The sequence below is a fragment of the Crossiella sp. SN42 genome, assembly GCF_023897065.1.
GTDB lineage: Bacteria > Actinomycetota > Actinomycetes > Mycobacteriales > Pseudonocardiaceae > Crossiella.
In genome coordinates this window covers 115344-170608 of the sequence record NZ_JAMHIV010000022.1, presented here as the reverse complement: position 1 = coordinate 170608, position 55265 = coordinate 115344, and the positions used below count along the sequence as shown (strand labels likewise).

Sequence of the window (55265 nt, the reverse complement as noted above, 5' to 3'; positions counted from 1 at the left end):
GCAGTGCTCGGTGCTCATCGCGCTGGGCCGGGCGGTGGCCCCGGTGCCCTATCTGGCTTCCACCGCGCTGGCCGCCTCCGCGATCGCGGAGTTCGGTGACCCGGCGGTGCGGGAGCGCTGGCTGCCGGGCGCGCTGAGCGGGGAGTCGGTGCTGACCGCGGCGCTGACCGACGAGTCGGCCACCACCGCCGAACGCACCGCCGAGGGCTGGCTGCTCAACGGAACCAAGACCGCGGTACCCGCGGGCGGGATCGCCGCGCTGTTCCTGGTCCCCGCGGACACTCCCGACGGACCCCGGGTCTTCCTGGTCACGCCGGAGGATCCGCGGGTGTCGGTGCGGCGGCAGGAGGTCGTGGACGGCGCGGGCACGGCCTGGCTGGAGCTGAACGGCACGCCGCTGCCCGCGGACCGGGTGCTGGCGGGCGCGGCGGTGGAGTTCCTGCACACCAGGGGCGTGCTCGGCTGGTGCGCGTTGCAGTTGGGCGTCACCGAGCGGGCGCTGGAGCTGACCGCGGCCTACGCCCGCGAGCGGGTCCAGTTCGGCAGGCCGATCGGTCAGTTCCAGGCGGTGGCCCAGCGCCTGGCCGACGCCTACATCGACGTCGAGGGCATCCGGCTCACCCTGTGGCAGGCGGCCTGGCGGGTCAGCGAGGGCCTGCCCAGCCCGGAGTCCCTGGCCACGGCCAAGTTCTGGGCCGCCGACGCGGGCCACCGGGTGGCGCACACCGCGGTGCACATCCACGGCGGCGTCGGCATCGACCTGGACCACCAGTTGCACCGCTACTTCACCGCCGCCAAGCACGCCGAGTTCGCCCTCGGCGGCGCAACCCATCAGCTCCGAGCCCTCGGCGCCGAGCTCCTGCGCCGCCCTTAACGGAGCTTGGACATCCGCTCCACGGTCTCGTCGAACTCCTGGACCAGGTCAGCCATCAGGTCGGCGACCGGGCGGATCTGGTTCATCCGGCCGACGATCTGGCCGACCGGCATGGCCACCACCTCCGGGTCGTCGGCCGCGGCGAGGCGCTGGTGGGCCTCGTTCACCAGCAGGTTCTGCAACGGCATGGGCAGCGGTTCGGGCGCGCCGGGGGCGGACCAGGCCTCGGTCCAGCGGGTGCGCAGCAGGCGCGCGGGTTTGCCGGTGTAGATGCGCGAGCGCACGGTGTCGCTGGAGCGGGCGGCCAGCAGGGCCCGCTGGGTGGCCGAGTTCGGGCCGCCGAGGGTGTACTCGGCGCTGGTCAACCAGCAGGAGCCCATCCAGACCCCTTGCGCGCCAAGGGCGAGCGCGGCCGCGGCCTGGCGGCCGGAGCCGATCCCGCCCGCGGCCAGCACCGGGACCCGGCCGCCGACCGCGTCCACGATCTCCGGCAGCAGCACCATGGTGGCGATCTCCCCGGTGTGCCCGCCGGCCTCATAGCCTTGGGAGACCACGATGTCCACTCCGCCGAGCATGTGCCGCACCGCGTGTTCGGCCCGGCCGGCCAGCGCGGCGACCAGGACGTCGTGCTGGTGCGCGCGGTCGATGACGTCGATCGGCGGCGGGCCGAGGGCGTTGGCGATCAGGCGGATCGGGTGGCCGAGGGCGACGTCCACATGGGACCGGGCGACCGAGTGCAGCCAGCCGAGCACTCCGCCGGGCTCGCCGGCCGCGGCTTCCGGCACGCCCAGTTCGGCCAGGGTGCGCTGGACGAACTCGCGGTGTGCCGCGGGGATCAGCGCGTCCAGGTCGACCGCGGTGCCCTCCTTCGGGGCGGCGGCCGGCATGACGATGTCCACGCCGTAGGGGCGGCCGCCGGTGTTGGCGTCCATCCAGTCCAGCGCGGCGTCCAGGTCCTCGGCGCGGTTGTAGCGCACGCAGCCCAGCACGCCGAAGCCACCGGCGCGACTGATCGCGGCGGCCACGTGTTCGGACGGGGTGAAGCCGAGCACCGGGTACTCGATACCCAGCACCTCACACAGCGACGTTCGCATCCGGGTGCTCCTCGACGTAGCGTTGGGCCCAGCGGTAGTCCGGTTTCCCGCTGACGGATCGGCCGATCTCCTCCACCAGCCACAGGCTGCGCGGCACCTTGTACCCGGCGATCAGCTCGCGCACGTGCCGGTCCAGCGCGGCGAAACTCGGTGCGGCCCCTGGCCGTGGCTGCACCAGGGCGGCCACCCGCTGGCCGAGGCGCTGGTCGGGGATGCCGACCACGAGCGCGTCCAGCACGTCCGGGTGGGACTTGAGCGCGCCCTCCACCTCCTCCGGGTAGACCTTCTCGCCGCCGGTGTTGACGCAGGTGTTGCCGCGCCCCAACAGGGTCACCGTGCCGTCGGACTCGACCCTGGCGTAGTCGCCGGGGATGGCGTAGCGGCGACCGTCGATCTCGGTGAGCATGGTCGCGGTCTTGACCGGGTCCTTGTAGTAGCCCAGCGGCAGGTGCCCCGACCGGGCCAGGCGGCCGACAACCCCTGGCGCGACTGGCTTTCCGGCCTCGTCGATCACCACGGTGTCCGCGTCCACCTTGACCCTGGGCCCGTCGTTGGGCTGGCCGTCGCGGCCGACCACGCCGATGCCGCTGAACCCGGTCTCCGACGAGCCGATCGTGTCGGTGAGCATGAGGTTGGGCAAGGCTTCGAGGTACTGCTGCTTGACGCTGGGCGAGAACAGCGCGGCGCTGCTGGAGATGGCGAACAGCGAGGAGGCGTCGTAGCCGCCGCGGTGGTAGGCCTCGATCAGCGGGCGGGCCATCGCGTCGCCGACGATGGTGAGCACGTTGACCTTGTGCCGCTGGATCGCCTGCCACACCTCGTCGGCGTCGAAGTGCGGCACCAGCACCACGGTGCCGCCGCCGAACAGGCTCTGGAAGGTGGCCCACTGCGCCGCGCCGTGGATCAGCGGCGCGACCGGCAGCCGCACCAGCGCGAAGTCCTTGCCCGCGCGGCATTGCTGCCATTCGTCCGGCAGCCGGGCGCCGCTGAAGAAGTCGATGCCGCCGCCGAGCACCCGCCACACGTCCTCGTGCCGCCACACCACGCCCTTGGGATGCCCGGTGGTGCCGCCGGTGTAGAGGATGTAGCGGTCGTCGGGGCTGCGCTCGGCGAAGTCGCGGTCCGGTGCGCCGTCGGCGAGCGCGTCCGCGTAGGACACCCCGGCGAACCCGGCGCCGGACTCGTCCGGGATCACCACGGTGTGCCGCAACCGGGGCACCTGCGGCAGGATCTCGGCCACCAGCGGGCCGTGCCGCTGCTCGTGGATGAGCGCGACCAGGTCGGCGTTGTCGTAGAGGTACTGCAACTCGTTCTTGAGATAGCGGTAGTTGACGTTGATGGCGACCGCGCGCAGCTTGTACGCGGCGATCATCGCCTCCACCGCCTCGATGGAGTTGCGCGCGTGCACCCCGATGTGCGAACCGGGTACGACCCCGTTTTTTCGCAGGTGGTGGGCGAGTCTGTTGGACCGCTCCTCCAGCTCCGCGTAGCTGACCTGGCGGCCGCCGCAGATCACGGCGACGCGCTCGGGGACGAGATCGACGGCATGTTCGACGAGATCCGCTATGTTGACGGCCACGCTTCGAAAGTAGAACGTGTTATCGTTGCCCGGCAATAGCCCATGGAGAGGAGAAAAGCTCCATGTCCGCTGACGCTCCGCACTGCCTGGTGGAACAACGAGACGCCGTGCTCGTGGTGACGATGAACCGCCCGGAGGCCCGCAACGCCCTCACCGGCCCGATGCTGGCGATCATGCGCGAGGCCTGGGACGAGGTGGATCGCAACCCGGCCATCCGGGCCTGCGTGCTCACCGGCGCGGGCGGCGCGTTCTGCGCGGGCGCGGACCTCAAGGCGATGACACAGTCCCACCCGAGCGAGCAGTTCCGCGAGGGTTTTGACCTGTCGGTGATCCCGGCGCTGCTGAAGGGCCGCCGGTTGAGCAAACCGCTGCTGGCCGCGGTGGAGGGCCCGGCGATCGCCGGCGGCACGGAGATCTTGCAGGCGACGGACATCAGGGTGGCCGGGGCGAGCGCGCGGTTCGGGGTGTCGGAGGCGCGGTGGGGCCTGTTCCCGTTGGGGGGCAGCGCGGTCCGGCTGCCCAGGCAGATCCCGTACACGGTGGCGGCGGACCTGTTGCTGACCGGCCGGCACATCGGCGCGGCCGAGGCCAAGGAGATCGGCCTGATCGGGCACGTGGTGCCGGACGGTCAGGCGCTGGCGAAGGCCCTGGAGCTGGCGGAGGCGATCGCGGCGAACGGACCGCTTGCGGTGCAGGCGATCCTGCGCACGATGCGGGAGACGGAGGGCATGGCGGAGGACGAGGCGTTCCCGGTGGAGGCGAAGCTGGGAGCGGCGGTGTTCGCGAGCAAGGACGCGCGGGAAGGGCCGAAGGCGTTCAAGGAGAAGCGGAAACCGGAGTTTCGCGGGGAGTAGGCGGGAGGTCGCGGCGAGCGGGGCCGGGCGGTCAGCGGGCGCGCAACTGCCGCACGATCTGCCCGAGGTCCTCCTCCGCCGCCGGACACTCCGCCAGCCGCTGGGCCACCAGCGACGCCAGCGGCAGTTCCGCCGCCTCCGCCGCCAGCCGGGAGTCCTTGGCCGCCAACCGGATCGGGTAATGAGCCCCGGTCGCGAACGCCCGCGCCACCAAGCCACCCAGCGCCGACCCGGCGAGCGCCTCCCGCACCAACTCCGCCGGCAACCCGAACGCCTCGGCCAGGGTCAGCGCCTCGGCGATCGCGGCCACGCCGGTGACCGTGGCGTTGATCAGCACCAGTTTCAGCGCGGCCCCGGTGCCGGTCAGCCCGGTGCGCACCACCTTGCCGAACACCTCCAGCACCGGCAGCACCGGCTCGGCCGGGCCACCCACCAGCAGCGTCAGCTCACCCGCCGCGGCCTTGTCCGCGCTGCCCATCACCGGCGCGTCGATCAGCGTGACGCCCCTGGGCAGCAGTGCGGCGACCTCGCGCAGGGCCTCCGGGCCGATGGTGGACATCTCGATCAGCGTGCTGCCCGGACGCAGGTCCAGTTCGGCGACGACGCTGAGCACCGCGGCCGGGTCGGCGAGCATGGTCACCACGATCTCGGCGTCCCGGGCCGCCTCGGCCGGGGTGCTCGCGACCCGGGCGGCCAGGGCCGCGGCGCGTTCCGGGGAACGGTTCCACCCGGTCAGCGGGTAGCCCGCGGCGAGCAGGCGGCGAGCCATCGGCAGGCCCATGGTGCCCAGTCCCAGGAACGCGATCCGTGTGTTCACGGCGCTGACGCTAGGCCGCCGGGAGCCCTGCTACCAGCGAATGGTTCGCATGCCCGCCATGCTAGACAGGCATGCGTTCGACCGGGTAGCCGTTCTTCCAGATGGTGTGGATCTCGCGCAGGGCGGTGATGTCGGTGGTCGGGTCGCCCTCGACCAGTAGCAGGTCGGCGCGCAGGCCGCGGGCGAGGCGGCCCCGGTCGGACAGCGCGAAGTGCTTGGCGGGCACGGAGGTCGCCGCGGCCAGGGCCTGGGCCGGGGTCAGGCCCGCGGTCACCAGGTGCGCGATCTCGGTCAGCATGCTGGGGCCGTGCGCGGCGCCGGGCATGGTGGCGTCGGTGCCCGCGAGCACCGGGACGCCCTCGGCGTGCAGGCGGCGGACGTTGGCCAGGGCGTTGCGCAGGAACGACGGGCGGCAGCGGGTGCTGCGCTTGGTCAGGGACTCCCGTTGCGGGGCCGACAGGTACGGCGTGATCCGGGGGTCTGCCAGCAGGGAGTCCGCGCTGGCGCCGCAGTCGTAGACGGACAGGGTCGGCACCACGACGGTGCCCGCGGCGCGCAGGGCGGCGGCGAACTCCGGCGTGGCCTCGGTGTCGGTCCACACGTGCACCAGGGCGTCCGCGCCCGCGTCGACGGCGATCCTGGTGTTGTGCAGCTGTTCGGCGTGCGCGACCGCGAGCCTGCCCCTGCGGTGCGCGGCCTGGACCACGGCCCGCGCCTGGGCCGGGGTGAGCGTGGGGAACGGGTGTTCCGGGCTGCCGTCCTCGATCACCAGCTTGATGAAGTCCGAGCCCTCGGCCACCCGCTCGCCGACGAAGGCGTCCGGGTCCGCGCCCGGGGTCAGCCGGGGGAAGCCGGGGCCGCGCGGGTGGCCGTCGGGCACGGTGACGCCGAACCCGGCCGACCACAGGTCCGCCTGGCCGGTGCGGGCGTGACCCCGGCGCTGGCGGCGGGCCTCGGCGAGTCCGGACGGGTCGCCGAACATGTCCAGCTCGGTGGTGACGCCGAAGCGCAGCGCGTCGGCACGGGCCGTCTCGTTGAGGTGCACGTGGCAGTCGATGAGACCGGGCAGCAGGGTCCGGCCGCGACCGTCGTGCACGGGCACGCCGGCGGCAAGCACCTCGCCGACCGCACGGATCCGGCCGTCGGCGACCAGCACCGAGGCGTGCGGCAGCACCCGCTCGCCGTCGAAGACCCTGGCATCGCGGATCACGAACGCGCCGGATCCCGTTGCGGCAGTGGCCGATCCGCCGAGTGCGACGGTGGCGGCCCCGGCGGCGAACAGTCCCATGGCCTTGCGGCGCGGCAGCTCCATGCCGACTTTCTACCGATCCCACGGTCCGCGGTGGACCGACGAACGACCAGCAGCACGCCGACTTTCGTTCAGTACACGCCAGGGCCGAGCTTGCGGTGGTCCCAGCTGGCGATCCGGCTGCGGTGGAAGGTGATCGCGACCCGTTTCACCGCCTGCCGGGCGATGTGCTCGCTGGCCGCCTCGTCCACCGGGCCGCCGCCGTAGCGGGTGAGGATCGCGGTCCCCACCCGCAGCACGGCGGCCGGATCGGTCTGCACCTCCGCGGTGCCCTCCATGGACACCCCGCGCAGCTTCTCGTAGCTGTCCCCCGCCTCGACCAGGCAGCTCAGCCGAGGGTCCCGCCGCAGGTTGTGCACCTTCTGCGAGGCCGCGTAGGTCCAGAACACGATCTCCCCGTCCAGCAGGGCGAACCACATCGGCACCACGTGCGGGTGCCCGGTCGGGCCGAGGCTGGCCACCACCAGTGTGCGCTGCTCGCCGAGGAAGTTCTCCACCTCGGCCGGGGACATGGTGATCTGGTCTCGGCGGCTCATCCGGGCTCCCTGGTCAGATGGTGCGGGCACTGCCCGCCCAGTACGGTTCGCGCAGCCTTCGCTTGTACAGCTTGCCGTTGGGATCCCTCGGCAGCGAGTCGAGGTAGTCGATGCTGCGCGGCAGCTTGAACTTGGCCAGCCTGGTCCCGGCCCAGGCGAGCAGCTCCTCGGTCAGCGCCGCGTCCCCGGTCACCCCGTCTGCGGGCTGCACCACCGCCTTGACCTCCTCGCCCCAGTCCGGGTGCGGGATGCCGAAGACCGCCACGTCGGCCACCTTCGGGTGCACCGCCAGCTCGCCCTCGATCTCGGCGGGGTAGATGTTCACCCCACCGGAGATGATCATGTCGTTGCGCCGGTCGCAGAGGAACAGGTAGCCGTCGGCGTCCAGGTAGCCGATGTCCCCCATGGTGAACAGCTCACCCACCCGGTTGGCCGCGGTCTTCTCCGGGGCGCCGTGGTACTCGAAGGTGGTCACCGCCCCGGCCTGCAGGTACACCAGCCCCGGCTGACCGACCGGCACCTCGGCTCCCTGCTCGTCCAGCACCTTGACCTGCGAGCCCGGCCAGGGCAGGCCGACCGAACCGGGTTTGGCCAGCCACTGCGCGGAGTCGATCACCGCGCCGCCGCCCTCGGTGGCCGCGTAGTACTCCACGATCACCGGCCCGAGCCAGTCGATCATCCGGCGCTTGGTCTCCTGCGGGCAGGGCGCGGCCCCGTGCACGAGCTTGCGCAGCGAGGACAGGTCGTACCTGGCGCGGGTTTCGGCCGGCAGCGCGAGCAGGCGGTGGAACTGGGTGGGCACCACGTGGCTGTGCGTGACCCGGTGCCGCTCGATCAGCCGCAGCATCTCCTCGGCGTCCCAGCCGTCCATCAGCACCACCGGATGCCCGTAGAGCACCGAGACGACGGCACAGCTGAGCACCGCGGCGTGGTAGAGCGGCGAGCCGCACAGGTGCACGTGCCCGTCGTGCGGGCGCAGGTCGAACAGGGCGAAGAACAGCCGGTTGCGCGCGGGCACCTCGTCCACCGGCTCCCCGGTCAGCGGCCGGCGCACGCCCTTGGGTCGCCCGGTGGTGCCGGAGGTGTAGAGCATCGGCGAGCCCAGCACCCGGTCGTCCGGCCGGCCAGGCGGTTCACCCGCGCCCAGCTCGGCCAGCGGCCGGAACCCGTCGATCGCCCCCACCGCGAACCGGGCTTCTTCCGGCACCGGGTCGCCCTCGACCGCGGCCCGCGCGGACCCGGCGAAGCGCTCGTGCGCGACGAAGGCCTTGGCCCCGCTGTCGGCGATGATGTAGTTGATCTCCGGTCCGACCAGGTGCCAGTTCACCGGGACGAAGTACAGGCCAGTTTGCAACGCGGCGAAGAACACCGCGAGCAGCTCGGCGGAGTTGGGCAGCAGCACCACCACGGTGTCCCCCGGCGCCAGGCCCAGCGCCTGGAACCCGCGCCCGTACCGGTTGGCGCGGCTGGTCAGCTCGCCGTAGCTGATCTCGGTGCCGTCGGGTTCGATCACCGCGACCCGGTCCGGTTCGGCCTCGGCGATGGTCCACAGTCCGATCGGCTCGCTCATCCCGCCACCTCGTTCCCGCTCGACACCACGGCCGCGCCAACCGCGCGCACCGCCCCTGCCTCCCCAGCCCCGCGAACCGCCGCAGCCTCCCCGACCCCGCGCGCCGCCACCACTCCCCCGGCCTCGTGCACCGCCGCTGCCTCTCCAGCCCCGTCCACCACCGCCTCCCCGACCGCGCGCACCGCCGCGGCATCCCGGCAGCCGACCACCAGCATGGTCACCCCGGCCGCCGCCCACCTGCCGATCTCCGCGCGCACCCGCTCCCGGTCCCCGACGATGGTCACCTCGGCCACCAGCTCGTCCGGCACCGCCCGCGCCGCCTCCTCCTTGCGCCCGGCCCCGAACAGCCGGGTCACCTCCGCGACCACCTCGCCGTATCCCATCCGGGTGAACACATCCGCGTGGAAGTTCATCGTGGGCGCGCCCATGCCGCCCAGGTAGAGCGCATAGGTCGGTTTCAGCCGGGCCAGCTCGGCCGCCGGGTCCTCGGTGACCACCACCGGCACGCTGACCGCGATCTCGAAGTCGGCCGCGCCGCGCCGCGCGCCCGGCCGGGCGAAGCCCTCTTCCAGGTACTCGCGGTACAGCCCGGCCAGCCGCGGGGTGTAGTAGATGGCCAGCCAGCCGTCGGCGATCTCCGCGGTCTGCGCGATGTTGGCCGGGCCCTCCGCGCCGAGCCAGATCGGCAGGTCGGCGCGCAGCGGGTGGGTGATCGGCTTGAGCGGGCGGCCCAGGCCGAGCGCGCCGGGGCCGGTGTAGGGCAACGGGTAGTGCGGGCCGTCGTTACGCACCGGGGCCTGCCTGGCCAGCACCTGACGGATGATCGAGACGTACTCCCTGGTGCGCGCCAAGGGTTTGCCGAAGGGCTGGCCGTACCAGCCCTCCACCACCTGCGGCCCGGACACGCCGAGCCCGAGGATGGCCCGGCCGCCGGAGAGGTGGTCCAGGGTCAGCGCGTGCATCGCGCAGGCGGCCGGACTGCGCGCGGAGAGCTGGGCCACCGAGGTGCCCAGCCGGATCCGCTCGGTGTGCGAGCCCCACCAGGCCAGCGGGGTGAAGGCGTCCGAGCCCCAGGACTCGGCGGCGAACACCGCGTCGAACCCGGCCCGCTCCGCCTCGGTAACGAGTTCCAGGGTGTCATCCGGTGGGCCTGCGCCCCAGTAGCCGAGCTGCAACCCAAGTCGCATAGCGCACAACCGTCCTTCCGGGTCAGCTGTCTCCTACCATCTTGCCGCAAAAACGAGAACGTGTTTCACTCAATTCCGTGACCGTGAGCCACCAGCCGCTCAGCGCTGAGCTCCGGGTGGAGTTCGCCTACACCCGTTCGCTCGGACCGACGCTCGGCGCCTTCCTGACCGCCCTGCGCGCCCACCGCGTGCTGGGTGTCCGCGGCGCGGACGGACGGGTGCACGTGCCGCCTGCCGAGTACGACCCGGTGACCGCCGAACCGCTCACCGAGCTGGTCGAGGTGGGCAGCACCGGCACCGTGCTGAGCTGGACCTGGCAGCCGGAACCGCTGGCCGGGCAACCGCTCCAGCGACCGTTCGGCTGGGCGCTGATCCGGCTGGACGGCGCGGACACCGCACTGCTGCACGCGGTGGACGTGCCCGGACCGGACTCGCTGTCCATCGGCCTGCGGGTGCGGGCCCGCTGGACCGCCGAGCCGGTCGGCGCGATCACCGACCTGGCCTGCTTCGAGCCACTGGACGCGGCCACCCCGGAACCGCCGGTGCCCGAGTTCGCCGAGGACGTGCGCGGCACGGTCAGCCCGATCAACCTGCACTACCGGCACAGCGCCTCCGCCGCGGAAAGCGAGTTCCTGCGCGGGGTCGCCAGGGGCGAGCTGACCGGGCAGCGCTGTCCGGTGTGCGCGCAGGTCTACATCCCGCCGCGCGGCGCCTGCCCCACCGACGGGGTGCCGCTGACCGACTGGGTGCGACTGTCCGACGAGGGCACGGTGACCAGCTTCTGCGTGGTCAACGTGCCGTTCCTGGGCCAGCGCATCCCGCCGCCGTACGTGGCCGCCGCCGTGCTGCTCGACGGCGCGGACATCCCGTTCCAGCACCTGGTGCTGGGCATCGCGCCCGAGCAGGTCCGGATGGGCCTGCGGGTGCGCGCGGTGTGGCGGCCCCGCGAGCAGTGGGGCCACACCCTGGAGAACATCGACCACTTCACCCCGACCGGCGCGCCGGACGCCCCGTTCGACAGCTTCGCCCGCCACCTGTAGCCCACCACCAGCAGAGGAGCAGGCCGTGCCGGAGGTCGCCGTGGTCGCCTTCGCCCAGTCCCCCGCGGTGCGCCGGACCGAGGCCTCCGGCAACGGGGTCGAGCTGCTCGTGCCGCTGTTCCAGCAGGTCTACACCGACACCGGACTGTCCAAACAGGACATCGGGTTCTGGTGCTCGGGATCCTCGGACTACCTGGCGGGGCGGGCGTTCTCCTTCGTCTCCGCGGTGGACGCGATCGGCGCGTTCCCGCCGATCAGCGAGTCGCACGTGGAGATGGACGCGGCCTGGGCGCTGTACGAGGCGTGGGTGCGGCTCAAGCTCGGCGAGGTGGACACCGCGCTGGTCTACGGCTTCGGCAAGTCCTCGGCCGGCGAGCTGCGCCGGGTGCTGGCGCTACAGCTGGACCCGTACCTGATGACCCCGCTGTGGCCGGACTCGGTCAGCATCGCCGGACTCCAGGCCCGCCTCGGTATGGCACAGGGGCGGTGGAGCGAACGCGCGATGGCCGAGGTGGCCGCCCGCTCCCGCGCCGACGCCGTGGGCAACCCCGAGGCCCAACTTTCCGGCACACCAACGGTTGCCGAGCTCCTGGACCAGCCGTACCTGGCGGATCCGCTGCGGGCGCACGACTGCGCGCCGATCAGCGACGGCGCCTCGGTGGTGGTGCTGGCCGCGGGTGACCGGGCCCGCGAGCTCTGCGCCCGACCGGCCTGGATCACCGGGCTGGCGCACCGCACCGACAGCGGCCAGCTCGGCTCCCGTGACCTCACCGCCGCCCCCTCCGCCGTCGCCGCGGCACGGGCCGCGGGCGGCGACGGGGTCCAGCTGGCCGAGCTGCACGCGCCGTTCACCCACCAGGAGATCCTGCTGCGCCAAGAACTTGGGCTCGACGAGGCCCGGATCAACCCCTCCGGCGGGGTGCTCGCGGGCAACCCGATGTTCGCCGCCGGACTGTCCCGGATCGGCCTGGCCGCCCGGCACATCCACGCCGGCGAGGCGGACCGGACCCTGGCGCACGCCACCAGCGGCCCGTGCCTGCAACAAAATCTGGTCTGCGTACTGGAAGGCGGCGACTGATGGCCCAGCTCGCGGCCGTGCTCGGCACCGGCCAGACCCACCACGCGGCCAAACGCCTGGACGTGTCCATGGCCGGGCTCTGCCGCGAGGCCGTCGACCGCGCCCTCGACGACGCCGGGGTCGAGATGGCCGACATCGACGCGGTGGTGCTCGGCAAGGCCCCAGACCTGTTCGAGGGCGTCATGATGCCCGAGCTGCACCTCACCGATGCCTTGGGCGCCAACGGGAAACCGCTGCTGCGGGTGCACACCGCCGGATCGGTCGGCGGGTCCACCGGGGTGGTCGCGGCCAGCCTGGTGCAGGCCGGGATCCACCGGCGGGTGCTGGCGGTGGCCTTCGAGAAGCAGTCGGAGTCCAACGCGATGTGGGCGCTGTCGGTGCCCACCCCGTTCGTCATGCCGGTGCACGCCGGGGCGGGCGGCTACTTCGCCCCGCACGTGCGCGCCTACATCCGCCGCGCGGGCGCGCCGGGGCACATCGGCGCGCTGGTCGCGGTCAAGGACCGGCGCAACGGCGCGCTCAACCCGCACGCGCACCTGCGCCAGCCCGACATCACCCTGGAGTCGGTGCAGGCATCCCCGATGCTGTGGGACCCGATCCGCTACGACGAGACCTGCCCCTCCTCCGACGGCGCCGCCGCGCTGGTGCTCGGCGACGAGACCGCCGCGAAAGCCGCGCCGGGCAAGGTGGCCTGGGTGCACGCCACCGCGATGCGCACCGAGCCGACCAGCTTCGCCGGACGGGACCAGGTCAACCCGCGCGCCGGGCGGGAAGCCGCGGCCGCGCTGTGGCGGGAGGCCGGGATCACCGACCCGCTGCGGCAGGTCGACGTGGCCGAGATCTACGTGCCGTTCTCCTGGTTCGAGCCGATGTGGTTGGAGAACCTCGGTTTCGCCGAGGCCGGACAGGGCTGGAAGCTCACCGAGGCAGGCGAGACCGAGCTGACCGGTCGCCTCCCGGTGAACCCCTCCGGCGGAGTGTTGTCCACGAATCCTATTGGCGCGTCAGGGTTGCTGCGCTTCGCCGAGGCCGCCCGGCAGGTGCAGGGCCGCGCGGGCGCGCACCAGGTCGACGGGGCGCGCCTGGCGCTGGGGCACGCCTACGGCGGTGGATCGCAGTTCTTCGCACTGTGGGTGGTGGGCGCGGACAGACCGGGAGGCTGAGCAATGGGCACACCCGTACGACGACGGACCCTGTTCCAGGTGGCGGCGGTCGGCGCCGGGGCCGCGGTGGCCTCCGGCGCGCTCGGCCGCTTCGGCGCGCTCGCCGCCTACGGCGAGGTGCCCGCGCTGGCCGGGAAGACCGCGATCGTGGTGGGCAGCGGGTTCAGCGGGGCGGTCGCCGCGCTGCGGCTCGGTCAAGCGGGCGTGCGCACCACGGTGCTGGAGCGCGGACGGCGCTGGGAGGTCAAACCCAGCGGGGACACCTTCTGCACCATCAAGAACCCGGACTGGCGGTGCGCCTGGTTCAACGACCGGCCGCCGCTGGGCCTGGACATCAACAAGAAGATCGAGCGCAAGGCCGGGCTGATCGCCACCCACGAGGGCGAGGGCATCCGGGTGCTCAGCGGCTCCGGCGTCGGCGGCGGGTCACTGGTGATCGGGCTGTACATGCCGCAGCCGCGCCGCGCCGAGTGGGACAAGGTCTACCCGAGCCAGCTGCCCTTCGACGAGATGGACCGCACCTACTGGCCGCGCGCCAGGGAGAACCTCAAGGTCGGCTACCTGCCCGCCGACGTGCAGGCGCACCCGCAGTACCGGGGCGCGCGGGCGTGGCTGGAATACCTCGCCGAGTTCGGCAAGGAGCCGGTGCCGATCCCGTTCGCGGTGGACTGGAACGCCATCCGCGAGGAACTACAAGGCAAGCGGGTCGCCTGCCACAGCATCGGCGAGGGCCCCTTCGGCAGTAACTCCGGCGCCAAGAACAGCGTGGACCGCACCTACCTGGCCCGGGCCACCGCCACCGGCAACGTGACCATCCTGGCCCAGCACGAGGTCACCGAGATCCGCGAGGTGGCCGGGCGGTACGAGGTCGTGGTCAAGCTGACCAACGACAACGGGGATGTGCTCTCCACCAAGAAGATGGACGCCGACTACCTGTTCCTGGCCGCCGGTTCGGTGTACTCCTCCGGGCTGATGGTCACCGCCAAGGCCAAGGGCTGGCTGCCCAAGCTCAACGAGGCCACCGGCAAGGGCTGGGGCAACAACGGCGACTTCCTGGTGCTGCGGATGAACCTGCGCAAGGACGTCGGCTTCGACCAGGGCGGGCCGGGCAACGTCAAGTTCTTCGACGAGGCCAACCCGTTCGCGCCGACCTCGATGGCCTGGGAGGCCGCGCCGGTGCCCAACATCCTCAACCAGTCCAACACCACCCACCTGATCACCTCGGTCACCCCGGAACGCGGCGAGGTGCGCTACGACCCGGCCACCGGCGGCGGCAAGGTGCACTGGCCCTATGGCGTGATGGAAACCCTTGGCGAGAAAGCAGGTCGCGACCTGGCCACCCGGTTCTGGTGGGAGACCGAGGGCAAGAAGGGCTACCTGTTCAACGGGTTGCCCAACTACGACCGCGGCACCGCGCACGGGCTCGGCGCGCGCAACACCTACCACCCGCTGGGCGGCCTGGTGATGGGGCAGGCCACCGAGTTCTCCGGGCAGGTCAAGGGATATCCCGGTTTGTACTGCGTGGACGGGGCGCTGCTGCCCGGCTCCACCTGCCTGGCCAACCCGTCGCTGACCATCACCGCCAACGCCGAGCGGTGCCTTGACCTGTTCGTGGCCGGCGCGATCAAGGGAGAGCAGCGGTGAAGTTCACCTGCGCGGTCGCGATGAGCCCGCTGGAACAGCTGCCGGAGCTGGCGCGCACCGCGGAGGAGTGCGGGTTCGCCAACATCGCGCTGCCGGACTCGCTGTTCTTCTCCGAACAGGTCTCCGCCGACTACCCCTACACCCCCGACGGCAGCCGGTTCTGGCACGAGGACACCCCGTGGGCCGACCCGCTGGTGGCCGCCGCCGCGATGGGCGCGGTCACCTCCCGAATCGGCTTCTACACCCAGGTGCTCAAACTCGGTTCGCGCAACCCGGTGCTGCTGGCCAGACAGGTCGGCTCGGTGGCCGTGCTCACCGGGAACCGGTTCGGCCTCGGTGTCGGACTGGGCTGGTCGCCGGAGGAGTTCGCCTGGTGCGGAACGTCCTATTCGGACAGAGGACCGCGCGCGGACGAGGCGATCGCGGTGCTGCGGCTGATCCTGGGCGGCGGCATGGTGGAGTACCACGGCGAGCACTACCAGTTCGGCAAGCTGCGGATGAGTCCCGCGCCGAGCAGGCCCGTGCCCATCTACGTCGGCGGGCACAGCGGGCCCGGCCTGCGCAGGGCCGCGCGAGCCGGCGACGGCTGGACCTCGGCGATGATGGGCTTCGCCGAGCTGAAGACCACCATCGAACGGCTCACCGAACTGCGCGCGGCCTACGGTCGAGCCGGGGAACCCTTTGAGATCCAAGCGGTCTGCGTGGACCGGTTCGGCCTGGAGGGCTACCGGGAGCAGGCCGCGATCGGGGTCACCGACGCGATCGTGATGCCCTGGGTCTTCGACGGGGTGCCCTTCGACGGACCCCTGGAGGCGAAACAGGACTCCATGCGCAAGTTCGCCGAGACGATCATCGCCAAGCTGTGAGGAGCGCTGGATGACGGTCACCTGGACCGCCCCCGACGGCGAGCACCCGGCGCGGGCCGCCTCGATCCGCTCGATGACCGCGGTCGCCGCCGGGGACAAGGAGGGCTGGCTCGCGCTGTGGGCGCAGGACGCCGTGGTGCGCGACCCGGTCGGCCCGTCGATCTTCGACCCGACCGGCAAGGGCCATCACGGCCGGGCGGCCATCGGGGCGTTCTGGGACCTCACCATCGGGCAGATGGCCCGGATGGAGTTCGCCATCACCGACTCCTTCGCCGCCGGGGACGAGGTGGCCAACATCGGCACCATCTCGGCCATCGCCGCTGACGGGACCAGGATCGACACCGAGGGCGTGTTCGTCTACCGGGTCGGCGAGGACGGCTTGCTGACCTCGCTGCGGGCCTACTGGGAGTTCGACCGGGCCCTGGCCACCGTCAGCAAACCGTCAGGATGAGGCACACCCACCTTCGATATGATGCGATCGCATGACAACATGCGTTCGCAGATCACCTTGGGGGTGGGCGTGACCCAGATCCACGGCACGGTGGCACCGGGCTTCGAGCCGGTGCGCGATGCCTTCGCAGCCAACTTCAGCACCGGCGGCGACATCGGCGCCGCGGTCACCGTGTACCGGCGCGGGGAGAAGATCGTCGACCTGTGGGGCGGCGTGGCCGACGTGGACACCGGGCGGGAGTGGCGCCAGGACACCCTCCAGCTGGTGTTCTCCACCACCAAGGGCGTCACCGCCACGGTCGCGCACCTGTTGGTGCAGCGCGGGGAACTGGACCTGGACGCGCCGGTGGCCAAGTACTGGCCGGAGTTCGCCGCCGAGGGCAAGCAGGACATCCCGGTGCGCTGGCTGCTCTCCCACCAGGCCGGGCTGGCCGTGCCGCCCGAGCGGTTCCCGCTGTCCTGGCTGCGGGAGTGGGACCCGATCGTGGAGATGCTGGCCGCGCAGGCGCCGAACTGGGAGCCCGGCACCGCGCACGGCTACCACGGCCTCACCTACGGCTGGCTGGTCGGCGAGGTCATCCGCCGCGCCACCGGCCGCACCATCGGCGCCGTCCTGGCCGAGGAGGTGGCCAAGCCGCTGAACCTGGACCTGTGGATCGGCCTGCCCGAGGAGCAGGAACCCAGGGTGGCCAAGTTCATCGACCCCGACCCGATGCCGGAACCGACGCCTGGCCAGGAGCTGCCGCCGGAGATCGCCAAGATGCAGGCCGCCTTCAGCGACCTGAACTCGATGACCATGCGCGCGCTGATCGTGACCACCGAACCGATCCCGGCCAACAGCCGCGACCTGCGCGCCGCCGAGGTGCCCGCGGTCGGCGCGGTCGGCACCGCGGACTCCTTCGCCAAGCTGTACGCCAGCACCGTCGGCGAGGTGGACGGGTTCCGCCTGCTGACCCCGGAAACCGTGGACCGGGCGCGGACCGTGCAGACCATCGGCCCCGACCAGCTCCTGCAGCTGCCCACCGCGTGGGCGCTGGGCTACATCTCCGGACAGCCCGCGCCCGGCGTGGTGCCGACGATGGCCCTGCTCGGCCCGGACTCCTTCGGCCACGGCGGCTACGGCGGCTCGCTGGCCTTCGGCGACGTGCACCACGAGATCGGCTTCGGCTACGTGATGAACAAGATCCACAGCGGCCTGACCGGCGAGGGCGCCAACTCCGCCCGGCTGGTCAACGCGCTGCGCAGCTCGTTGGCTGGTTAGAGATTGAAGACCGGCGGTGCGAGCTTCTCCTTGCACCGCCGGTCGTTCCAGTCCGGCTGCGCGTCCCGCTGCTGCGCGGTCGGCGGTTTCGGGATGGGGCCGCTGGGGTCGGAGTTCAGGTTGGGCGGCCGGTTGATCGCGGTGTCGATCACCCGCAGCAGGGTGCGCACCGGGCCGCGCACGTCCCCGGCCAGCGCGCGAAGTCGTTGCGGGGCAACGGTGTCCCTGGTCTGGATGGACACCACGGTGAGCACGTTGCCCTCCTTCATGATGCCCAGGTGCACCACATCCGGCGGGTTCCAGGACTGCACGCAGGCGAAGTCGCCGTAGCGGACCAGCCCGAAGGCGCGGTCCTTGTCGGTGCGCCTCCGCACGAAGTCGGAGAAGGACTCCCTGGCACTGGCCTCGGCCCGCTCCTCGCCGAGGGCGATGGTCACCCGGATCTCCGCGCCCAGCGGGTTCACCCCCGCCGGCCAGGTGCACTCGTGCCGCCCGATCGGGTCGGCGTCGTTCTGGCGCGGCGGGTGCACGGCGCCCACGATCCCGGTGGTCTCCGGGTTGGTGGTCAGCACCTTGCAGATGTTGGGCACCTCGGTGATCACCGGTTTGTCCGCGGCCGCGTCCATCTTCTGCCCGAGGCTGATCAGCCGGGTGCACCCGCCGGTGAGGGTCACCGCGAGCAGGGTGGCGAGCAGGATTCCGTTACGTGCCATAGCCGTAGCTCCTGGAGAGCAGGAAGCAGCCCGGCACGTCGGCGGGGAACTCGGTGCGGGGGCTGGAGACACTGGCCTCGGCGTCGCAGCGCAGGTAGCGGAAGCCGTATACCTCGGGTCCGATGGAGTCCGAGCCGGTGATGTTGAACAGGAAGAACCCGTTGCCCAGCATCAGCCGGTGCGTCGACCGGTACCACAGCGCGGAGTCGCGGCGCAGGTCCCGCTGGTAGGACAGCTGGAGGTCCCGCTCCCGGCCCGGTTTGACCATGCCGAGGATGTCGCCGAAGCCCTGGTCGCAGACCGCGACCTCACCGAGCAGCGGCGGCATGTCCTTGGCCAGGTGGAACTTGATCAGCTCCGCGCCGCCGCGCTTGGCCTTGGCCTTGTCGCAGTGCTTGGCCGCGGCGTGGAAGAAGTCGAGCAGCTCGTCCAGTGAGCCGAAGGTGCGGCCCAGCGCCGCGACGCCCTCGCGCGGTCCGGTGCGGTAGTCCTCGCGCAGGTTGTACTTGCCGATCTCGGAGTTGTCCTCGGCCGGCAGGCAGGCGCTGGTGAGCAGCAGCAGCGCGGCCAGCAGGACCCGGCGCACGGGACCACCTCCTCCTCACCCAGCGTAGCGGGAGCAGGCGTTTCCGTGTTGTCCCCGGATCGGGGGCATTCTTCGGCACCGGTTCAGTAGGCGACCGGGAACTCCTTGATGCCGTTGAGCCAGCCCGAGCGCAGCCGCCGGGGCTCGCCGGCCTTGCGGATGTCCGGCAGGTGGGCGGCGATGGCGTTGAAGATGAGGTCGATCTCCAGCCGGGCCAGGCTGGCGCCGAGGCAGAAGTGCGCGCCACTGCCGCCGAACCCCAGGTGCGGGTTGGGATCGCGGGTGATGTCGAAGCGCTCCGGCTCGGTGAAGACCTCCTCGTCGAAGTTGGCCGAGCTGTAGAACATGCCAACCCGGTCCCCCGCCTTGATCGGCACGCCGCCGACCTCGGTGTCGGCGGTGGCGGTGCGCTGGAAGGAGATCACCGGGGTCGCCCAGCGCACGATCTCATCCGCGGTGGTCTTGGGACGCTCGGCCTTGTAGAGCTCCCACTGCTCGGGGTTGTCCAGGAAGGCCATCATGCCGTGCGTGATCGCGTTGCGGGTGGTCTCGTTTCCCGCCACCGCCAACAGGATCACGAAGAAGCCGAACTCGTCGGCGGAGAGCGAGTCACCGTCCACATCGGCCTGGACCAGCTTGGTCACGATGTCGGGCATCGGACACTTCTTGCGCTCCTCGGCCATGTTCATCGAGTAGGCGAGCAGCTGCGCGGCGGCCATGGCCGAGTCGGTCTGGAACTCCGGGTCGTCGTAGCCGATCATCTCGTTGGACCAGTCGAAGATCTTCCGCCGGTCCTCCTGCGGCACGCCGAGCAGCTCGGCGATGGCCTGCAACGGAAGCTCGCAGGCGATGTCGGTGACGAAGTCGCCCACCCCACCGGTGCGCGCGGACTCCACGATCCGCCGCGCCCGGGCGTCCAGGGCCTCGCGCAGCCCGGCGATGGCCCGCACCGAGAAGCCGCGGGAGACGATGCCGCGGAGTTTGGTGTGCTCGGGCGGGTCCTGGTTGAGCATGATGAGCCGCTGCACGTCCAGCTGCTCCTTGGTGATGTCGGAGCCGAACCGGATGATCGCGGTGTTGGCGTAACTGGAGAACAACCGGCTGTCCAGCGAGACTCGCTTCACATCGGCGTGCTTGCTCACCACCCAGTAGCCCTCGTCGTCGAACCCGTCCCGCCGCGGCGGTTTCGCGTTCCAGAACACCGGGGCGGTGCGCCGCAGCTCGGCGAACTCCTCGATCGGCAGCCGCTGCGCGTACACATCGGGGTCGGTGAAGTCAAACCCCTGGGGAAGTTGGGGCAAAGCCATCGCTACCCTCCATGCTCGCACAGCGATGTGGAACAGGTTCTACTGGATTCAAACACGCGCCAGCCCATGAGTGAAGGGTGTTCACTGAGTCTTACCAACCTCACTGAAACGTGTTCTACTCATACAAACCGCTACTGATCCACCCGAGGAGTCCCATGGGCGACCCCGTCATCGTCGGCGCCGTCCGCACCCCGATCGGCCGCAGAGGCGGCTGGCTGTCCGGGCTGCACGCGGCGGAACTACTGGGCAGCGCGTTGCGCGACCTGTTGACCCGGGCGGCAGTGCCCCCGGCCGAGGTCGAGCAGGTAGCCGCGGGATGCGTGACCCAGGCCGGAGAACAGGCGGGCAACATCGCCCGCAACGCCTGGCTGCACGCCGGCCTGCCCGAGTCCACAGGCTGCTTCACCCTGGACGCCCAGTGCGGTTCAGCACAGCACGCGGCCCATCTGGTGGCGGCCCAGATCGCGGCCGGCGCGATCACCGCGGGGATAGCGTGCGGCGTGGAGTCGATGAGCCGGGTTCCGTTGCGCAGCAACATGAATGACGACACCGGTATGCCTCGGCCGGAGACGTGGAAGATCGACCTGCCGAACCAGTTCGAGGCCGCGGAACGGATCGCGGTGCGGCGGAGGTTGTCCCGGCAGGACCTGGACGAGTTCGGGGTCAGGTCTCAGGCGTTGGCGCGGAAGGCTTGGGATGCCGGGCATTTTGAGCGGGAACTGGTTCCCGTGGCGGTGGGATCCGAGACGGTGCAACGGGATCAGGGGTTGCGGGAGACGAGCCTGGAGGGCCTGGCTGACTTGAAGGCGGTGCTGCCGGATGGATTGCACACGGCAGCTACGGCTTCACAGATCTCCGACGGCGCTGCGGCGGTGCTGATCATGGATGCGGGACGGGCTGCCGAGCTTGGGGTGCCGGGGCGAGCTCGGATTCGGTCACAGTGCTTGGTGGGGGCGGAGACGTATTACCACCTGGACGGCCCAATCCGGGCCACCGAACGGTTGTTGAGTGGTAGCGGTATGCGGTTGGCGGACGTCGACCTGGTGGAGGTGAACGAGGCCTTCGCGGCGGTGCCGTTGTCGTGGTTGAGCGTGTATGGCGAGGCGGAGGAGCGGTTGAACGTCAATGGCGGGGCGATCGCGTTGGGGCATCCGGTGGGGAGCACGGGGGCGCGGTTGTTGACGTCGGCGCTGCATGAGCTGGAGCGGCGGGATGCGAGCACGGCGCTGATCACGATGTGCGCGGGTGGAGCGATGGCTACGGGGACGATTTTGGAGCGGATCGGGTAGCCGAAGTAGCTCGGGGTGAAAACCCACGAAGAGGGCCTCTCGTCTTCTCCGTACGGCCTGGAGACCGCGCACCACATCCCGCCGAGCAGACGCTCACAGACGCCGCCGCCAAAGCCTCGGAACGTGACGGCGGCTGCTCGGTGGGATGTGGTTCGCTGTCGGAAGGTCGTGCGGAGAAGACGAGAGGACCGCGAGCACGCTGGAACCGGCCCCGGCAGCCTGCTCAACCCCGCAACCTGCTCGTCCCGGCTCTTGACTTGTCCCACCCCTCCGGGGGTCTGCCCGTCCGGCGAGGACATTCTTTTGATCTTGGGTTTTCAAGCGAAGATCAAGAGCGTCCTCGCCGGACGGGCAGGAATCAAAGCATGGGGGGAAAGTCAAAGTCAAAGGCAGAGACGCAAGCGGGTCTTGAGATTCCCCATGCCCGTCAACCTTCCGAAATCGAACCACATCCCAGCGAGCAGCCGCCGTCACGTGGCGTGGCGTTGGCGGCGGTTGCTGTGCGCGTCTGCTCGCTGGGATGTGGTTAGTTTTCTCCAGGTTGACGGGCATGGGGAACCTCAAGACTTCGGACAGGTTTTCGAAAAGCCAGCCCGTCGCTGGTTCGCGGGCTTCGCCCTGCGGTCGCTCTTGTCCTGATCAAGTCCCGTAAACCGGTGCGGGCGCGGGACTCGCCGCCAGCAACCGCTGCACCGCCTCCCCCACCTCCTCCACCGGCCACCGCGAGCCCCGGTCGATGAACGGCCCGTGCCGCCACCCGTCCGCGACCCCGATCCGGCCGCCCTCCACCTCGAACATCCGCCCGGTCACCTCCCCCGACGCCTCGCTCCCCAGCCACACCACCAGCGGTGACACGTTCTCCGGTGCCATCGCGTCGAACTCCGCTTCCGTTGGCGCGGCCATGGTTTCCGCGAAGGCCAACTCCGTCATCCGGGTTCTCGCGGCGGGGGCGATCGCGTTCACCGTCACGCCGTAGCGGGCCAGTTCCGCTGCCGCGACCGTGGTCAGGCCCGCGATTCCCGCCTTGGCCGCCGAGTAGTTGCCCTGGCCTACGCTGCCCAGTAGACCTGCGCCGGAGCTGGTGTTGATGACCCTGGCGGCGAGGGGGCGGCCTGCTCGGTGTTCGGAGCGCCAGTAGGCGGCGGCGTGGCGGAGGGGGGCCATGTGGCCTTTGAGGTGGACCCGGATTACCGCGTCCCACTCGTGTTCTTCCATGTTGACCAGCATTCGGTCTCTCAGGAAGCCCGCGTTGTTCACCAGGACGTCCAGCTGGCCGAAGGATTCCACGGCGGCGCGGATGAGTCGCAGGGCGCCTTGCCAGTCGGCGATGTCCTCGGTGTTGGCCACCGCTTGGCCGCCCAGGGCGGTGATCTCCTTGACCACCTGCTGGGCGGGGCCGGTGTTGGCGCCCAGGCCGTTGAGGGTCACGCCGGCGTCGTTGACCACGACCCTGGCTCCGGCCTGGGCGAAGGCCAGGGCGTGCGCGCGGCCCAGGCCTCTGCCTGCGCCGGTGACGATGACGACGCGGTTGTGGCACAGCGGGGTCATGGAACCTCCCGGGAGGTGCTTGCCGACAGGAAGGCCGGGGACTCACCTCCGCCGTGCACCGGGAGCGTAGCGCCGCTGACGTAGGACGCCAGGGGGGAGGCCAGGAATACCGCGCAGGAACCGATTTCCGCTGGGTCGGCCAGGCGGCCAAGGGGGACGGTGCGGCCCACCGCGGCGATACCCGCTTCGTCGCCGTAGTGCAGGTGGGACAGCTCGGTGCGGACCATGCCGACGGCCAGGGCGTTCACCCTGACCTTGGGGGCCCACTCGACCGCCAGGGTGGCGGTGAGGTTGTCGATGCCCGCCTTCGCCGCGCCGTAGGCCGCTGTTCCGGGGCTGGCTCGTCTGCCGCTGACGCTGCTCACCATCACGATCGTGCCCCCACCGTCCTGCTCCTGCATCACCCGGTTGGCGGCCTGGGATACCAGCAGTGGGGCCAACAGGTTCAACTCGACCACCTTGGCGTGGAACCGCGGCGAGGCCTCGGCGGCCATGGCGAACGGGGCACCGCCGGCGTTGTTGACCAGGATGTCCAGGCGGCCGTGCTGGCGGGTGATGGAGTCGACGAGGGTCTCCACCTGGGCTGGGTCGCGGACGTCACAGGGCAGGTGTTCGGGTGTCCGGCCCGCTTCCTGGATCGGCCGATCGGGTGGGCGGCGGGCGCAGGTGACCACCTGGGCGCCCGCGGACAGGAACGCCCGGGTGATTCCGGCGCCGACACCGCGCACTCCGCCGGTGATCAGGACTACTCGGCCAGCAAGGGACAGGTCCACCGCGCCACCTCCGGGGGTAGGCCGGGCGCCGGGCTTGCTGTTAACGTACCAAGCAATTGCTAGGTTTGGAAGAAGGCGCCATGGGCATCACCCGGAACGCGGCCGAGACCTCGATATCCGTTGTGACACTGGACTTTCCGCCGGTCAACGCGTTGCCCGCGCGGGCGTGGCAGGACCTGGCCGACACCATTGCCGAGGCGGGTCGGGACCCGGCGACGCACGTGGTGGTGTTGCGCGCGGAGGGGCGCGGGTTCTGCGCGGGGGTGGATCTCAAGGAGCTCCAGGCCGATCCGGACCGGGCGGCGATCATCGGGGTGAACCGGGGGTGCGCGGCCGCGTTCGGCGCGGTGTACGACTGCCCGGTGCCGGTGGTGGTGGCGGTGCAGGGGTTCTGCCTTGGTGGTGGGATCGGGCTGGTGGGGAACGCCGATGTCGTGGTGGCGGCCGAGGATGCCAGCTTCGGGCTGCCGGAGGTGGACCGGGGCGCGCTGGGCGCGGCGACCCATCTGGCGCGGCTGGTGCCGCAGCACCTGATGCGGGCGCTGTACTTCACCGCGGCGCGGATCGACGCGCAGGCGTTGCTACACCACGGTTCGGTGTACCGGGTGGTGCCGCGCGCGGAGCTGGACGAGGCGGCGCTGGTGGTGGCGCGGGAGATCGCGGCCAAGGATCCCCGGGTGATCCGGCGGGCCAAGGAGGCGATCAACGGGATCGACCCGCAGCCGGTGCACCGCAGCTACCGCTACGAGCAGGGCTTCACCTTCGAGCTGAACCTGACCGGGGCCGCGGACGAGGCCCGCGCCGCCTTCCTGGACCGCGGCTGAACGGGAGGATCACTGTGCGGGACAAGCGGATGACCGCCGAGCAGGTGGTCGGTGAGCTGGCCGACGGGATGACCGTCGGGATCGGCGGCTGGGGGTCGCGCCGCAAGCCGATGGCGCTGGTCAAGGCGATCCTGCGGTCCCCGCTGCGTGACCTGACCGTGGTCTCCTACGGCGGCCCCGACCTGGGCATGCTGTGCGCGGCGGGCAAGGTGCGCAGGGCGGTCTACGGGTTCGTCTCGCTCGATTCCATCCTCTACGACCCGTGGTTCCAGCAGGTCCGCCAGCGCGGCGGCCTCGAAGTGTCCGAAGTGGACGAAGGCATGCTGCAGACCGGGCTGCGCGCGGCCGGGCACCGGCTGCCGTTCCTGCCGATCCGCGCCGGCCTGGCCTCCGACGTGCTCCGCCTCAACCCGGACCTGCGCCTGGTCGAATGTCCTTACACCGGCGAGGAACTGCTCGCCATGCCCGCCCTGCCGCTGGATGCCGCGCTGGTGCACCTCAACCTGGCTGACCCGCACGGCAACGCCCGCTACCTCGGCCCCGACCCCTACTTCGACGACCTGTTCTGCCTGGCCGCCACCCGCCGCTACCTCTCCTGCGAGCGGGTCGTGGACACCGCGGCACTCGTGGCCGCCGGGCCGCCACAAGGGTTGCTGCTCAACCGGATGATGGTCGACGGCGTGGTCGAGTCCCCCGGCGGCGCGGGCTTCACCAGCTGCGTGCCGGACTACGACCGCGACGAGCAGGCCCAGCGCGCCTACGCGACCGCGGCGCGGGAACAGAGCTGGGAGTCCTTTGTGGACAGCTATCTGCGGGAGGACTGAGATGACCGCGACCAGGGCCGAGGTGTGCGTGGCCGCCTGCGCCGACCTGTTCCGCGACGACGGCGAGATCCTGGCCAGCCCGATGGGCCTGATCCCGACCCTGGGCGCCCGCCTGGCCCGCCGCACCACCGCCCCCGACCTGTTACTCAGCGACGGCGAGGCGACTCTGCTCGCCGAGGCGCCAGCCCTCGGCGAGTCAGCGCCCGCCGAGGGCTGGCTGCCCTACCGCAGGGTCTTCGACGTGGTCGCGTACGGCCGCAGGCACGTGGTGATGGGCGCCAACCAGCTGGACCGGCACGGCAACCAGAACATCTCCTGTATCGGCCCGCACGACCGGCCAGTCCGCCAGCTGCTCGGCGTGCGCGGCGCGCCCGGCAACACGGTCAACCACCGCACCAGCTACTGGGTGCCCCGGCACAGCCCGAGGGTGTTCGTGCCCGAGGTGGACGTGGTCTCCGGCGTCGGCACCAACCGCGACCCCGGCCGCTTCCACGACCTGCACCGGGTGGTCACCAACCTCGCCGTGCTCGACCTCACCGGCCCCGGCGGCACCCTGCGGCTGCGCTCCACCCACCCCGGCGTCACCGTCGAGGAAGTGCTGGCACAGACCGGTTTCCCCCTGGACACCAGCGAGGTCACCGAGACCCGCCGCCCGGAGGAGCACGAGATCGCGCTGATCCGGCGGCTCGACCCGCAGGCCCGGCGCGACCGCGAGGTGCCGTGATGGACACCGCGCTGACCCGGCTGACCGGCGTGCGGTATCCGGTGGTGCAGACGGGAATGGGCTGGGTGGCCGGTCCGCGGCTGGTGTCGGCCACCGCGAACGCGGGCGGCCTGGGCATCCTGGCCTCCGCCACCATGACCTACCCCGAGCTGGCGCAGGCGATCCGGGAGACCCGCGCCCGCACGGCACAGCCGTTCGGGGTCAACCTGCGCGCCGACGCACACGACGCCGGGCAGCGGGTGGAGCTGCTGATCCGGGAACAGGTCCGGGTCGCTTCCTTCGCGCTGGCCCCGAAACCCGAGCTGATCGCCAAGCTCAAGCAGGCCGGGGTCGTGGTGATCCCCTCGGTCGGCGCGGCCCGGCACGCGCGCAAGGTCGCGGGCTGGGGCGCGGACGCGGTGCTGGTGCAGGGCAACGAGGGCGGCGGCCACACCGGCGGCATCGCCACCACCCTGCTGCTGCCCGCGGTGGTGGACGCGGTGGACATCCCGGTGATCGCGGCCGGCGGCTTCTTCGACGGCCGGGGCCTGGCCGCGGCGCTGTGCTACGGCGCGGCGGGCATCGCGATGGGCACCCGGTTCCTGCTCACCCAGGAGAGCCCGGTGCCGGCGGCGGTGAAACGCCAGTACCTGGCACACGACCTCAACGGCACCGTGGTCACGCACAAGGTCGACGGCCTGCCGCACCGGGTGCTGCGCACCGACCTCATCGACCGCTTGGAGCAGCACGGAAACCTGCGCGGCCTGCTCCGGGCGCTGGGCAACGCGCGCCGGTTCCGCAGGCTGACCGGCCAGAGCTGGCGCACCCTGTTCCGCGACGGCATCGCCTTGCGGCACAACAAGAAGCTCAGCTGGGCGCAGACCGTCATGGCCGCGAACACGCCGATGCTGTTGCGGGCCGGGCTGGTCCAGGGCGACACCGCCGCCGGGGTGCTCGCCTCCGGGCAGGTGGTGGGCCTGCTCGAGGACCTGCCCACCTGCGCCGAGCTGATCGAGAACCTGGTCACCGAGGCCCGGTCCACCCTGGCGCGGGTGGCCTGCCTGGACGGCCGGTAGGTCAGCCGCGGCCGGGCGTGTGCCCGAAGGCGCGGCGGAAGACGTCGATGAACGCGCTCGGGGTGGCCCAGCCGCAGCGGTGCGCCACCGTGGTCACCGGCAGGTCCTCGGCCAGCAGCATCAGCGCGTGCTGCAACCGCAGCTGGGTCCGCCACTGCGGGAAGGACATGCCCAGCTCCGCCCGGCACAACCGGGACAGCGTCCGCTCACTGGCCCCGATCTCCGCGCCGAACTCCCCGAGCGTGCGCGCGTCCGCCGGGTCGGCGTGCAGCCGCGCGCACACCGCGGCCAGCCGGGCATCGCGCGCGGCCGGCAACCGGATCGGCTCCTGCGGCGAGCGCCGGAGCTGGTCCAGCAGCACCGCCAGCAGCCGCCGCCGTTCCGGGGTGTCCCCGGTCATGGCGGTGTAGGCGATGATCACCTCGCGCAGCAGCGGCCCGACCGCGAGCACCGCGGGCTGGGTGAGCCCCAGCGGGTTCTGGGTGACCGGCAGGCCGATCAGGTGCAGCTCGATCCGCCCGTACGCCCGGTGCTCGTGGGTCACCCCGGCAGGCACCCACAGCGCCTTGGTAGCCGGGGCCAGCCAGCGACCGGCGTCGGTGGTCACCGCCAGCACCCCGGTGGCGGCGTAGTGGATCTGGTTGTCGTCGTGCCGGTGCGGGTCGATGCCCGACCCCGCGGCCAGTTCCCGGTGTGTGGTCGGCGCCACCGGCATGTGGCGGGATTTCGACATTGTCTGGCAGTTTATCGGAAGCACGCCGACTCCGCGCGGATCAGGCTTGGGGCCATGCGGACTTCACCACGGGTGCCCACGCTGTTGCTGGCGGCCGGGCACGGCAGCGTCGACCTGTTCCAGGGCGCGGTACCGGTGCTGGTGCCGTTCCTGGTCGCCGAACGGGGTTACGGCTACTTCGCGGTCGCCGGGCTGGCGCTGGCCGCGAGCCTGCTGTCCTCGGTGGTGCAGCCGCTGTTCGGGCTGTGGACCGACCGCCGCCCGCTGCCCTGGCTGGCCCCGGCGGGCCTGGTGCTGGCCGGGCTCGGCATCGCACTGGCCGGGCTGGTGGAGACCTACCCGCTGACCTTCGCCGCGGTCGCGCTGAGCGGGCTGGGCGTGGCCGCCTACCACCCGGAGGCGGCCCGGCTGGCCCGCGCGATCACCGGCGGCGACCCGGTCGGCATGAGCACCTTCTCCGTCGGCGGCAACATCGGCTTCGCCCTCGCCCCGCTCCTGGCCGCCCCGGTGCTGGCCATCGGCGGCCTGCGGGCGGCCCCGCTGCTGCTGGTGCTCACCGCGATCGGCCTGCTGGCCACGCTTCCGTTGCTGGGCAAGCACTCCCCCGCGCCGGGCACGCGCGCGGCCAAGCCGGGCAAGGACAACTGGCCGGCCTTCCGCACCCTGTCCGCCATCGTCGTGCTCCGCTCCATCGGCTACCTCGGCCTGAGCACCTTCCTCGGCCTGTTCGTGCTGCAACGGGTGCACGCGAGCCCTGCGGCGGGCGCGGCCGCGCTGGCCGTGCTCTACGCCGGTGGCGCGGTGGGCACCGTGCTCGGCGGCAGGCTGGCCCGTCGCTGGGGCCGGGTGCGGGTGTTGCGGATCGCCTACGCGGCAGCGGTTCCCGCCGTGGCCGGGATCGCGCTGGTGCCGGGTCCGGCGCTGTACGCCTTTGTCGCGGCCACCGCGCTCGCCCTGGCGGTGCCGTTCTCGCTGCACGTCACGCTGGGCCAGGACTACCTGCCGAACCGGATCGGCACCGCCAGCGGCGTCACCCTCGGCCTGGCGGTCAGCGCGGGCGGCGCGTTCGCCCCGCTGCTCGGCTTGCTCGCCGACGCCACCTCGCTGCAGCTCACCCTGGCCTTGCTGGCCGTGCTGCCCGCCGCGGCCTGGCTGTTGGGCCGCCGCCTGCCCGAACCGGGGCTGACCGTTGTCGGCCACCAGGACCCGGTCGGCACCCGGTAACGCCAGAATCCCAGTCATGCCACGACGTTCCGCCGCGCTCGTGCTGACGGCCTGCCTCGCACTCGGCCTCGGCACGAGCCCCGGCCACGCGACCCCGGCCGCCGACCCGTACCCGGCGGTGGGCGCGGGGACCCGTTTCCTGGACCAGGACCGGCTGCTGGGCGACCTGCCGGAACCCGGCTGGTTCAAGGCGAACATCCCGTTCGTGGACCTGCCGGACGCCCAGGTGCAGGAGATCTACTACTACCGGTGGAAGGTCTTCCAGGAGGCGCTGAGGAACACCGGCCCGCGGGAGGGCTGGCTGGTCAGCGAGTTCCTCGGCCCGGTCGGCTACTCCGCGCCCAACGGTGGGATCGTGGCCGCGGCCGGGCATCACGTCTACGAGGGCCGCTGGCTGCGCGACACCCGCTACCTGGACGACTACCTGCGCTACTGGCTGCGCGGCAGCGGCGCGGGACCCAAACCCGCCACCGAGTTCCTGAACAAGAACACCACCGACTGGGCGCACCAGTACTCCAGCTGGCTGGCCGACGCGACCGTGGCGCGGGCCTCGGTCACCGGGGACTGGCGGTTCGCCACCGGCCTGTTGCCGGAGCTGCGCCGTCACTGGGACCGCTGGTCGCCGCAGTTCGACACCGGGACCGGCCTGTACTGGCAGACCCCGGTGTGGGACGCGATGGAGTACACCGCGAGCTCCTACCAGAGCCCCGATCCGTACCACGGCGGCGACGGTTTCCGCCCCACGCTCAACACCTACCAGATCGCCGACGCCCGCGCGATCGCCGCGCTGTCCCGCCGCACCGGCGACCACACCACGGCCGCCTACTTCACCCAGCGCGCCCGCGAGCTGTCCGCCGCACAGGAAAAATGGCTGTGGGACGCGAACTCGGCCTTCTACAAGCACGTCATGCGGGATGACAACCCGGACCGCCGCAAGATCGCCGACCGCGAGCAGATCGGCTTCGTCCCCTGGGCCTTCCACACCGCCCCGGCCGCGAACGCCCCGGCCTGGGCGCAGCTCACCGACCCGCAGGGTTTTGACGCCCCCTACGGCCCGCCCACGGTGGAACGGCGCAGCCGCTGGTTCATGCACGAGGCGGACCGGGGCTGCTGCCGCTGGGACGGCCCGAGCTGGCCCTACGCCACCAGCCAGACGCTGACCGGCCTGGCCAACCTGCTCATCGACTACCCCCGCCAGTCCATTGTGGACAAGGACGACTACTACACCGCGCTGCGCCGCTACGCCCTCACCCAGTACAAGAACGGCCGCCCGCACGTGGCCGAGGCGCACCACCCCGACCGTCCACAGTGGATGTACGACACGCCGGGCCACAGCCAGGACTACAACCACTCGACCTACACCGATCTGGTGCTCTCCGGCCTGCTCGGCGTCCGCCCGCAGCCGGACAGCTCGGTCCTGCTGCACCCGCTGACCCCGGCCGACTGGACCCACTTCGCCCTGGAGAACCTGCCCTACCACGGCCGCAACCTCACCGTGCTGTGGGACAAGGACGGCACGAAGTACCAGCAGGGCAAGGGCTTCCGCGTCTACCTCGACGGCAAACTGGTCGCCACCCGCCCCACACCCGGCCCGCTCCGCGTCCCCGTCCCCGACGGCTCCCGCCAGCCCCTGCCGCACCTGGTGGACGACGCGGCCAACCCCACCGGCCAGGGCCACCCCGCCGCCACCGCCTCCTACGCCAACCCCGGCGACGAACCCCGCCGCGCCAACGACGGCCAGAACCACTTCCTGGACGTGCCCACCACCCGCTGGACCAGCTACCGCTCCGCCAACCCGCAGGACTGGCTGGCCATCGACTTCGGCCGCCCCACCACGGTTTCCGACGTCCGCCTGTACTTCTACGACGACCGCGGCGGCGTCCAGCCCCCAGCGGCCTTCGCCCTGCAACACCGCCATTCCGACGGCAGCTGGCAGGACATCCCTACCCAACACCGCGCCCCGGCCACCCCGATCGGCAACGACCTCACCCGGATCACCTTCCCACCCCTGGAAACGACCGCCCTGCGAGTGGTCGGCACGCCAAGGCCCGGCGCCGCCTTCGGTCTGACCGCCTTCCAGTCCTGGCGCGCGCCTTAGCTCTCGGCGGGGTCGACCACCGCGCTGCGGATGTGTTCGTAGACCACGCTGGTGCGCACGTCGGCCACCTCAGGCCGCTCGGTGAGACGGTCGATCACGAAGGCGTACAGGCTGTGGTTGTCCGGGACCGCGACGTGGATCAGGAAGTCCTCGCCGCCGGTCACCACGAACACGCCGACCGTCTCCGGCAGCCCGGTGACCCACTCGCGGAAGGCCTCGATGCGCGGGCGGGACGGCGGGCGCAGCCGGACCGCGATCAGGGCCTGCACCGGACGGCCGATCTTGTCCAGGTCGAGCTCGGCGCGGAAGCCGCGGATCACGCCGCGCTCGCGCAGGCCGCGGACCCGTTCCAGCGAGGTGGACGGGGAGACGCCGGTGGCCGCGGCCAGTTCGCGGTTGGTGCGCCGACCATCTCGCTGGAGTTCCCGCAGCAGCGCCTGATCTAGTTCGTCGAGCCTGTCCATTGTCGGCTTCTCTCCGAATTAAGTTCGATTGAGCAGCGATCCTACCGCGTGAGTGCCTAGCATCCTGTCTTATGTCCGCACTTGTCACGCCAGCTGAGCTGGTCACCGAAGAACTGCGCACCGACCAGTCCACCCGGCAGACCCGGATCAAGTGGGTCATGGCCGTCGATCCCGAGCTGCCCATCGGCCTGATCGCCAACGCCACCGCCTGCCTGGGCGCGGTGATCGGCCGAGCCCTGCCCAACGTGCTCGGCCCGGACACGAAGGACGGCGCGGGCAGCGTGCACGCCGGACTGCCCTGGCTGGGCTGCCCGATCCTGGCCGCCGACGCCGAACGGCTGAGCCGGATCCGGGCCAAGGCGCAGGACTGGCAGGACGTGCTCGTCGCCGACATGTCCGAGGTGGCGCAGAACGGCCGGGTCTACGACGAGTACCAGGACGCGCTGGCCACCCTGGCCGCCGAGGACATCCGCTACCGCGCGCTGGCCCTGGTGGGGCCGCGCAACCGGGTGGACAAGCTGGTCGGCGGACTTCCCTTGCTGCGCTGAGGTTTCAGGCCACCATGCCGTCCCAGGCCCGTAGCGTCAGGTCCACCACCCGGTTCAGCTTCGCCCGGCCCGCGCCACCCGCGGCCTGCACCGAGATGCCGAAGGCCACCGCGCTGACGTAGCGGGCGAGGTCAGCGCAGTCCACTGTGGACGCGATCTCGCCGTCGGCGCGGAAGCGTTCGGCCAGCGCGCGTTCGCCGTCCCGCCGCCAGTCCAGCAGTTCCTGCCGGATGCCGTCGTGGTCCGGGCCGACCGCCAGCGCGCCCTGCACGCCGAGGCAGCCCCGCGGGCAGCCCGTGGCCGTGGTGACCCGGACCGCGCCGCGCAGGAACACCTCGGCGGTCCGCCGCGCGGTCGGCTGGGCCAGCGACTCGCGCATGTGCGTGGCGTAGTGCTCGGTGTAGTGCGCCAGCGCGCGGCGGAACAGCTCGGCCTTGTTGCCGTAGGCGGCGTACAGGCTGGGCCGGTTGACCCCGACCGCCTCGGTCAGGCCGGTCAGCGCGGCGCCCTCGTAGCCCTGCCGCCAGAACACCCGCAGCGCGGCGTCCAGTCCCGCGTCCACGTCGAACTCCCGGGGTCGTCCGGCGGGCATCGCGCACCTCCGTCACCGTAACGGATACCACTCGGTACAGAATAGGCTTGACCGCGTCCGGCCGCCAGCCTTAAATGTGTACCGACCGATAAACAATGATGGGGAGCACGGCATGGCACAGCAGCTGGCGGGACGGGTCGCGTTGGTGACGGGCGGTTCGCGGGGCATCGGCGCGGCGGTGGCGATCCGCCTGGCCAAGGAGGGCGCGGCGGTCGCGCTGACCTACGCCAGCTCGCCGGAGCGGGCGCGGCAGGTGGTGGACACCATCACCGAGGCGGGCGGGCGCGCGGTGGCGATCAAGGCGGACTCGGCCTCCGAAGCGGAGGTGGTGGCCTCGGTCGAGCAGACCGTGGCCGAGTTCGGCGGGCTGGACATCCTGGTCAACAACGCCGGCGGTGGCCGCTGGGCCACCGTGGACGAGCTGACCGTGGCCGACTTCGACCGCACCTTCGCGGTCAACGTGCGCGCGGTGTTCGTGGCCGTGCTGGCCGCGAGCCGGCACCTGCGCGAGGGCGGGCGGATCATCACCATCGGCAGCATCAACGGCGACCGCATCCCGGTGCCCGGCGGCTCGGTCTACGCCGCGGCCAAGGCCGCCATCGACGGCCTGACCAAGGGCCTGGCCCGCGACTTCGGCCCGCGCGGCATCACCGTGACCAACGTGCAGCCCGGCCCGGTGGACACCGAGGGCAACCCGGCCGACGGCCCGCACGCCGACTCCATGCGCGGCCTGATGGCGTTGCCGCGCTTCGGAAACGTCGAGGAGGTAGCCAGCTTCGTGGCCTACCTGGCCGGTCCCGAGTCCAGCTTCATCACCGGCACCAGCTTGGACGTCGACGGCGGCTACGGGGCCTGAGTCACAGCACCGGCGTGATCTGGTCCTCCCGGCCCAGCAGCGCCTTGCCGTAGACCTCAAGCCCCACCGGGAGAACCGCGACCGCGTGCCGGGCGGCGACCGCGGAGTCCCGCCAGATCCGTTGCAGCGCACTGCTGTGCGCGAACCCGCTGGCCCCGTGCGCGGTCAGCAGCAGCTCGATCGCCTGGCGCACCTGCTCGATCGCCCACACCGTGTCCGCCCGGACCCTGGCCTTGGTCACCGGGTCCGGCTGGACACCTCGCGCGGCGGCGTCGTCGATGTCGGCCGCGGCCCGGAAGGTGTGCAGGTGCGCGGTGTCGATGCGGGTGGCGGCCTCGGCGAGCTGGAGCTGGAAGGCCACCGAGTCGGTCTGCCGGGCGTAGGTGGTGGTGGCGACGGCCTTGGTGTCCGCGGCCGCGCGCACGATGCGCAGCGCGGCCCGGCCCATGCCCAGCTGCGGGGCGGTGAGCACCAGGGTCAGCGTAGCGCCAAAACCGGCGCGGTAGCGGGGGTGGTGCACGCCGAGCTCACCGCGGACCGCCTGGGGCAGGGAGACGATGCGGTGCGCGGGCACGAACACGTCCTCGGCGATCAGGCAGTTGCTGCCGGTGGACTGCATCCCGGCCATGTCCCAGGTGTCCTCGAACCCCAGTTCCGCCTTGGGCACCAGGGCGATTCCCTGGTCCACCACCGCGCCGGAGTCGTCGGTCAGCGGCAGGCCCAGCAGCGCCCAGCTCGCGTGCCAGGACCCGGAGCTCCAGTACCAGCGACCGGTGAGCCGGTGCCCGCCGTCGACCTTGCGGCTGGTCGAGGTCGGCGGCAGGGCGCCGCAAATCAGCGCTTCCGGGTCCGCGCCCCACAGTTCTTCCTGCGCCCGCTCGGGGAAGAGTCCGGCGATCCAGGCCCCGGTGTTGCACAGGGTCAGCACCCAGGCGGTGCCGCCGTCGGCCTCGGCGACCGTGGCGCAGATCTCCAGCAGCTCGGTCATGGACAGCTCGTGCCCGCCGTAGGCCTTCGGTTGGACCAGCCGGAACAGCCCGGCCGAGACCAGCGCCTCCAGGGTCTCCGCCGGGATCCGCCGGTCCCGTTCACCCCGCTCGGCGTTGTCGCTGATCAGCGGCCGCAGTTCGGCCGCCCGGGCCAGCAGTTCGGCCGCGCTCGTCATGGTGTCCCCCCAGTCGCCTCGGTCAGGCTGCCTGCTGGCACAGGCAGTGCACACAGGAGTCGGCGAAGACCCGGACCGCCTCCCGGTCGTCCTCGGCCCGCCAGATCACCGCCAGCTGGGCGGGCGGCAGGCCGGTGACCGGGCGGCAGCGCACCTCCGGCCGTTGGTACAGCTCGACGTTGCCCGCGGCGAGCAGGCTGACGCCGAGTCCGGCGGCGACCGCCTCGAAGCTCTCCTCCGCGGTGGCCGCCTCCACCCCGATCAGCGCCGGCCGGTCCCGGTGCGCGGTGCCCAGCCAGAAGTCCCGCTGCGGCCCGGCGGCCGCGGGCAGCGCCACGAACGGCTCCCCGGCCAGCTCGGCGAACGACACACTGTCCGAAGTAGACAGACGGTGGCCGGGTGGCAGGGCGGCCCACAGCGGTTCGGTGCTGACCACCTTCCAGGACAGGCCGGCGTTCGGCGGCACCGGCAGCCAGCCGATGGCCACGTCGGTCTGCCCGTCCAGCAGGCCGGCCGCCGGGTCGGTCCAGCTGACCTGCCGGAAGCTGAGCCGCCACTGCGGCAGCACCGCGCCCAGCCGCGCGGTGACGGTGGGGATCAGGCCGCGGCCGATCCGGGTCTGGAAGCCGACGGTGAGCACGGTGTCACAGCAGGTGGCCGCCTCGCCGACCTGCCGCCTGGCCTGTTCCCACTGCGCCAGCATCTCCCTGGCCAGCGGCAGCAGCGCCGAGCCCGCCGGGGTGAGCGCGACGGTGCGGCGGTCCCGGTCGAACAGCTCGACCCGCAGCTGGGTCTCCAGCTGCCGGATCTGGCGGCTGAGCGTGGGCTGGGCGATGAACAGCCGGTCGGTGGCCGCCCTGGTGAAGCTCAGCTCTTCCGCGACGGCCACGAAGTAGCGCAGATCACGCAGGTGCGGCTCCATAGCAACAGGCTATAACAACAGGTCTTGGACGCGGTGGGAAATCGCACAGAGGATGGCGGCATGGATCTGAGCGTGCAGGGCCTGAACCTGCGAAAGACGGTGGGCCCGGCGGAGACGACCCGGCTGGCGCGGCTGGCCGAGGACCTGGGTTTCCGCGGCTGGTGGGCCAGTGACCACGTGGTGCTGCCCAGCCCGGCGACCGCTGACGTCCCGATGAACCCCCAGGATCCGATCCTGGACCCGTTGGTGCACCTGAGCTTCGTCGCCGCGGTGACCGAGCGGTTGCAGCTGGGCACCGCGATCGTCATCCTGCCGCAGCGCAACCCGCTGGTGCTGGCCAAGCAGGTCGCCAGCCTGGACCACCTCAGTGGCGGCCGGTTCGCCCTGGGTGTCGGCGCGGGCTACCTGGAGCCGGAGATGACCGCGGTGGGCGTGCCGATGGCCGAGCGCGGCGCTCGCACCGATGAGTACCTGGACGCGATGCACGCGCTGTGGACGCAGCCCTCGCCCTCCTTCGACGGCAAGTTCGCCAAGTTCGCCAACGTGGACGCCCACCCGAAGCCCGCAGGCCAGCGGATCGTGGTCGGCGGTCACAGCCCGGCCGCCTACCGCCGCGCGGTCTCCCGTGGCCACGGCTGGTTCGGCGTGGCCGGGAGTGCTGATGACCTGCGCCGCAGCCTGGACGGCCTGCGCAAGGCCGCGGACCAGGTGGAGCGACCGGAACGCCTGGGCCGCCTGCGCGTCCACCTGGTCCAGTCCCCCACGCCGCCGACCCGGGCCGAGGCCGAGGTCTACCGCGAGCTGGGCGTGGACGAGCTGGTGCTGTTCCCGACCGAGGGGGCAGGACCGGCGGAGATCACCAGGGAGATGGAAGAGTTCAGCAAGCTGGGCTGATCGCGGTCAGCACCCGCCGCACCGCCGCGAGCACCGGCTCCACCTCGTCCTCGGCGACGGTCTGCGGGTTCAGCGCGATCGCCTGCTCCCCCAGCACCCCCACCGCCACCCTCGGGTCCCCGGCCAGCAACCGGGCCACCACCCGGTCCCGATCCGGTCCGATGTGGACGATCACCCTGGAGTGCGGCTGTCCGGCCTCACTGGGATAGCCGCGCTCCACTCCGGCCACTCCGGCCAGCCCGGCCAGCCCGGCCAGCCACCGGTCCACCACCGCCTCGTACCCGGCCAGCATCGCGGTCTCGTCCTGGGCGAGGGTCCACTCCACTGCCGCCAGCAGTCCGAGCAGTTCCTCCTTGCCCACCTTCATCCCGCGCCCGACCCCGTGGTGTGGTGAGCCGTTGACCCGGCAGCCCTCGATCACCGACCGCCTGCCCAGCACCAGCCCGGAGGACTGCGGTCCGCGCAACCCCTTGCCACCGCTGACCACCACCGCCGCGGCGCCGAGCTCCACGGTGTGCCGCCACAGGCTGGCGATCGGCGGGATCTGCGCGGCCGCGTCCACGATCACCGGCACCCCGGTGGCCACCACCTCGGCCAGTTCCGGTGCCCCGTCGGCGAACCGCGGTCCGGCGTACCAGAGCACCGCCGCGGTGCGCGGCCCGATCTCACTGCTCAGCTTGGCCCCGGTGAGCCGCACCGCCTCCTCGTATCCCTTGCGCTGCGCGGGAAACACCACGATCTCGTCCCGGGCGAGCCCGCTGGTGTCCGGCAGCCGCAGGGCCAGGTCGGGGTCCGTGCCGACCAGGCAGGCGGCGACCGCGTGCACGGTCCCCGCCCAGGCTCCGCAGGTGACGTACCCGGCTTCGTTGCCGGTCAGCTCGGCAAGCCGGTCGCCGACAGTGCGGTGCAGTTCGGCCAGGTCGATGAAGTGCCGCCCGGCCTCGGTCATCGCGGCCGCCACCGGGGGCGCGAGCACCGAGCCGCCGAGGGCGGTCAGGGTGGCGGCGGCGTTGATCACCGGCCGGATGCCGAGGTCGTGGTAGGTCATCGCGGGACCAGGCCGAACTTCGGCATCGGGGTCACGCCGAGCTGTCCGGCCAGCCAGGAGTCCAGTGCCGCGTCGTCCACCGCGTCCCGGTGGGTGAGCCGGTAGTCCCTGCCGACGCGCAGGACGTAGGCGGTGATCGACCCGGCGTGCCGGTCGGGGTCGAAGAAGGACCGGGTGTGCCGGATCCGTTCGGCCTGGTCCGGGTGCAGGCGCAGGTGATCGGCGATCTCGGGTTCGACCTCGGGTGGCCCTGAGCTGCGCACGGCGGTGAACCGAGGCCGGCGGGCGGCGGTGAGCAGGGCCAGGTCGTCGCCGGTGACCGCCACCCTGGCCGGGTCGGTTTCGGGGCGGTTCAGCAGGAACTCCGCGCCGCGCAGGCAGTCGGCGACTATTCCCCGGTACACAAAGGACAATGGGTTCTCGATGCCGAGGGTGGCCAGGCCGGGGTAGGCGGCCTGGAAGGGCTCGTCGGCCAGGCGCTGACCGCGGTGCATCACGGTGAAGGTGAGGTAGCGCAACCGGTCCCGGTAGTGCGGCGGCTGGTTGACGCTGCCGTAGCGCGGGGTCTCCAGCACCGCGGGGAACGGGCCGCGGCCGGTGGGCACGCTGAGGTAACCGAAGATCCGGTACGGGCCGATGCTGGTCAGGCGCACGTCGTAGGCGGTGAAGTCCACTGTGGACCGAGCTGGGACCGGCGTGAGCACGGGACTGGCCGGGACCTCGGCCAGTTCGGCGTCCACGGCCTGCCAGTAGGCGTCGAACTCGGTCATGCCACCGCCTCCGGGTTCAGGTGCCGGGCGAGGAAGGCCTCGAACTTGGCGCGTACCCAGTGCAGTCCGGCGTGGTGCGCGCAGCCCTGGTAGGTGTCCAGGACCTTGTCCCCGCCCAGCGCGCGGAACACCGCGAACCCGGTCTCCGGCGGGCAGACGTCGTCCTCCAGGCCGAGGTAGACGTAGGAGGGGCAGCGCACCAGCGGCGCGAAGTTCAGGCCGTCGTAGTAGGCCACCGAGCGTTGGATGGCCTCGGCGTGCTCGGGGTGCACCCGCAGGTACTCGGTGATCTCCTCGTACGGATAGGAATGGGTGAGTTTGGTGGCCTCCCAGATGCCGCACAGGTACGGCGCGCCCGCGGCGAAGCAGCGCACCAAGCCGGGGCGCAGCGCGGCGCTGATGATGCCGAGTCCGCCGCCCTGGCTGGAGCCCTGCACGCCGATCCGTTGCGCGTCGACCTCGGGGCGGGCGGCGAGCACGTCCAGGGCGCGGATCACATCGGCGTAGAAACCGCGGTAGCCGTAGGTGTGGTGGTCGACGATGTGGTGGGTGAGCAGGCCGGGATAGCCGGGGTTGACCACCGCGTTGGAGCGGAGTTTCCCGCGCGGGGCCACGGAAAGGGTGGCGTAGCCGAGCTCGGCCCAGTGGCGGGGCACGTCCGGTTCGCTGATGTAGCCGGGAATCGTGACCAGGCCGGGGAAAACCCGGCCTTCGGCGCGGGGCACCGCGTACCAGGCGGCGACCTCGACGTCCTGGTAGCTGGTGTAGCGCAGGTCGAACACGGCCACCGTGTCAGTGGACAGCGAGGGCAGGTGGGCCAGGGTGGGGTTGGGGTCGGGCAGGCTGTCCAGGGTCCCGGCCCAGAACTCGGTGAAGTCCGGCGGCCTGGGCACGGTGATCACCGCGTTGGCCGGGTCCCGGGCCGTGTTGGTGGCGGTCACGGTCGTCCTCTCATCAGCGCGCGGCCGTCCTCGGTCGCGAACAGGTGGATCTCGGCCGGGTCGAGTCCGATGTGCACAAAGCTGTCCTGGCGCAGCAGGAACGGCGCGGGCACCCTGGCCTTCACCAGGGTGCCACCGACCTCGACGGTGACCAGCACGTCGGAGCCGAGCAACTCGGCCACGAACACCCGCCCCGGCAGGTAACCGGGCCTGGGCAGGTCGGCGATCCGCACGTGCTCCGGCCGGATGCCCAGGTCCACCGCGCCGGTCGGCAGGCCGGCGGCGGCCGGGGGCAGGTCGAGCACCACTCCCCCGCCGCGGAACCGGCGCACCCCGTCCTCGTCCCGGACCTCGCCGGAGAGCAGGTTCATCGGCGGGCTGCCCATGAACGCGGCCACGAACCGGTTGGCCGGGCGCTGGTAGATCTCCTCCGGTGGCGCGCACTGCTGGAGCTTCCCACCGGCCAGCACCGCGATCCGGTCGGACATGGTCATCGCCTCGACCTGGTCGTGGGTGACGTAGATGAAGGTGCGGGCCAGGTCGGCGTGCAGGCGTTTGATCTCCGCGCGCATGTGCACCCGCAGCTGGGCGTCCAAGTTGGACAGTGGCTCATCCAGGAGGTAGGCCCCGGCCTCGCGCACGATGGCCCGGCCGAGCGCGACCCGCTGCCGCTGCCCGCCGGAGAGCTCGCGGGGTTTGCGGTCGAGCAGGTCGGTGATGCCCAGTGCCTCGGCCGCGACCCGCACCTTCTCCGCCACCACCGGTTTCGGCACCCGCATCATCTTCAGCGCGAACCCGATGTTCTGCGCCACCGTCCGATGTGGATAGAGCGCGTAGCTCTGGAACACCATGGCCACATCGCGTTTGTTGGCGGGCAGGTAGCCGACGGGCTGGTCGTCGAAGTAGATCTCGCCGCCGCTGGGCCGTTCCAGGCCGCAGATCATCCGCAGCGTGGTGGACTTGCCACAGCCGGACGGGCCGACCAGGGTCAGGAACTCCCGGTCCCGCACGGTGAGGGTGAGGTCGTCGACGGCGGTGGCGCGGCCGAACTCCTTGCGCACCGCGTCCAGGCGTACCTCGGCCATCGGCCCTCCTATCCCTTGACCGAACCGGCGGCCATGCCCGCCACGATGAGCCGCTGGAAGATGAGCACCAGCACCAGCGGGGGCAGCACGGCGAGCACACCGGAGGCGGCCATCACGGTGAACTGGGTGTTGAGGTCGGTGGCGAAGTTGGCCGCGATCACCGGCATGGTCTTGGCCGCGGTGGTGCTGGTGAGGAACAGCGCGAACATGAACTCGTTCCAGGCGGTCATGAAGGAGAACACCGCGGCGGCGACCAGTCCGGGCGCGGAGATCGGCAGCACCACCGACCAGATGGTGCGCAACCACCCGCAGCGGTCGACCCTGGCCGCGTCCTCCAGTTCCCTTGGCACCGCGCGGAAGAAGTCCTTGAGCACCCAGATGGTCACCGGCAGCGCGAAGGTGGTGTAGGACAGGATCAGCGCCCAGTAGGTGTCCAGCAGGTCCAGCTGCCGCATCAGCAGGTAGAACGGCACGATGATGGCCACCCCCGGCACCATCCTGGTGACCAGGTACAGGACCAGCAGGACCCGGCTGCCGCGGAAGCGGATGCGGGAGAAGGAGTAGGCGGCGAAGACCGCGAGCAGCAGGTTGAGCAGCGCGGTCAGCGTGGCCACCAGCAGGCTGTTGCCCAGCGCGAACGGGGTCTCCTTCACCGCACGCGAGCCGACCAGGGCCTGCGCGGCGGTGGGATCGACGAAGGCGCGGTAGTTCTCCAGGGTCGGATGTTCCGGGATCCACTGCGGGGGCAGGGAGTTCGCCTCGGCCTCGGTCATGAAGCTCATCGCGACGATCCAGTAGAACGGCAGCACCAGGTAGGCGGCGAAGACCAGGGCCAGCACGGAGACCAGGATCTTGCGCCACGGGATCCGGTGGCGGAGCGGGACTCTGGTCATACCTCGAAGCTCCCTCGCCGGTAGAGCAGCCCGACGTAGCCGACCGAGATCACCATGGTGATCAGCGTGATCACCCAGGCGTAGGCGCTGCCCAGGCCGACGTCGGTGTAGCCGAGCACGCGTTGCACGGTGAGCAGGGCGACGGTGCCGGTGGCATCGCCAGGTCCGCCGCCGGTGAGCACGTAGATGGTGTCGAAGGCGCGGAAGGCGTTCATCGTCTCCAGGATGAGCACGATGAGCAGCGGGTGCAGCAGCCAGGGCAGGGTGACCTCGCGGAAGCGCTGCCAGGGCCCGGCCCGGTCCACCGTGGCCGCGTCGTAGAGCTCGCCGGGGATGGTGGACAGCCCGGCCAGCAGGATGATCACCGCGAACGGCAGGGTGTTCCAGACCTGGGCGAAGGCGGTGAGCAGGAACGCGCCGGTGGCCGAGGACAGCCAGGCCTGGTACTCCTCGATCCAGCCGAGGTCGGTGAGCAGTCCGTTGAGCGCGCCGGTCTTGGCGTCGAAGACGGTGCGCCACATGAGTCCGTTGACCACACCGGGCATCGCCCAGGGCAGCAGCACCAGGCTGCGCAGCACACCCCGGCCGAAGAAGGTCTCGTTGAGCACCAAGGCCATGGCCAGGCCGAGCAGCACGGTGGCGCCGACCACGGTGAGCACGAACAGCGCGGAGACCGCCAGCGAGCGCAGGAACGCGGGATCGTCCACAAGGGACAGATAGTTGTCCAGGCCGATGAACTTGCGCACCGAGGGCTGGGCCAGGTTGTCCCGGTGCAGGCTCACCCAGAACGAGTAGCCGATCGGGTAGGCCACCAGCAGCAGCAGGGCCAGCAGCGCCGGGGCGTTCATGGCGTAGCCGCGGGCGGTGTCGCTCCAGGGCTTGCGGCTCACGAGTACCTCCGGGCGAGCAGGCCCGCGCTGTCATCCAGTGCGGTGGCCGCCTCGGCGGCGTCGCTCTGGTCGGTGAGCAGCCGCTGCATGGTCTTCTGCATGCCGTGCTCGTACTCGGCGTACCAGGGCACGGAGAGCACGTTGCGGGACTTGGCGATCGCGGCAAGTCCGGAGTAGACGGCGGGGTCCGTGAAGCGGGCCAGCTCGGCGGTGATCTCCGGATCCCGTTCCAGGGCGCGGAAGGCGAAGCCGAGACCGCGTTTGAGGAACCAGAACCGGGCGGTGACCGGCACCCCATGCTCGTTGTAGCCGCCGAGGTAGCGCAGCAGCCGGTAGGCCTGCTCCTTGACCTGGGTGTGCGCGGCCAGGCAGTACATCCGGGTGTTGCCCACGGTGCCCAGCCGCCGCCCGTCCAGGCTGGGCACGTAACCGAGCTCAGCCCGCCCGGCGATCTTGGAGCGGGCCGGGTCGTTGTAGGCGCGCACGGCGTAGCGGGCGCCGATGGTGAAGGCGTACTGCCCGGCCATGAACGCGTTGTCCAGCGGCACCGGGGTCTGTTGCAGGGAGGCGGGGTCGATGACCTTGCTGACGGTGGCCGCGCGCCGCACCCAGTCCAGCACCGCGCGCACCGCCGGATCGCGGGCGGCGTTGGGCCGCAGGTCGTCGGTGAACGGGGTGCCGCCGCTGGCGTAGAGCAGCGACCAGGTCCAGCTGGCCCAGGTGTCGGAGAGCTGGGCGGGAAAACCGATGGGGTAGCGCAGGATCCCGGCCTGTTTGATCCGCAGGGCCTGGGCTTCCAGCTCGCCCAGGCTGGCCGGTGGCGTGTTGATCCCGGCCTTGGCGAGCAGTTCGGCGTTGTAGAGCAGGCCGTGCGAGTCGGTGTAGTAGGGCAGCCCGTAGCGCTTTCCCTGGTAGGTCAAGGCTTTCGCGTTCGACTCGTACAGCCCCTGGTACACCTCGTCCACGCCGGGCAGGCCGTCCAGGGGTTGCAGGTAGCCGGCCTCCGCCCAGCTGGCCAGGGAGTCGTCGTAGCAGTACAGCGCGTCCGGCCCGTTGTCTCCGGTGAACTCGGCGACCACCTTGCGCACGTACTGCGAGCTGGTGATCGGCGTGTACTCGATCCGCAGGTCCGGGTTGGCCCGGCCGAAGCTGTCCAGGTTCTGCTGCACCAGACTCGCCTCGTAGTCCCAGCCCTCGAAGCGGACCGCGCCGGTGCGCGCGCGGGTCCCGCCGCAGGCGCCGAGCAGGGGTAGCGCGGCGGCCGCGGTGAGCAGGGTGCGGCGGGAGGTCCCCATCACGACTCCCTTCCCCGGACCGCCTCGACCGCCGCCGCGATGGCCAGCCGGTACAGCCGGGTCGGGCGGCCCTTGCGGTGGTTCTGCGCGGTGCCGTCGGAGTGGACCAGCCCGGAGGCGAGCAGCTTGCGGATCAGCCTGCGGCCGCTGGGATCGGTGATGCCCAGCGAGTCGGCCAGGTCGCTGGGCGCGATCGCCTTGCCGTGCAAGGTCTTCTCCAGCGCGGCCAGCCGCGACAGGGTGACCGTGCTGAGCCCGGCGCCGCGGGCCAGGGCCTCCAGCTCGGCGGTGTGCGCCCGGTAGGCGAAGGCCAGCGCGGGCTGGGACCGGCCCATCGGCCCGATGATCACGCCGCTGTCCTCGATGAGGTAGCCGCAGGAGACGCCCTCGGCCTCGGCGCGGGCGGCGGCGCGTTCGGCCAGCAGCACGCAGTTGCGGGCCGAGGCGCCGACCCCGAACCCGGCCACCACCCGGAAACCCAGCGCGGCCTCGGCGTGCGCGAGGACGGGCACCGACACCCAGTGGTCGGTGATCCGCTCGAACAGCGCGTGGTGGGCGAAGACCACCACGCCGCGCCGGTCCCGGTTCTCGATCCAGGCGTCGGCGAAGTCGCTGGTCTGCACCAGCAGGTTGAGCAGCCGCACCCGGGCCCGATCCAGGTCCACCGCACCGTCCCTTGTGGACAGAAGGAAGACCCCGGCGGCGAAGCGCTGGGCGTTGGCCCGCTCGGACTCGATGCGCAGCACCAGCTCGTGCAGCCGGGCCCGGATGGTGGAGACCACCTGGTCAGTGGTGACCAGCCGGGTCCCGCCCAGTTCGCGGGCCACCGCGGTGCGCAGGGTCAGCACACAGGCCCCTGGCTCCTTGTCCTGGAACTCGCGGTGGAAGGCGGTGATCTCGGCGGCGGAACTGGTGGTGGCGTAGGGCAGCACGGCGATCCGGTCGCGGTCGGCGCCGAGCGCGGCGGCGACCTCGTCCACGGTCTCGGTGTCGAAGGTGTCGATGCTGGCCGGGGTGAGCGGCCAGCCGCGGGCCTGGGCGCGACAGAACATCAGCGCCAGGTCGAGTGCGACCGGTTTGGTGACCGCGATCTGGAGCTCGGGCGGCAGCAGGTCGCGGCATTCGGTGTAGGGCACCAGGCCCAGCAGCAGGCCGTCGATGTGCCGGCTGGCCAGCAGTTGCGCGACCGCGGGCCGGATCTCGGCCTCCCGCTGGTAGGTGACCCATTCCAGGCGGACCCCGGCGAGGGTGCCCGCGGCCGCGCGGAAGGCCGCCAGCCCGTGGGCGTGGAAGACCAGCCCCAGCACCGTTTCCATGACCCACCTCGCCGCCGGTGTTCCGCACCAGGTTCGTAAATGGTTCGTTTGTCGCGGTGGCCAGAGCGTAGCCAGCCGGACGCGGACGGCGACAGCGCCGATCGAGGGGTTGCCCGGCCACTCGTTCGGTTGATCTTGGCGGTCAGGGCGGGCCGGATCGGGGTGGCGGCCCTACCTTCCGGGCATGTCGCTCACCGTGCTCGCGCAAGACCGCCCCGACGACACCCTGGACCGGATCCTCGGGGTCGTCTTCGGCGTCACCGGCGGGATCCTCGGGATCCTGTACCTGCTGCTGTTCATCTTCGCGCTGATCTCGATCCTGCGGCACCAGCGGCTGACCGGCGGCGGCAAGTTCCTGTGGATCGTGGTCGCGCTGGCCTACCCGTTCCTGGGCAGCCTGGGCTGGTTCATCTTCGGCCGCTCGGCCAAGCTGGTGAAGCAGGGCGGCTACACCGGTTAGTCAGCGGCGGCGGGGAGTCAGCCGGACCGCCGGCAGGGCCGGGGCCGGGATGCGCTCCCCGTGGTGCGCCGCGATCACGCCGAAGCGCGCCGGACTGGGGGACTCCCAGGCTTCGCGGGCGGCGGCGATGTCCTCGTGCGTGCGGCCGACGAAGTTCCACCACATCACCAGGTCATCCGGGAACGGCACGCCGCCGAGCAGCACCAGCCGCGCGCCCTCGGCGCTGTCGATCTCCAGGTGCTCGCGGTCCAGGCCGAGGTAGAGCAGCGGCCCCGCGGCCAGTTCCACGCCGTCGACGCGCACTGTGCCGTCGATGACCAGCACGGCGTGCTCGAAGTCCGGGCGCAGCGGCAGTCCGCCGCCGCCGGGCGCGAGGGTGACCTCGGCCCCCACCAGCTCGGTGTAGGTGGTCGCGGGCGAGCGCACGCCACCGAGTTCGCCCATGAACACCACCGCCTCGGCGCCGTCGCCGGTGTACCGCGGCAGGTCGAGGTGCTGCTCGAAGTGCGGGGCCACCTCGGCGCTGGCGGCGGGCAGCGCGACCCAGAGCTGGAGCGCGTGCAGCAGCGGGTCGGCGCCGACGGAGAACTCCGAGTGCGCGATGCCGTGCCCCGCGGTCATCAGGTTGAGCTGGCCGGGGCGCAGCACCACGTCGGAGCCGACGGTGTCCCGGTGCCGGATCTCCCCGGCCAGGGGCCAGGTGACGGTCTGCAGCCCGGTGTGCGGGTGCGGCAGCACGGTCATCTCCAGCCGCTGCGGGCCGAACTCGTCCAGGAAGCACCAGGCGCCCACGGTGGAGCGGGCCCGCTGCGGCAGCACCCGGCGCACCCGCATCGCGCGCAGCCCGCCCAGCGGCACCTCCCTGGCCGCCAGGAGCTCGGTCACCGCCCCGGGTCCGGCGTGGCAGGGGGTGACCTCGGGGGTGGCGTCCAGGTTGCTCATCACGCCTGCCCGGGCCGGGCCACCCGGCCGCTGAAGTCGGGGTGGCGGCGCAGGTAGCGGTCGATGAACGGGCACAGCGGCACGATCTCCCGGTCCCGTTCCGCCGCCTCGGCCAGCGCCCGCTCGGCCAGCACGCTGCCCAGGCCCCGGCCGCCGAAGGCGTCGAAGACCTCGGTGTGGGTGAAGGAGGTCCGCCCGTCCCGTTCCTCGTACGCGGCGAACCCGGCGAGCTCGCCGTCCACGGTCAGCTCGTACCGGTTCACCTGTTCCGCCCGGTGCACCTCGACAGCTGCGTCCTGCTCGGCCATACCCCCGACGCTAACCAGCCCTAGTTTCCATGTCAACCAGATCGGTATAGTGGTCACCATGGCGGGTGATCGGTGGTTGAACGAGCAGCAACAGCAGGCCTGGCGCGGCTTCATGGCCATGCAGACCCGGCTGCAGTCGCACCTGGCCCGCGAGCTGCAACGGCAGAGCGGCCTCTCCGACGCCGACTACGCGGTGCTGGTCGGCCTGTCCGAGGCGCCCCAGGGCAGGTTACGCCTCAACGAGCTCGGCTACGAGCTGCGCTGGCAGAAGAGCAGGCTGTCCAAGCAGATCAGCCGGATGCAGGAGCGCGGCCTGGTGCTGCGCGAGGAGTGCCCCACCGACGGCCGCGGCGCCTTCGCCACTCTCACCGCCAAGGGCAGGGCCACCATCGAGGCCGCCGCGCCGCTGCACGTGCGGGAGGTGCGCCACTACTTCGCCGAGGCGCTGACCCCGGCCCAGCTGAGCGCGCTGACCGAGATCTCCGCCGCGGTGCTGGCCCGCCTGGCCGAGGCCGAACCCCCGCCGGCCTGAGGCTCAGCCCAGCTCGGCCAGCTTCGGGGCCAGCGGCACGCACCGCCGCTCGATCCACTCCGCCGGGCTGCCCTGCCCCGGCGGCACCAGGATCACCGTGCTGATGCCCAGCTCGGCGTAGACCGCCAGGTCCTTGGCAGCCTGGTCCAGGTCGCCGTCGTTGAGGGCCTCGCTGCGGTAGAGCATGGTGCGCTGGACCTCCGCGGGGTCCCGGCCCAGGTCGGCGCAGTGCGCGTCCAGCACGGAGAGCTTGTGCGCGACCTCCTCCGGCGAGGTGGCGAACAGGTTGCAGGCGTCGGCGTACTGGGCGACCAGGCGCAGCGTCTTGCGCTCGCCGCCACCGCCGATGAGCACCTTCGGCCGAGGGGAACTCATCGCAGGCGGGGAGTTCAGCGTCTCGGCCAGCTGGAAGTGCCTGCCCTCGAACGGCCCGTTGTCCGCCGGGTCCCACATCTGGCGGCAGATCCGCAGCGTCTCCTCCAGCCGCTCGAACCGCTCCGCGGTGCTCGGGTACGGCACGCCGAGGCCCCGGTGCTCGCGGTCGTACCAGGCGGCGCCGATGCCGAGGAAGGCCCGGCCGCCGGAGAGCACGTCCAGGGTGGTGACGATCTTGGCGAGCAGCCCGGGGTGCCGGTAGGTGACCCCGGTGACCAGCAGGCCCAGCCGGGTCGAGGTAGTGTGCGCGGCCAGGAAGCCGAGGGTGGTGTAGCCCTCCAGCATCGGGTGCTCGGCGCGGCCGTTCTGCTCCATCTGGAAGTAGTGGTCCATCACCGAGAGGGTCTCCGCGCCCGCGGCCTCGGCGGCCCGCCCGGTGGCGGCCAGCTCGGCGGCGAGCCCGGCCGGGTCCTCGGGGTGGTTGAAGGTGGTGAGGTGGATGCCCAGTCGCATGCCCTCGACGCTAGACCTTGGAGCGCACTCCAGGTCAAGTCCACAATGGACTGCACCACCCGGCTGGCAACCAACCGTTCTGTTGACAAGGCGACGGCAGGCTGTTTCCCTGCGCCCGTGGCACGCGATGCGGAACAGACCAAGAAACGCCTCCTGGACGCGGCGATCGCCGAGTTCGCCGCCTACGGCATCGCGGGCGCCAGGGTGGACCGGATCGCCGAGCAGGCCAAGGCCAACAAGGCGATGATCTACTCCTACTTCGGCAACAAGGAGCAGCTCTTCGACGCCGCCTACGACCTGCTGGTCACCGGCACCGTGGACGCGGTCCCGATCGACCCCGACGACCTGCCCGGCTACGCGGGCCGCCTCTTCGACCGGTTCTGGCAGTCCCCCGAGGTGGTCCGCCTCTCCGCCTGGCACCGCCTGGAACGCGGCGCGGAGGGCCCGCTGCCCGAACAGGTGCTGCGCGCGCACCGGGACAAGATCGCCGCCATCGCCGCCGCCCAGGCCGACGGCAGGCTGCCCGGCCACATCCCGGCGGCCGGGCTGCTGAGCCTGGTGCTGGTGCTGGCGACCATGTGGACCGCGGGCAACCCGGACGCCGCCTCGACCCGGTTCGTCACCACCAAGAAGGCCCGGCGGGAGACGGTGACCGAAGCCGTCCGGCAGCTGACCCGCCTCTAAGTGATCAAGCGCTAGTCCGAATGCGCAGGCAGCCGCCTGCGAGAGCGCTTCCACGAAACCCTTGACACGGATGTCAGCCGCCGGTGAGGATCGGCGCGGCTTTCCCAGGCCCGCGCCGTAACACTCCGCAACTTCCGCCTCAAGGAACGGATCGTTCATGGCAAGAAGATCGTCGGTTGGCTCTCGCGCCTGTCGGATCGGACTGGCCGTGCTGCTCGGGGTCAGCATGGCCGGCGGCATCGCCGGCGCCGCGCCGGAGCCCGCGGCCGCCGCAGGAACCAAGCAGCCCGTGGTCGGCAAGCCCGACCTCGGCTGGGACGGCTGCGCCCGCGTCCAGGACAAGCTGCCCGCCTTCGCCGACTGGCCCAAGGTCAAGAGCAACATCGGGCGCAACGCCGCGGACGAGCGGCGGATCGCGAAGATGGTCGCCGAGATGACGCTGGCGGAGAAGGTCGGCCAGATGACTCAGCCGGAGATCGCCGCGATCACCCCGGCCGAGGTCAAGGAGTACGGCATCGGCACCGTGCTCAACGGCGGCGGGTCCTGGCCCGGCAAGAACAAGCACGCCACCGTCAAGGAGTGGCTGGACCTGGCCGACGCCTACTGGCAGGCCTCCAAGTCCTCCCGCACCAAGATCCCGGTGATCTGGGGCATCGACGCGGTGCACGGCAACAACAACGTCTTCGGCACCACCGTCTTCCCGCACAACATCGGCCTCGGCGCCGCGCAGGACCCGTGCCTGGTCCGCGACATCGGCGCGGCCACCGCCGAGCAGGTGCGCGCCACCGGCCAGGACTGGGCGTTCGCGCCGACCCTCGCGGTGGTCAAGGACGACCGCTGGGGCCGCACCTACGAGGGCTTCTCCGAGGACCCGCGGATCACCCGCGCCTACGGCTACGAGGCCACCAGGGGCTTGCAGGGCGACAACCCGCGCGGCATCGGCTCCGACGGGGTGATCGCCACCGCCAAGCACTTCATCGGCGACGGCGGCACCATCAAGGGCAAGGACCAGGGCGTCAACGCCTCGACCAAGGCCGACATGATCAACACCCACGGTCAGGGCTACTACGGTTCGCTGGCCGCGGGCGCGCAGAGCGTGATGATCTCGTTCAACAGCTGGACGAACGAGGAGCTCGGCATCAAGGAGGGCAAGCTCCACGGCTCCAGGCTGATGGTGGCGGAGGTCCTGAAGAACAAGATGGGCTTCGACGGCCTGGTGGTCTCGGACTGGAACGGCCACGGCCAGGTCGAGGGCTGCACCAACGCCAGTTGTGCGCGGGCGGTGAACGCGGGCATCGACGTGTTCATGGTGCCGCACGACTGGAAGGCCTTCATCGCCAACACCATCGCCCAGGTCAACAGCGGCGAGATCCCGATGGCGCGCATCGACGACGCGGTCACCCGGATCCTGCGGGTCAAGCTGCGCTCGGGCCTGTTCGAGGCGAAGAAGCCGTCGGAGCGTGAGCACGCGGGCAAGGCCGATGCCAAGCGCGCCAAGGAGATCGCCCGCGAGGCGGTGCGCAAGTCGCAGGTGCTGCTGAAGAACGACAAGCGCGTGCTGCCGCTCTCGCCGCGGTCGAAGGTGCTGGTGGTCGGCAAGAGCGCGGACAGCATGCAGAACCAGACCGGCGGCTGGACGCTGACCTGGCAGGGCACCGGCAACACCAACGCCGACTTCCCCCACGGCACCACCATCCTCGGCGGGCTCAAGGGCGCGCTGGGCGAGGCGAACGTGACCTTCAGCGAGAAGGCCGACAACGTCGACCCGTCGAAGTTCGACGCGGTCATCGCGGTCATCGGCGAGACCCCGTATGCCGAGGGCACCGGTGACATCGGCAAGCGTTCCCTGGAGGCGGCCAAGCTGTTCCCGGAGGACCTGGCCGTGCTGGACAAGGTCGCGGGCAAGGGCGCGCCGGTGGTGACGGTCTACGTCGCCGGCCGTCCGCTGCACGTGAACAAGGAGCTCAACCGCTCCGAGGCGTTCGTGGCGGCCTGGCTGCCGGGCACCGAGGGCGCGGGCGTGGCGGACATGCTGGTGCGCGGCAGGCACACCGGTCTGGGCTACCAGGGCAAGCTGTCCTACTCCTGGCCGAAGGCGGCCTGCCAGACGCCGCTGAATGCCGAGCAGAAGGACTACGACCCGCTGTTCAGGTACGGCTACGGCCTGCGTTCCTGGGAGACCGGCAACGTCGGCAAGCTGGATGAGAGCTCGCCGGAGAGCTGCTCCCCGCCCGGTGGCGGCACCGCGGAAGAGGACCTGGAAGTGTTCGTGCGCAAGGACATCGCGCCGTTCAAGGGCTACCTCGGGTCGCCGGAGAACTGGGGCGGCACCGAGATCGGCCCGGACGGCACGGCCGCGCACGCCTCGATCGCGGTGGAGCCGACCGATGTCAGCGTGCAGGGCGACGGGCTCAAGACCACCTGGAACGGCACCGCGCCCGGCCAGCTGTACATGCAGGCCCCAGCACCCGGTGAGGACCTGCGCGGGTACGGCAACGCCAACGGCGCGCTGGTCTTCGACGTTATCGTGGGCAAGGCCCCGGCCAGCCGCACGGTGATCTCCACCCACTGCGGCTACCCCTGCCAGGGCGAGGTGGCCGCGACCAAGCTGTTCACCGACCTGCCGGCAGGTCAGAAGCAGACGGTGAAGATCCCGGTGTCCTGTTTCGCGGAGAAGGGCCTGGACCTGGAGGCGGTCAACACGCCGTTCCTGGTCTACACCGAGGGCGCGTTCCAGGCTTCCTTCGCCAACGTGCGCTGGGTGCCCAAGGCGGCCGGTGATCCGGACGCCCGCAAGTGCGGTGATCTCACCTAGCACCAACGGATATCGCGGAGCCCCGCCTGCCGACCGGTAGGCGGGGCTTCGTCGTCCCGGCTACTCCGGCAGTTCCCCGGCCGGCTCACCGCTGCCGGTCAGTGGGCATCCGATCAGCGCGGTGCGGTGCCCACGTGCAGGTGCACCACTCCCCCGGTCAGCGGCCGCCAGGCCACCCGTTCCCAGCCCGCCGCGGTGAGCTGCTCGCCGAGCCGGGGCGGGCTGTGCCAGGCCTGGATGGACTCGGCGAGGTAGCGGTAGGCCTCGGGGTTGGTGCTGACCCTGCGGGCGATCAGCGGCACCACGTGCCGCAGGTAGGCGGTGAACAGCGCGCCGTTGAGCGGTGTCGGCGGGATGCTGAACTCGCAGACCACCAGTCGGCCGCCGGGCCGGGTGACCGCGAGCATCTCGCGCAGCGCGGCGGCCACATCGCCGATGTTGCGCAGCCCGAAGGAGATGGTCACCGCGTCGAAGCTGTCCCTGGCGAAGGGCAGCGCATGCGCGTCGGCGGCGACCCGGGGCAGGTCCGGATGCCGCCGCCCGGCCACCCCGAGCATGCCCAGGGACAGGTCGCAGGCCACCGCGTGCGCGCCGGTGGCGGCCAGGGCCGCGGTGGAGGTGCCGGTGCCGGCGGCCACGTCCAGCACCCGCCTGCCCGGACCGGCATTGGCCGCCGCGGCCATCTCCCGGCCCCAGGCGTCCATCCGGCCCCACCACAGGCGGGCGCGGGTGCGGTCGTAGCCGTCGGCGACCTGGTCGAACATGGCCGACACCTGGCTGGTCTGCTTGTCGAGGTTCGCGCGCACCATGGCCACCAGCATGCCAGTGGCGGCCCCGCGCCTAGATCACGCCCGCGCGGCCCCCCGGCTGGCCCCGGGCGCCTCCGGCTCCACAACCGCCGCCGAACCGGCCTCCGCCACCGCCGCCGAACCGGCCTCCGGCGCGGCCCCGCGCCCGGTCACCGCGGCCACCGCGACGGCGGCCAGCAACCCGAACACCGCGAACATGTAGAACCCCCACGGGTAGGCGATCCCGGCCGAGACCAGCCAGCCGCCCAGCAGCGGCCCGGTGATGCCGCCGATCCGGCCCATGCCCGCGGTCCAGCCCAGTCCGGTGGCGCGCGCGTGCGGCGGGTAGATGTGCTGGGTGTAGGCGTAGATCAGCACCTGCGCGCTGAAGACGAAACACCCGGCCAGGAACACCACCAGGTAGAGCCCCAGCGTCGGCATCCGCAGGCTGAACAGCGCCAGGAACACCGCCGCGCCCAGGAACCAGCCGATCACCGCCTTGCGCACCCCGGTCCGGTCGGCGACCCGGCCGGCGATGAGCAGTCCGACCACCGCGCCGACGTTGAGGGTGAGCAGCAGCCCGAGCGCGTCACCGAGCGGATACCCGGCCTGGCGCATGATCTGCGGCAGCCAGGTGTTGAGCCCGTAGACCAGCACCAGCCCGAGGAAGGTGCTGACCCAGAACGCGATGGTGGCCCGCAACAGCTTGCCCTGGAACAGCGAGCGCACCGCGTTGCCCGCCGCGGCGGCGGTCGACCCGGCCGCGGCCCGGGCCCGCTCGAAACTGGCCGACTCGGGCAGGTACCGCACCATCAACGGCACCAGCACCAACGCGGGCAGCGCCCCCGCGACGAACATCGCCCGCCACCCCAGCTGCGGGATCAGCAGCAGCCCCAGCAGGGAGGTCAGCACCGCCCCGGCGTGGTAGCCGGTCATCACCAGCGTGGTCGCGCTGCTGGCCCGCCCCCGCTCGGCGTTGGTCTCCGCGACCAGGCTGATCGCGGTTGGCAGGCACCCGCCGAGCCCCAGCCCGGCCAGGAACCGCAACGCGCCGAAGATCAGCGCCGAGGGCGCGAACGCGCACAACAGGGTGCACAGCGAGAAGATCGCCACCGACAGGATGAGCGTCTTGCGCCGCCCGATGACGTCGGTGACGGTGCCGATGGCCAGCGCGCCGATCATCATCCCGACCAGCCCGGCGGTGGAGACGGCCGCGCCGGTGCCCGCGGTCAGGCCCCAGACTTGCTCGCCGAGCAGCACGGGTAGCACGACACCCAGGACCACCAGGTCGAACCCGTCCAGCAGGACCGCGGTCCAGCAGAGGGGTTGCACCCATTTGCCGTGCGGGTTTCCAGTCTGCGTCACGGGGGCTCCTTCGCCAGGCCGTCCGAGGGTTGGGCAAGCCTAGGAACGCGGATAGAGCGGCTACCACGGTAGTCTTCCACTCACCGGAAAACCCCAGCCCACCCCCGCCACTTTTTCTCTAGCAGATCCTGCGGAGTCCACAATGGACGATCAACCGCCACGCTCGGTCACCCTGCGTGCCTTCACCCTGCTCGCCACCTTCACCCCAGCCCATCCTCGCCAAACCCTCTCCGAGATGTCCCGCCGAGCCGGCCTCCCCCTGGCCACCACGCACCGCCTGCTCCGCGACCTGACCGACTGGGGCGCGATCACCAAGGACCCCGACGGCGGCTACCGGATAGGCCTGCGCCTGTGGGAGCTGGGCATGCTCACCCCCGCCGTCAACCGCCTCCGCGAAGCAGCCCTGCCGTTCATGCAGGAGCTCTACGAAACCACCCGCGAAAACATCCACCTGGCCGTCCGAGCCGGCGACGAGGCCCTGTACGTAGACCGCCTCAGCGGCCACCGCTCAGTGCCGATCATCTCCAGAGCAGGCAGCCGCCTCCCCCTGCACGCCACCGGAGTGGGCAAGATCCTGCTGGCAAACCAGGACCCGGACTTCATCCACCGCTTCTGCACCACGGCCCCGGCCAGATGCACCAAGTACACCATCGTCGAACCAGGCCGCCTGCTCCGCGAACTCAGCGAGGTCCGCCGCCGCGGCTACGCCCTGACCTCCGAGGAGATGACCCTGGGCACCTGCTCGGTGGCCGTCCCCGTCCGCGACACCGACGGAACAGTCCTCGCCGCCCTGGGCATGGTCCTGCACACGGTACGAGCCGACCTGGCCAAACAAGCCCCCGCCCTGCACACCGCGGCCCAGGGCATCGAACGAAGGCTGGCGGCCGGCGAAGAAGACTGGACCTAGCGTCCACCACAGGCGTCATACCCCCATTGAGTCCTGTGCCCAGCTGGCACCGCCACTCACGAACGAGCGAACTCCCAGCCCCCAACTCGCCCCCTGCCTGCCCCCACCTCACGCCCCACTCCCCCAGCCCGCGAACCCTTCTTCGGCACACGAACGCTTCCCCAACCTCTACCAGACTCACCCCAACACAGCACCTGACCACCGCAAACAACGGCTCACAGCCCAAGACCGGAGACCGCCAGAACACAACCAGCCACCCAAGATCAAGACGGAAAGCAACCTTTTCGCCCCGAAAAGCGTTCCGCAGAGGAAGCGGAGGCGCGGGCGGGGAAACAAGCGGGCCAGCCACGGCCCACCCGGCCCCCAACCAGACCAAGCCAGCCCAGCCACTCGCCCCAGCCCAGCCGAGCCCCCAGACGGCCACCCCGGCCTCGCCTGGCGCGACCGGGTCAGCGGCCCGGTGCGATGTGGCCGCCTCCGCAGGACAACCGGGCGACCCAGGCGATCGTGTTGGCCGCGGCGGGCAGCTGGACGGTCCTGGCGCGCGGATAGGCGCGGCACGCGACCTGGTCAGCCTGACGCTCCGAGCGCGCGGGGAGCCACGCGGCCAGGCGGGCGTCGGGCGTCGGGCGTCGGGCGTCGGGCGTCGGGCGTCGGGCGTCGGGCGTCGGGCGTCGGGCGCACACCAGCGATCAGGAGCGGCCCGCGCAAGTGCCTTGCCCGTTGCCGCCCCGGCGAGCAAAGCGGCAGCGCCGCGGACCTGGCGACAGCGGCGGCAACGGTGGAGAGCGCCGGAGGCCAACGAGGGCGTCGACGAATGAGCCGCCGCGAGCGCCGGCCGCGGGATGGGATCGCGCCCGTCGAGCCGTCAGCCGGG

General features: G+C 71.6%; 54 protein-coding genes (1 of these 54 only partly in view). 24 read left to right on the top strand and 30 right to left on the bottom strand.

Going from position 1 to position 55265, the window contains the following annotated elements:
- Window positions 1-874 carry the 3' portion of an acyl-CoA dehydrogenase family protein gene (locus M8C13_RS26115; RefSeq protein WP_252483339.1) on the top strand. 209 nt of this gene lie to the left of the window's left edge, so only the last 874 of its 1083 coding nucleotides appear in the window; its start codon lies beyond the left edge, outside the window; its stop codon occupies window positions 872-874.
- Here the strand turns inward: M8C13_RS26115 and M8C13_RS26110 are convergent.
- Together M8C13_RS26110 and M8C13_RS26105 are read right to left on the bottom strand one after the other, a co-directional pair.
- Window positions 871-1968, bottom strand: coding sequence for a nitronate monooxygenase family protein (locus M8C13_RS26110; RefSeq protein ID WP_252483338.1), 1098 nt, complete (start codon window positions 1966-1968; stop codon window positions 871-873). The genes M8C13_RS26115 and M8C13_RS26110 overlap by 4 nt on opposite strands.
- Entirely contained in the window at window positions 1949-3547 is a 1599-nt protein-coding gene (locus M8C13_RS26105; RefSeq protein WP_252483337.1) for an acyl-CoA synthetase, read from the bottom strand. The genes M8C13_RS26110 and M8C13_RS26105 overlap by 20 nt, the downstream gene beginning before the upstream one ends.
- A gap of 62 nt (window positions 3548-3609) precedes the next feature.
- On the opposite strand from M8C13_RS26105, the gene M8C13_RS26100 reads away from it, so the two are divergent.
- Window positions 3610-4401, top strand: a complete 792-nt coding sequence (locus tag M8C13_RS26100; RefSeq protein ID WP_252483336.1) for a crotonase/enoyl-CoA hydratase family protein — start codon at window positions 3610-3612, stop codon at window positions 4399-4401.
- Between the two features lie 31 nt (window positions 4402-4432).
- Here M8C13_RS26100 and M8C13_RS26095 read toward each other — a convergent pair whose 3' ends face one another.
- From M8C13_RS26095 to M8C13_RS26075, 5 genes are all read right to left on the bottom strand, one after another.
- Window positions 4433-5218 (bottom strand): NAD(P)-binding domain-containing protein, encoded by a 786-nt coding sequence (locus M8C13_RS26095; RefSeq protein ID WP_252483335.1) that lies wholly within the window; start codon window positions 5216-5218, stop codon window positions 4433-4435.
- 61 nt (window positions 5219-5279) lie between these two features.
- On the bottom strand, window positions 5280-6530 hold the full coding sequence (locus M8C13_RS26090; RefSeq protein WP_252483334.1) for an amidohydrolase family protein: 1251 nt from the start codon (window positions 6528-6530) through the stop codon (window positions 5280-5282).
- A gap of 68 nt (window positions 6531-6598) precedes the next feature.
- Entirely contained in the window at window positions 6599-7063 is a 465-nt protein-coding gene (locus M8C13_RS26085) for a pyridoxamine 5'-phosphate oxidase family protein (RefSeq protein WP_252483333.1), read from the bottom strand.
- A 13-nt stretch (window positions 7064-7076) separates the two neighbouring features.
- Window positions 7077-8633 carry an acyl-CoA synthetase gene (locus M8C13_RS26080; protein WP_252483332.1) on the bottom strand — a complete coding sequence of 519 codons (1557 nt, stop codon included), beginning with the start codon at window positions 8631-8633 and terminating at the stop codon, window positions 7077-7079.
- Window positions 8630-9820 carry an LLM class F420-dependent oxidoreductase gene (locus tag M8C13_RS26075; RefSeq protein ID WP_252483331.1) on the bottom strand — a complete coding sequence of 397 codons (1191 nt, stop codon included), beginning with the start codon at window positions 9818-9820 and terminating at the stop codon, window positions 8630-8632. The genes M8C13_RS26080 and M8C13_RS26075 overlap by 4 nt, the downstream gene beginning before the upstream one ends.
- Before the next feature lie 83 nt (window positions 9821-9903).
- Between M8C13_RS26075 and M8C13_RS26070 the strand changes: the two genes are divergently transcribed.
- Genes M8C13_RS26070 through M8C13_RS26040 form a run of 7 tightly spaced genes read left to right on the top strand, consistent with a single transcriptional unit; the run spans window position 9904 to window position 17322 of the window.
- Entirely contained in the window at window positions 9904-10860 is a 957-nt protein-coding gene (locus M8C13_RS26070) for a Zn-ribbon domain-containing OB-fold protein (RefSeq protein ID WP_252483361.1), read from the top strand.
- Window positions 10861-10885: 25 nt separating this feature from the next.
- Window positions 10886-11938: a thiolase domain-containing protein gene (locus M8C13_RS26065; RefSeq protein ID WP_252483330.1), complete on the top strand. Its 1053-nt coding sequence runs from the start codon at window positions 10886-10888 to the stop codon at window positions 11936-11938.
- Window positions 11938-13101 (top strand): thiolase domain-containing protein, encoded by a 1164-nt coding sequence (locus tag M8C13_RS26060; protein ID WP_252483329.1) that lies wholly within the window; start codon window positions 11938-11940, stop codon window positions 13099-13101. Before M8C13_RS26065 ends, M8C13_RS26060 begins: the two co-directional genes overlap by 1 nt.
- Before the next feature lie 3 nt (window positions 13102-13104).
- Entirely contained in the window at window positions 13105-14745 is a 1641-nt protein-coding gene (locus M8C13_RS26055; RefSeq protein ID WP_252483328.1) for a GMC family oxidoreductase N-terminal domain-containing protein, read from the top strand.
- Window positions 14742-15611 carry a TIGR03619 family F420-dependent LLM class oxidoreductase gene (locus M8C13_RS26050; RefSeq protein ID WP_252483327.1) on the top strand — a complete coding sequence of 290 codons (870 nt, stop codon included), beginning with the start codon at window positions 14742-14744 and terminating at the stop codon, window positions 15609-15611. Before M8C13_RS26055 ends, M8C13_RS26050 begins: the two co-directional genes overlap by 4 nt.
- Before the next feature lie 10 nt (window positions 15612-15621).
- Entirely contained in the window at window positions 15622-16062 is a 441-nt protein-coding gene (locus M8C13_RS26045; protein ID WP_252483326.1) for a nuclear transport factor 2 family protein, read from the top strand.
- 39 nt (window positions 16063-16101) lie between these two features.
- Complete coding sequence (locus M8C13_RS26040; protein ID WP_252483325.1) at window positions 16102-17322, top strand: serine hydrolase; 1221 nt, start codon at window positions 16102-16104, stop codon at window positions 17320-17322.
- Here the strand turns inward: M8C13_RS26040 and M8C13_RS26035 are convergent.
- From M8C13_RS26035 to M8C13_RS26025, 3 genes are all read right to left on the bottom strand, one after another.
- On the bottom strand, window positions 17319-18035 hold the full coding sequence (locus tag M8C13_RS26035) for a hypothetical protein (protein WP_252483324.1): 717 nt from the start codon (window positions 18033-18035) through the stop codon (window positions 17319-17321). The genes M8C13_RS26040 and M8C13_RS26035 overlap by 4 nt on opposite strands.
- Window positions 18025-18621, bottom strand: a complete 597-nt coding sequence (locus tag M8C13_RS26030) for a hypothetical protein (RefSeq protein ID WP_252483323.1) — start codon at window positions 18619-18621, stop codon at window positions 18025-18027. Before M8C13_RS26030 ends, M8C13_RS26035 begins: the two co-directional genes overlap by 11 nt.
- Before the next feature lie 83 nt (window positions 18622-18704).
- Window positions 18705-19928, bottom strand: coding sequence for a cytochrome P450 (locus M8C13_RS26025; protein ID WP_252483322.1), 1224 nt, complete (start codon window positions 19926-19928; stop codon window positions 18705-18707).
- A 155-nt stretch (window positions 19929-20083) separates the two neighbouring features.
- Here M8C13_RS26025 and M8C13_RS26020 point away from each other — a divergent pair, with 155 nt between their 5' ends.
- Entirely contained in the window at window positions 20084-21217 is a 1134-nt protein-coding gene (locus M8C13_RS26020) for a steroid 3-ketoacyl-CoA thiolase (protein WP_252483321.1), read from the top strand.
- Window positions 21218-21856: 639 nt separating this feature from the next.
- Here M8C13_RS26020 and M8C13_RS26015 read toward each other — a convergent pair.
- Both M8C13_RS26015 and M8C13_RS26010 read right to left on the bottom strand, forming a co-directional pair.
- Window positions 21857-22765, bottom strand: a complete 909-nt coding sequence (locus tag M8C13_RS26015; RefSeq protein WP_252483320.1) for an SDR family oxidoreductase — start codon at window positions 22763-22765, stop codon at window positions 21857-21859.
- Window positions 22762-23538, bottom strand: coding sequence for an SDR family oxidoreductase (locus tag M8C13_RS26010; protein ID WP_252483319.1), 777 nt, complete (start codon window positions 23536-23538; stop codon window positions 22762-22764). The genes M8C13_RS26015 and M8C13_RS26010 overlap by 4 nt, the downstream gene beginning before the upstream one ends.
- Before the next feature lie 80 nt (window positions 23539-23618).
- On the opposite strand from M8C13_RS26010, the gene M8C13_RS26005 reads away from it, so the two are divergent.
- Genes M8C13_RS26005 through M8C13_RS25990 form a run of 4 tightly spaced genes read left to right on the top strand, consistent with a single transcriptional unit; the run spans window position 23619 to window position 26965 of the window.
- Window positions 23619-24362 (top strand): enoyl-CoA hydratase family protein, encoded by a 744-nt coding sequence (locus tag M8C13_RS26005; protein WP_252483318.1) that lies wholly within the window; start codon window positions 23619-23621, stop codon window positions 24360-24362.
- Between the two features lie 14 nt (window positions 24363-24376).
- Window positions 24377-25186, top strand: a complete 810-nt coding sequence (locus M8C13_RS26000) for a CoA transferase subunit A (RefSeq protein WP_252483317.1) — start codon at window positions 24377-24379, stop codon at window positions 25184-25186.
- Between the two features lies 1 nt (window position 25187).
- Window positions 25188-25910, top strand: a complete 723-nt coding sequence (locus M8C13_RS25995; RefSeq protein WP_252483316.1) for a CoA-transferase subunit beta — start codon at window positions 25188-25190, stop codon at window positions 25908-25910.
- A complete protein-coding gene (locus M8C13_RS25990) occupies window positions 25910-26965 on the top strand; it encodes a nitronate monooxygenase family protein (RefSeq protein WP_252483315.1) in 1056 nt (351 codons plus the stop codon). Before M8C13_RS25995 ends, M8C13_RS25990 begins: the two co-directional genes overlap by 1 nt.
- Window position 26966: 1 nt before the next feature.
- Here the strand turns inward: M8C13_RS25990 and M8C13_RS25985 are convergent, their stop codons facing one another.
- The gene (locus M8C13_RS25985; protein WP_252483314.1) at window positions 26967-27698 is read right to left on the bottom strand and encodes a helix-turn-helix transcriptional regulator; all 732 of its coding nucleotides are present in this window, start codon (window positions 27696-27698) and stop codon (window positions 26967-26969) included.
- 54 nt (window positions 27699-27752) lie between these two features.
- Here M8C13_RS25985 and M8C13_RS25980 point away from each other — a divergent pair, with 54 nt between their 5' ends.
- Entirely contained in the window at window positions 27753-28922 is a 1170-nt protein-coding gene (locus M8C13_RS25980; protein WP_252483313.1) for an MFS transporter, read from the top strand.
- Between the two features lie 16 nt (window positions 28923-28938).
- Entirely contained in the window at window positions 28939-31020 is a 2082-nt protein-coding gene (locus M8C13_RS25975; RefSeq protein ID WP_252483312.1) for a discoidin domain-containing protein, read from the top strand.
- Here the strand turns inward: M8C13_RS25975 and M8C13_RS25970 are convergent.
- Entirely contained in the window at window positions 31017-31484 is a 468-nt protein-coding gene (locus M8C13_RS25970; protein ID WP_252483311.1) for an Lrp/AsnC family transcriptional regulator, read from the bottom strand. The genes M8C13_RS25975 and M8C13_RS25970 overlap by 4 nt on opposite strands.
- Before the next feature lie 71 nt (window positions 31485-31555).
- Here M8C13_RS25970 and M8C13_RS25965 point away from each other — a divergent pair, with 71 nt between their 5' ends.
- Window positions 31556-32032, top strand: a complete 477-nt coding sequence (locus tag M8C13_RS25965) for a DUF2000 domain-containing protein (protein ID WP_252483310.1) — start codon at window positions 31556-31558, stop codon at window positions 32030-32032.
- A 4-nt stretch (window positions 32033-32036) separates the two neighbouring features.
- Here M8C13_RS25965 and M8C13_RS25960 read toward each other — a convergent pair whose 3' ends face one another.
- Window positions 32037-32624, bottom strand: a complete 588-nt coding sequence (locus tag M8C13_RS25960) for a TetR/AcrR family transcriptional regulator (protein WP_252483309.1) — start codon at window positions 32622-32624, stop codon at window positions 32037-32039.
- Between the two features lie 112 nt (window positions 32625-32736).
- Here M8C13_RS25960 and M8C13_RS25955 point away from each other — a divergent pair, with 112 nt between their 5' ends.
- Window positions 32737-33480, top strand: coding sequence for a 3-oxoacyl-ACP reductase family protein (locus M8C13_RS25955; protein ID WP_252483308.1), 744 nt, complete (start codon window positions 32737-32739; stop codon window positions 33478-33480).
- Window position 33481: 1 nt separating this feature from the next.
- On the opposite strand, the gene M8C13_RS25950 is transcribed toward M8C13_RS25955, so the two are convergent.
- Entirely contained in the window at window positions 33482-34645 is a 1164-nt protein-coding gene (locus tag M8C13_RS25950; RefSeq protein ID WP_252483307.1) for an acyl-CoA dehydrogenase family protein, read from the bottom strand.
- A gap of 22 nt (window positions 34646-34667) precedes the next feature.
- A complete protein-coding gene (locus tag M8C13_RS25945; RefSeq protein ID WP_252483306.1) occupies window positions 34668-35567 on the bottom strand; it encodes a LysR family transcriptional regulator in 900 nt (299 codons plus the stop codon).
- Window positions 35568-35627: 60 nt separating this feature from the next.
- Between M8C13_RS25945 and M8C13_RS25940 the strand changes: the two genes are divergently transcribed.
- Window positions 35628-36461: an LLM class F420-dependent oxidoreductase gene (locus tag M8C13_RS25940; protein ID WP_252483305.1), complete on the top strand. Its 834-nt coding sequence runs from the start codon at window positions 35628-35630 to the stop codon at window positions 36459-36461.
- Here the strand turns inward: M8C13_RS25940 and M8C13_RS25935 are convergent.
- The 8 genes from M8C13_RS25935 to M8C13_RS25900 are packed head-to-tail and all read right to left on the bottom strand — an operon-like array spanning window position 36445 to window position 44699.
- The gene (locus M8C13_RS25935) at window positions 36445-37509 is read right to left on the bottom strand and encodes a hypothetical protein (protein WP_252483304.1); all 1065 of its coding nucleotides are present in this window, start codon (window positions 37507-37509) and stop codon (window positions 36445-36447) included. The two genes, M8C13_RS25940 and M8C13_RS25935, sit on opposite strands and share 17 nt — an antisense overlap.
- Window positions 37506-38279, bottom strand: a complete 774-nt coding sequence (locus tag M8C13_RS25930; RefSeq protein WP_252483303.1) for an acetylxylan esterase — start codon at window positions 38277-38279, stop codon at window positions 37506-37508. Before M8C13_RS25930 ends, M8C13_RS25935 begins: the two co-directional genes overlap by 4 nt.
- The gene (locus M8C13_RS25925; RefSeq protein WP_252483302.1) at window positions 38276-39220 is read right to left on the bottom strand and encodes an acetylxylan esterase; all 945 of its coding nucleotides are present in this window, start codon (window positions 39218-39220) and stop codon (window positions 38276-38278) included. Before M8C13_RS25925 ends, M8C13_RS25930 begins: the two co-directional genes overlap by 4 nt.
- On the bottom strand, window positions 39217-40305 hold the full coding sequence (locus M8C13_RS25920; protein WP_252483301.1) for an ABC transporter ATP-binding protein: 1089 nt from the start codon (window positions 40303-40305) through the stop codon (window positions 39217-39219). The genes M8C13_RS25925 and M8C13_RS25920 overlap by 4 nt, the downstream gene beginning before the upstream one ends.
- Before the next feature lie 8 nt (window positions 40306-40313).
- Entirely contained in the window at window positions 40314-41198 is an 885-nt protein-coding gene (locus M8C13_RS25915; RefSeq protein WP_252483300.1) for a carbohydrate ABC transporter permease, read from the bottom strand.
- Window positions 41195-42088 (bottom strand): carbohydrate ABC transporter permease, encoded by an 894-nt coding sequence (locus M8C13_RS25910; protein WP_252483299.1) that lies wholly within the window; start codon window positions 42086-42088, stop codon window positions 41195-41197. The genes M8C13_RS25915 and M8C13_RS25910 overlap by 4 nt, the downstream gene beginning before the upstream one ends.
- On the bottom strand, window positions 42085-43383 hold the full coding sequence (locus M8C13_RS25905) for an extracellular solute-binding protein (RefSeq protein WP_252483298.1): 1299 nt from the start codon (window positions 43381-43383) through the stop codon (window positions 42085-42087). Before M8C13_RS25905 ends, M8C13_RS25910 begins: the two co-directional genes overlap by 4 nt.
- Window positions 43383-44699: a hypothetical protein gene (locus M8C13_RS25900; protein WP_252483297.1), complete on the bottom strand. Its 1317-nt coding sequence runs from the start codon at window positions 44697-44699 to the stop codon at window positions 43383-43385. The genes M8C13_RS25905 and M8C13_RS25900 overlap by 1 nt, the downstream gene beginning before the upstream one ends.
- 184 nt (window positions 44700-44883) lie before the next feature.
- Between M8C13_RS25900 and M8C13_RS25895 the strand changes: the two genes are divergently transcribed.
- Window positions 44884-45159: a PLD nuclease N-terminal domain-containing protein gene (locus tag M8C13_RS25895; RefSeq protein WP_252483296.1), complete on the top strand. Its 276-nt coding sequence runs from the start codon at window positions 44884-44886 to the stop codon at window positions 45157-45159.
- Here the strand turns inward: M8C13_RS25895 and M8C13_RS25890 are convergent, their stop codons facing one another.
- Together M8C13_RS25890 and M8C13_RS25885 are read right to left on the bottom strand one after the other, a co-directional pair.
- The gene (locus M8C13_RS25890) at window positions 45160-46101 is read right to left on the bottom strand and encodes a pirin family protein (RefSeq protein WP_252483295.1); all 942 of its coding nucleotides are present in this window, start codon (window positions 46099-46101) and stop codon (window positions 45160-45162) included. It lies immediately after the preceding gene.
- On the bottom strand, window positions 46101-46409 hold the full coding sequence (locus M8C13_RS25885; protein WP_252483294.1) for a GNAT family N-acetyltransferase: 309 nt from the start codon (window positions 46407-46409) through the stop codon (window positions 46101-46103). Before M8C13_RS25885 ends, M8C13_RS25890 begins: the two co-directional genes overlap by 1 nt.
- A 58-nt stretch (window positions 46410-46467) precedes the next feature.
- Between M8C13_RS25885 and M8C13_RS25880 the strand changes: the two genes are divergently transcribed.
- Window positions 46468-46941, top strand: coding sequence for a MarR family winged helix-turn-helix transcriptional regulator (locus M8C13_RS25880; protein WP_252483293.1), 474 nt, complete (start codon window positions 46468-46470; stop codon window positions 46939-46941).
- Window positions 46942-46944: 3 nt separating this feature from the next.
- Here M8C13_RS25880 and M8C13_RS25875 read toward each other — a convergent pair whose 3' ends face one another.
- Complete coding sequence (locus tag M8C13_RS25875) at window positions 46945-47829, bottom strand: LLM class F420-dependent oxidoreductase (RefSeq protein WP_252483292.1); 885 nt, start codon at window positions 47827-47829, stop codon at window positions 46945-46947.
- Window positions 47830-47946: 117 nt separating this feature from the next.
- Here M8C13_RS25875 and M8C13_RS25870 point away from each other — a divergent pair, with 117 nt between their 5' ends.
- Both M8C13_RS25870 and M8C13_RS25865 read left to right on the top strand, forming a co-directional pair.
- Complete coding sequence (locus tag M8C13_RS25870; protein WP_252483291.1) at window positions 47947-48513, top strand: TetR family transcriptional regulator; 567 nt, start codon at window positions 47947-47949, stop codon at window positions 48511-48513.
- Window positions 48514-48670: 157 nt separating this feature from the next.
- Window positions 48671-51328: an exo 1,3/1,4-beta-D-glucan glucohydrolase gene (locus tag M8C13_RS25865; protein WP_374213146.1), complete on the top strand. Its 2658-nt coding sequence runs from the start codon at window positions 48671-48673 to the stop codon at window positions 51326-51328.
- A gap of 113 nt (window positions 51329-51441) precedes the next feature.
- On the opposite strand, the gene M8C13_RS25860 is transcribed toward M8C13_RS25865, so the two are convergent.
- Window positions 51442-52137, bottom strand: a complete 696-nt coding sequence (locus M8C13_RS25860) for a ubiquinone/menaquinone biosynthesis methyltransferase (RefSeq protein ID WP_252483290.1) — start codon at window positions 52135-52137, stop codon at window positions 51442-51444.
- A gap of 36 nt (window positions 52138-52173) precedes the next feature.
- Window positions 52174-53481, bottom strand: coding sequence for an aromatic acid/H+ symport family MFS transporter (locus M8C13_RS25855; protein ID WP_252483289.1), 1308 nt, complete (start codon window positions 53479-53481; stop codon window positions 52174-52176).
- A gap of 142 nt (window positions 53482-53623) precedes the next feature.
- Between M8C13_RS25855 and M8C13_RS25850 the strand changes: the two genes are divergently transcribed.
- Window positions 53624-54388, top strand: a complete 765-nt coding sequence (locus tag M8C13_RS25850; RefSeq protein WP_252483288.1) for an IclR family transcriptional regulator — start codon at window positions 53624-53626, stop codon at window positions 54386-54388.
- Window positions 54389-55265: the final 877 nt, after the last annotated feature.

Excerpts from the sequence above, each read along its gene's own strand:
- M8C13_RS26110 (WP_252483338.1), bottom strand. The coding sequence starts at position 1,968 with ATGCGAACGTCGCTGTGTGAGGTGCTGGGTATCGAGTACCCGGTGCTC.
- M8C13_RS26100 (WP_252483336.1), top strand. The coding sequence starts at position 3,610 with ATGTCCGCTGACGCTCCGCACTGCCTGGTGGAACAACGAGACGCCGTG.
- M8C13_RS26090 (WP_252483334.1), bottom strand. The coding sequence starts at position 6,530 with ATGGAGCTGCCGCGCCGCAAGGCCATGGGACTGTTCGCCGCCGGGGCC.
- M8C13_RS26085 (WP_252483333.1), bottom strand. The coding sequence starts at position 7,063 with ATGAGCCGCCGAGACCAGATCACCATGTCCCCGGCCGAGGTGGAGAAC.
- M8C13_RS26080 (WP_252483332.1), bottom strand. The coding sequence starts at position 8,633 with ATGAGCGAGCCGATCGGACTGTGGACCATCGCCGAGGCCGAACCGGAC.
- M8C13_RS26075 (WP_252483331.1), bottom strand. The coding sequence starts at position 9,820 with ATGCGACTTGGGTTGCAGCTCGGCTACTGGGGCGCAGGCCCACCGGAT.
- M8C13_RS26060 (WP_252483329.1), top strand. The coding sequence starts at position 11,938 with ATGGCCCAGCTCGCGGCCGTGCTCGGCACCGGCCAGACCCACCACGCG.
- M8C13_RS26055 (WP_252483328.1), top strand. The coding sequence starts at position 13,105 with ATGGGCACACCCGTACGACGACGGACCCTGTTCCAGGTGGCGGCGGTC.
- M8C13_RS26045 (WP_252483326.1), top strand. The coding sequence starts at position 15,622 with ATGACGGTCACCTGGACCGCCCCCGACGGCGAGCACCCGGCGCGGGCC.
- M8C13_RS26040 (WP_252483325.1), top strand. The coding sequence starts at position 16,102 with ATGCGTTCGCAGATCACCTTGGGGGTGGGCGTGACCCAGATCCACGGC.
- M8C13_RS26035 (WP_252483324.1), bottom strand. The coding sequence starts at position 18,035 with ATGGCACGTAACGGAATCCTGCTCGCCACCCTGCTCGCGGTGACCCTC.
- M8C13_RS26025 (WP_252483322.1), bottom strand. The coding sequence starts at position 19,928 with ATGGCTTTGCCCCAACTTCCCCAGGGGTTTGACTTCACCGACCCCGAT.
- M8C13_RS26020 (WP_252483321.1), top strand. The coding sequence starts at position 20,084 with ATGGGCGACCCCGTCATCGTCGGCGCCGTCCGCACCCCGATCGGCCGC.
- M8C13_RS26015 (WP_252483320.1), bottom strand. The coding sequence starts at position 22,765 with ATGACCCCGCTGTGCCACAACCGCGTCGTCATCGTCACCGGCGCAGGC.
- M8C13_RS26005 (WP_252483318.1), top strand. The coding sequence starts at position 23,619 with ATGGGCATCACCCGGAACGCGGCCGAGACCTCGATATCCGTTGTGACA.
- M8C13_RS25995 (WP_252483316.1), top strand. The coding sequence starts at position 25,188 with ATGACCGCGACCAGGGCCGAGGTGTGCGTGGCCGCCTGCGCCGACCTG.
- M8C13_RS25990 (WP_252483315.1), top strand. The coding sequence starts at position 25,910 with ATGGACACCGCGCTGACCCGGCTGACCGGCGTGCGGTATCCGGTGGTG.
- M8C13_RS25985 (WP_252483314.1), bottom strand. The coding sequence starts at position 27,698 with ATGTCGAAATCCCGCCACATGCCGGTGGCGCCGACCACACACCGGGAA.
- M8C13_RS25980 (WP_252483313.1), top strand. The coding sequence starts at position 27,753 with ATGCGGACTTCACCACGGGTGCCCACGCTGTTGCTGGCGGCCGGGCAC.
- M8C13_RS25975 (WP_252483312.1), top strand. The coding sequence starts at position 28,939 with ATGCCACGACGTTCCGCCGCGCTCGTGCTGACGGCCTGCCTCGCACTC.
- M8C13_RS25970 (WP_252483311.1), bottom strand. The coding sequence starts at position 31,484 with ATGGACAGGCTCGACGAACTAGATCAGGCGCTGCTGCGGGAACTCCAG.
- M8C13_RS25965 (WP_252483310.1), top strand. The coding sequence starts at position 31,556 with ATGTCCGCACTTGTCACGCCAGCTGAGCTGGTCACCGAAGAACTGCGC.
- M8C13_RS25960 (WP_252483309.1), bottom strand. The coding sequence starts at position 32,624 with ATGCCCGCCGGACGACCCCGGGAGTTCGACGTGGACGCGGGACTGGAC.
- M8C13_RS25955 (WP_252483308.1), top strand. The coding sequence starts at position 32,737 with ATGGCACAGCAGCTGGCGGGACGGGTCGCGTTGGTGACGGGCGGTTCG.
- M8C13_RS25950 (WP_252483307.1), bottom strand. The coding sequence starts at position 34,645 with ATGACGAGCGCGGCCGAACTGCTGGCCCGGGCGGCCGAACTGCGGCCG.
- M8C13_RS25945 (WP_252483306.1), bottom strand. The coding sequence starts at position 35,567 with ATGGAGCCGCACCTGCGTGATCTGCGCTACTTCGTGGCCGTCGCGGAA.
- M8C13_RS25940 (WP_252483305.1), top strand. The coding sequence starts at position 35,628 with ATGGATCTGAGCGTGCAGGGCCTGAACCTGCGAAAGACGGTGGGCCCG.
- M8C13_RS25935 (WP_252483304.1), bottom strand. The coding sequence starts at position 37,509 with ATGACCTACCACGACCTCGGCATCCGGCCGGTGATCAACGCCGCCGCC.
- M8C13_RS25930 (WP_252483303.1), bottom strand. The coding sequence starts at position 38,279 with ATGACCGAGTTCGACGCCTACTGGCAGGCCGTGGACGCCGAACTGGCC.
- M8C13_RS25920 (WP_252483301.1), bottom strand. The coding sequence starts at position 40,305 with ATGGCCGAGGTACGCCTGGACGCGGTGCGCAAGGAGTTCGGCCGCGCC.
- M8C13_RS25915 (WP_252483300.1), bottom strand. The coding sequence starts at position 41,198 with ATGACCAGAGTCCCGCTCCGCCACCGGATCCCGTGGCGCAAGATCCTG.
- M8C13_RS25905 (WP_252483298.1), bottom strand. The coding sequence starts at position 43,383 with ATGGGGACCTCCCGCCGCACCCTGCTCACCGCGGCCGCCGCGCTACCC.
- M8C13_RS25900 (WP_252483297.1), bottom strand. The coding sequence starts at position 44,699 with ATGGAAACGGTGCTGGGGCTGGTCTTCCACGCCCACGGGCTGGCGGCC.
- M8C13_RS25895 (WP_252483296.1), top strand. The coding sequence starts at position 44,884 with ATGTCGCTCACCGTGCTCGCGCAAGACCGCCCCGACGACACCCTGGAC.
- M8C13_RS25890 (WP_252483295.1), bottom strand. The coding sequence starts at position 46,101 with ATGAGCAACCTGGACGCCACCCCCGAGGTCACCCCCTGCCACGCCGGA.
- M8C13_RS25885 (WP_252483294.1), bottom strand. The coding sequence starts at position 46,409 with ATGGCCGAGCAGGACGCAGCTGTCGAGGTGCACCGGGCGGAACAGGTG.
- M8C13_RS25880 (WP_252483293.1), top strand. The coding sequence starts at position 46,468 with ATGGCGGGTGATCGGTGGTTGAACGAGCAGCAACAGCAGGCCTGGCGC.
- M8C13_RS25875 (WP_252483292.1), bottom strand. The coding sequence starts at position 47,829 with ATGCGACTGGGCATCCACCTCACCACCTTCAACCACCCCGAGGACCCG.
- M8C13_RS25865 (WP_374213146.1), top strand. The coding sequence starts at position 48,671 with ATGGCAAGAAGATCGTCGGTTGGCTCTCGCGCCTGTCGGATCGGACTG.
- M8C13_RS25860 (WP_252483290.1), bottom strand. The coding sequence starts at position 52,137 with ATGGTGCGCGCGAACCTCGACAAGCAGACCAGCCAGGTGTCGGCCATG.
- M8C13_RS25850 (WP_252483288.1), top strand. The coding sequence starts at position 53,624 with ATGGACGATCAACCGCCACGCTCGGTCACCCTGCGTGCCTTCACCCTG.